Annotated in this window: 50 protein-coding genes; 19 read left to right on the top strand and 31 right to left on the bottom strand. The window is 63.1% G+C overall.

Annotated features, from left to right (window positions below):
- Window positions 1-570: 570 nt before the first annotated feature.
- Window positions 571-1,752 carry a succinylglutamate desuccinylase/aspartoacylase family protein gene (locus BN1233_RS02135; RefSeq protein WP_046861818.1) on the bottom strand — a complete coding sequence of 394 codons (1,182 nt, stop codon included), beginning with the start codon at window positions 1,750-1,752 and terminating at the stop codon, window positions 571-573.
- Window positions 1,753-2,085: 333 nt separating this feature from the next.
- Window positions 2,086-3,513: a MocR-like pyridoxine biosynthesis transcription factor PdxR gene (pdxR, locus tag BN1233_RS02140; RefSeq protein ID WP_147706926.1), complete on the bottom strand. Its 1,428-nt coding sequence runs from the start codon at window positions 3,511-3,513 to the stop codon at window positions 2,086-2,088.
- A gap of 76 nt (window positions 3,514-3,589) precedes the next feature.
- Here pdxR and BN1233_RS02145 point away from each other — a divergent pair, with 76 nt between their 5' ends.
- Both BN1233_RS02145 and BN1233_RS02150 read left to right on the top strand, forming a co-directional pair.
- Complete coding sequence (locus tag BN1233_RS02145) at window positions 3,590-4,213, top strand: FMN-binding negative transcriptional regulator (protein WP_046861819.1); 624 nt, start codon at window positions 3,590-3,592, stop codon at window positions 4,211-4,213.
- Between the two features lie 154 nt (window positions 4,214-4,367).
- Window positions 4,368-5,018 carry a LysE family translocator gene (locus tag BN1233_RS02150; protein WP_046861820.1) on the top strand — a complete coding sequence of 217 codons (651 nt, stop codon included), beginning with the start codon at window positions 4,368-4,370 and terminating at the stop codon, window positions 5,016-5,018.
- 75 nt (window positions 5,019-5,093) lie between these two features.
- Here BN1233_RS02150 and BN1233_RS02155 read toward each other — a convergent pair whose 3' ends face one another.
- A complete protein-coding gene (locus BN1233_RS02155; RefSeq protein WP_052763672.1) occupies window positions 5,094-5,516 on the bottom strand; it encodes a hypothetical protein in 423 nt (140 codons plus the stop codon).
- 61 nt (window positions 5,517-5,577) lie between these two features.
- Window positions 5,578-5,898 (bottom strand): DUF1330 domain-containing protein, encoded by a 321-nt coding sequence (locus tag BN1233_RS02160; protein ID WP_046862387.1) that lies wholly within the window; start codon window positions 5,896-5,898, stop codon window positions 5,578-5,580.
- A 382-nt stretch (window positions 5,899-6,280) separates the two neighbouring features.
- On the opposite strand from BN1233_RS02160, the gene BN1233_RS02165 reads away from it, so the two are divergent.
- The 5 genes from BN1233_RS02165 to BN1233_RS02190 all read left to right on the top strand — a co-directional run bounded on the left by BN1233_RS02165 (window position 6,281) and on the right by BN1233_RS02190 (window position 16,441).
- The gene (locus BN1233_RS02165; RefSeq protein ID WP_082145091.1) at window positions 6,281-8,263 is read left to right on the top strand and encodes an autotransporter assembly complex protein TamA; all 1,983 of its coding nucleotides are present in this window, start codon (window positions 6,281-6,283) and stop codon (window positions 8,261-8,263) included.
- Between the two features lie 85 nt (window positions 8,264-8,348).
- Window positions 8,349-12,656: a translocation/assembly module TamB domain-containing protein gene (locus BN1233_RS02170; protein WP_046861822.1), complete on the top strand. Its 4,308-nt coding sequence runs from the start codon at window positions 8,349-8,351 to the stop codon at window positions 12,654-12,656.
- A gap of 155 nt (window positions 12,657-12,811) precedes the next feature.
- Window positions 12,812-13,597 (top strand): DUF1194 domain-containing protein, encoded by a 786-nt coding sequence (locus BN1233_RS02175; protein WP_052763673.1) that lies wholly within the window; start codon window positions 12,812-12,814, stop codon window positions 13,595-13,597.
- A gap of 302 nt (window positions 13,598-13,899) precedes the next feature.
- Window positions 13,900-15,411 carry an ATPase domain-containing protein gene (locus BN1233_RS02185; RefSeq protein ID WP_046861824.1) on the top strand — a complete coding sequence of 504 codons (1,512 nt, stop codon included), beginning with the start codon at window positions 13,900-13,902 and terminating at the stop codon, window positions 15,409-15,411.
- Window positions 15,395-16,441, top strand: a complete 1,047-nt coding sequence (locus BN1233_RS02190; RefSeq protein ID WP_046861825.1) for a sensor histidine kinase — start codon at window positions 15,395-15,397, stop codon at window positions 16,439-16,441. Before BN1233_RS02185 ends, BN1233_RS02190 begins: the two co-directional genes overlap by 17 nt.
- Window positions 16,442-16,526: 85 nt before the next feature.
- On the opposite strand, the gene BN1233_RS02195 is transcribed toward BN1233_RS02190, so the two are convergent.
- From BN1233_RS02195 to BN1233_RS02245, 10 genes are all read right to left on the bottom strand, one after another.
- Window positions 16,527-17,147 (bottom strand): LysE family translocator, encoded by a 621-nt coding sequence (locus BN1233_RS02195; protein ID WP_046862389.1) that lies wholly within the window; start codon window positions 17,145-17,147, stop codon window positions 16,527-16,529.
- A gap of 89 nt (window positions 17,148-17,236) precedes the next feature.
- On the bottom strand, window positions 17,237-17,467 hold the full coding sequence (locus BN1233_RS02200; RefSeq protein WP_046861826.1) for a hypothetical protein: 231 nt from the start codon (window positions 17,465-17,467) through the stop codon (window positions 17,237-17,239).
- Window positions 17,468-17,575: 108 nt separating this feature from the next.
- Window positions 17,576-18,325, bottom strand: coding sequence for an ArsR/SmtB family transcription factor (locus BN1233_RS02205; protein ID WP_244470854.1), 750 nt, complete (start codon window positions 18,323-18,325; stop codon window positions 17,576-17,578).
- Window positions 18,326-18,439: 114 nt separating this feature from the next.
- On the bottom strand, window positions 18,440-18,622 hold the full coding sequence (locus BN1233_RS02210; RefSeq protein ID WP_046861827.1) for an RNA-binding protein: 183 nt from the start codon (window positions 18,620-18,622) through the stop codon (window positions 18,440-18,442).
- 41 nt (window positions 18,623-18,663) lie between these two features.
- Complete coding sequence (locus BN1233_RS02215; protein WP_342341634.1) at window positions 18,664-18,945, bottom strand: hypothetical protein; 282 nt, start codon at window positions 18,943-18,945, stop codon at window positions 18,664-18,666.
- A complete protein-coding gene (locus tag BN1233_RS02220; RefSeq protein WP_048708872.1) occupies window positions 18,942-19,361 on the bottom strand; it encodes a hypothetical protein in 420 nt (139 codons plus the stop codon). Before BN1233_RS02220 ends, BN1233_RS02215 begins: the two co-directional genes overlap by 4 nt.
- A 342-nt stretch (window positions 19,362-19,703) precedes the next feature.
- Window positions 19,704-20,387, bottom strand: coding sequence for a CBS domain-containing protein (locus tag BN1233_RS02225; protein WP_046861828.1), 684 nt, complete (start codon window positions 20,385-20,387; stop codon window positions 19,704-19,706).
- Between the two features lie 147 nt (window positions 20,388-20,534).
- The gene (locus tag BN1233_RS02230; protein WP_046861829.1) at window positions 20,535-22,496 is read right to left on the bottom strand and encodes a hybrid sensor histidine kinase/response regulator; all 1,962 of its coding nucleotides are present in this window, start codon (window positions 22,494-22,496) and stop codon (window positions 20,535-20,537) included.
- A gap of 490 nt (window positions 22,497-22,986) precedes the next feature.
- Complete coding sequence (locus BN1233_RS44415) at window positions 22,987-23,145, bottom strand: DUF3309 family protein (RefSeq protein WP_046861831.1); 159 nt, start codon at window positions 23,143-23,145, stop codon at window positions 22,987-22,989.
- Window positions 23,146-23,252: 107 nt separating this feature from the next.
- Window positions 23,253-24,011 (bottom strand): class I SAM-dependent methyltransferase, encoded by a 759-nt coding sequence (locus tag BN1233_RS02245; protein WP_046861832.1) that lies wholly within the window; start codon window positions 24,009-24,011, stop codon window positions 23,253-23,255.
- Window positions 24,012-24,502: 491 nt separating this feature from the next.
- Here BN1233_RS02245 and BN1233_RS02250 point away from each other — a divergent pair, with 491 nt between their 5' ends.
- From BN1233_RS02250 to BN1233_RS02270, 5 genes are all read left to right on the top strand, one after another.
- Window positions 24,503-25,765: a PQQ-dependent sugar dehydrogenase gene (locus tag BN1233_RS02250; RefSeq protein ID WP_046861833.1), complete on the top strand. Its 1,263-nt coding sequence runs from the start codon at window positions 24,503-24,505 to the stop codon at window positions 25,763-25,765.
- Complete coding sequence (locus tag BN1233_RS02255) at window positions 25,755-26,123, top strand: c-type cytochrome (protein ID WP_082145092.1); 369 nt, start codon at window positions 25,755-25,757, stop codon at window positions 26,121-26,123. The genes BN1233_RS02250 and BN1233_RS02255 overlap by 11 nt, the downstream gene beginning before the upstream one ends.
- 144 nt (window positions 26,124-26,267) lie before the next feature.
- The gene (locus BN1233_RS02260; protein WP_046861834.1) at window positions 26,268-28,730 is read left to right on the top strand and encodes a glucose/quinate/shikimate family membrane-bound PQQ-dependent dehydrogenase; all 2,463 of its coding nucleotides are present in this window, start codon (window positions 26,268-26,270) and stop codon (window positions 28,728-28,730) included.
- 290 nt (window positions 28,731-29,020) lie between these two features.
- Window positions 29,021-29,368 carry a hypothetical protein gene (locus BN1233_RS02265; RefSeq protein WP_046861835.1) on the top strand — a complete coding sequence of 116 codons (348 nt, stop codon included), beginning with the start codon at window positions 29,021-29,023 and terminating at the stop codon, window positions 29,366-29,368.
- Window positions 29,369-29,507: 139 nt separating this feature from the next.
- Window positions 29,508-30,011, top strand: a complete 504-nt coding sequence (locus BN1233_RS02270) for a c-type cytochrome, methanol metabolism-related (RefSeq protein WP_244470852.1) — start codon at window positions 29,508-29,510, stop codon at window positions 30,009-30,011.
- A 105-nt stretch (window positions 30,012-30,116) separates the two neighbouring features.
- Here the strand turns inward: BN1233_RS02270 and BN1233_RS02275 are convergent, their stop codons facing one another.
- The 11 genes from BN1233_RS02275 to BN1233_RS02325 all read right to left on the bottom strand — a co-directional run bounded on the left by BN1233_RS02275 (window position 30,117) and on the right by BN1233_RS02325 (window position 42,346).
- A complete protein-coding gene (locus BN1233_RS02275) occupies window positions 30,117-30,650 on the bottom strand; it encodes an ureidoglycolate lyase (RefSeq protein ID WP_046861836.1) in 534 nt (177 codons plus the stop codon).
- Between the two features lie 97 nt (window positions 30,651-30,747).
- Window positions 30,748-31,977 (bottom strand): sugar ABC transporter substrate-binding protein, encoded by a 1,230-nt coding sequence (locus BN1233_RS02280; protein ID WP_046861837.1) that lies wholly within the window; start codon window positions 31,975-31,977, stop codon window positions 30,748-30,750.
- A 43-nt stretch (window positions 31,978-32,020) separates the two neighbouring features.
- Entirely contained in the window at window positions 32,021-33,031 is a 1,011-nt protein-coding gene (locus tag BN1233_RS02285; RefSeq protein ID WP_046861838.1) for an ABC transporter permease, read from the bottom strand.
- Complete coding sequence (locus tag BN1233_RS02290) at window positions 33,031-34,005, bottom strand: ABC transporter permease (protein ID WP_046861839.1); 975 nt, start codon at window positions 34,003-34,005, stop codon at window positions 33,031-33,033. The genes BN1233_RS02285 and BN1233_RS02290 overlap by 1 nt, the downstream gene beginning before the upstream one ends.
- A 2-nt stretch (window positions 34,006-34,007) precedes the next feature.
- Window positions 34,008-35,546: a sugar ABC transporter ATP-binding protein gene (locus BN1233_RS02295; protein ID WP_046861840.1), complete on the bottom strand. Its 1,539-nt coding sequence runs from the start codon at window positions 35,544-35,546 to the stop codon at window positions 34,008-34,010.
- A 295-nt stretch (window positions 35,547-35,841) separates the two neighbouring features.
- Complete coding sequence (locus BN1233_RS02300; protein WP_046861841.1) at window positions 35,842-36,588, bottom strand: SDR family NAD(P)-dependent oxidoreductase; 747 nt, start codon at window positions 36,586-36,588, stop codon at window positions 35,842-35,844.
- Window positions 36,589-36,604: 16 nt separating this feature from the next.
- Window positions 36,605-37,651: an oligopeptide/dipeptide ABC transporter ATP-binding protein gene (locus BN1233_RS02305; protein ID WP_052763674.1), complete on the bottom strand. Its 1,047-nt coding sequence runs from the start codon at window positions 37,649-37,651 to the stop codon at window positions 36,605-36,607.
- Window positions 37,651-38,664, bottom strand: coding sequence for an ABC transporter ATP-binding protein (locus tag BN1233_RS02310; protein ID WP_046861842.1), 1,014 nt, complete (start codon window positions 38,662-38,664; stop codon window positions 37,651-37,653). Before BN1233_RS02310 ends, BN1233_RS02305 begins: the two co-directional genes overlap by 1 nt.
- Window positions 38,665-38,672: 8 nt before the next feature.
- Window positions 38,673-39,683 carry an ABC transporter permease subunit gene (locus BN1233_RS02315; RefSeq protein WP_046861843.1) on the bottom strand — a complete coding sequence of 337 codons (1,011 nt, stop codon included), beginning with the start codon at window positions 39,681-39,683 and terminating at the stop codon, window positions 38,673-38,675.
- The gene (locus BN1233_RS02320) at window positions 39,680-40,624 is read right to left on the bottom strand and encodes an ABC transporter permease (RefSeq protein ID WP_147706928.1); all 945 of its coding nucleotides are present in this window, start codon (window positions 40,622-40,624) and stop codon (window positions 39,680-39,682) included. Before BN1233_RS02320 ends, BN1233_RS02315 begins: the two co-directional genes overlap by 4 nt.
- A gap of 60 nt (window positions 40,625-40,684) precedes the next feature.
- Window positions 40,685-42,346, bottom strand: coding sequence for an ABC transporter substrate-binding protein (locus tag BN1233_RS02325; RefSeq protein WP_046861844.1), 1,662 nt, complete (start codon window positions 42,344-42,346; stop codon window positions 40,685-40,687).
- A gap of 217 nt (window positions 42,347-42,563) precedes the next feature.
- On the opposite strand from BN1233_RS02325, the gene BN1233_RS02330 reads away from it, so the two are divergent.
- From BN1233_RS02330 to BN1233_RS02345, 4 genes are all read left to right on the top strand, one after another.
- A complete protein-coding gene (locus BN1233_RS02330) occupies window positions 42,564-43,343 on the top strand; it encodes a FadR/GntR family transcriptional regulator (RefSeq protein ID WP_052763675.1) in 780 nt (259 codons plus the stop codon).
- Between the two features lie 168 nt (window positions 43,344-43,511).
- The gene (locus tag BN1233_RS02335; protein ID WP_046861845.1) at window positions 43,512-44,393 is read left to right on the top strand and encodes a polysaccharide deacetylase family protein; all 882 of its coding nucleotides are present in this window, start codon (window positions 43,512-43,514) and stop codon (window positions 44,391-44,393) included.
- Window positions 44,394-44,443: 50 nt separating this feature from the next.
- Window positions 44,444-44,758, top strand: a complete 315-nt coding sequence (locus BN1233_RS02340; protein WP_046861846.1) for a hypothetical protein — start codon at window positions 44,444-44,446, stop codon at window positions 44,756-44,758.
- Window positions 44,755-45,795: a CobW family GTP-binding protein gene (locus BN1233_RS02345; RefSeq protein WP_046861847.1), complete on the top strand. Its 1,041-nt coding sequence runs from the start codon at window positions 44,755-44,757 to the stop codon at window positions 45,793-45,795. The genes BN1233_RS02340 and BN1233_RS02345 overlap by 4 nt, the downstream gene beginning before the upstream one ends.
- Window positions 45,796-45,835: 40 nt before the next feature.
- On the opposite strand, the gene BN1233_RS02350 is transcribed toward BN1233_RS02345, so the two are convergent.
- Complete coding sequence (locus BN1233_RS02350) at window positions 45,836-46,051, bottom strand: hypothetical protein (RefSeq protein ID WP_046861848.1); 216 nt, start codon at window positions 46,049-46,051, stop codon at window positions 45,836-45,838.
- A 491-nt stretch (window positions 46,052-46,542) separates the two neighbouring features.
- Between BN1233_RS02350 and BN1233_RS02355 the strand changes: the two genes are divergently transcribed.
- Window positions 46,543-46,734 (top strand): hypothetical protein, encoded by a 192-nt coding sequence (locus BN1233_RS02355; RefSeq protein WP_046861849.1) that lies wholly within the window; start codon window positions 46,543-46,545, stop codon window positions 46,732-46,734.
- 56 nt (window positions 46,735-46,790) lie between these two features.
- On the opposite strand, the gene BN1233_RS02360 is transcribed toward BN1233_RS02355, so the two are convergent.
- The gene (locus BN1233_RS02360; protein ID WP_046861850.1) at window positions 46,791-48,416 is read right to left on the bottom strand and encodes an MFS transporter; all 1,626 of its coding nucleotides are present in this window, start codon (window positions 48,414-48,416) and stop codon (window positions 46,791-46,793) included.
- Between the two features lie 633 nt (window positions 48,417-49,049).
- Here BN1233_RS02360 and BN1233_RS02365 point away from each other — a divergent pair.
- On the top strand, window positions 49,050-49,424 hold the full coding sequence (locus BN1233_RS02365; RefSeq protein WP_046861851.1) for a hypothetical protein: 375 nt from the start codon (window positions 49,050-49,052) through the stop codon (window positions 49,422-49,424).
- Here BN1233_RS02365 and BN1233_RS46590 read toward each other — a convergent pair.
- Window positions 49,396-49,920, bottom strand: coding sequence for a hypothetical protein (locus BN1233_RS46590; RefSeq protein WP_147706929.1), 525 nt, complete (start codon window positions 49,918-49,920; stop codon window positions 49,396-49,398). The two genes, BN1233_RS02365 and BN1233_RS46590, sit on opposite strands and share 29 nt — an antisense overlap.
- 428 nt (window positions 49,921-50,348) lie before the next feature.
- On the opposite strand from BN1233_RS46590, the gene BN1233_RS02375 reads away from it, so the two are divergent.
- Complete coding sequence (locus BN1233_RS02375) at window positions 50,349-51,299, top strand: zinc-dependent alcohol dehydrogenase family protein (RefSeq protein ID WP_046861853.1); 951 nt, start codon at window positions 50,349-50,351, stop codon at window positions 51,297-51,299.
- Between the two features lie 54 nt (window positions 51,300-51,353).
- Here BN1233_RS02375 and BN1233_RS02380 read toward each other — a convergent pair whose 3' ends face one another.
- From BN1233_RS02380 to BN1233_RS02390, 3 genes are all read right to left on the bottom strand, one after another.
- Window positions 51,354-52,799 carry an NAD-dependent succinate-semialdehyde dehydrogenase gene (locus BN1233_RS02380; RefSeq protein ID WP_082145094.1) on the bottom strand — a complete coding sequence of 482 codons (1,446 nt, stop codon included), beginning with the start codon at window positions 52,797-52,799 and terminating at the stop codon, window positions 51,354-51,356.
- 23 nt (window positions 52,800-52,822) lie between these two features.
- Window positions 52,823-53,803 carry an aldo/keto reductase gene (locus BN1233_RS02385; RefSeq protein WP_046862399.1) on the bottom strand — a complete coding sequence of 327 codons (981 nt, stop codon included), beginning with the start codon at window positions 53,801-53,803 and terminating at the stop codon, window positions 52,823-52,825.
- Between the two features lie 262 nt (window positions 53,804-54,065).
- The gene (locus BN1233_RS02390) at window positions 54,066-54,281 is read right to left on the bottom strand and encodes a hypothetical protein (protein ID WP_046861854.1); all 216 of its coding nucleotides are present in this window, start codon (window positions 54,279-54,281) and stop codon (window positions 54,066-54,068) included.
- Window positions 54,282-54,494: the final 213 nt, after the last annotated feature.

The following is a 54,494-nucleotide window of genomic DNA, read 5'->3' on the forward strand; positions in this document are numbered from 1 at the left end:
AGCACTCGCGGGCTCGAAGCGGTGAATGTGGGACAGTTCGGTGATTGTCGTCATGGTTCAACAGGCCCCCATGGCTCGATCAGGCATGCAGGGTGTCACTCTCGTCGAACCCGAGATAGGGGGCGGAGCCCGGAGTTTCGATTGCATGCGCGCAAGATCGAGGCTGCGGCGAAGCGCATGATCCTGTGAAACCTCGCTCTCCGAAGGCAGAGATCATGCGTTCGAATCGTGTCGGGTGCGCCATTTTTCCACCACTCCAGAACAAAACTGGGCACTGGGTTCCACGCTCGACCTAAAGCAGAAACTCGCTCGTAATCAGCGGGACCTACGACAATGACGCATAAACGACGTTTGAGCTTGGCGACGCAAAAGTGCCTTTTGTGCCGAAATGTTCCGTTGCAGGTATGGAGGCCAAGGGCCATTCTGTCGATGTTGTGGGCGAAGGCTTTCTTGAGGTGGGTTCGCCTTTCAATCTGGCTATCGAGATTGGCGAGCCTGCAAGAGACGAGTTAGCTGTCGTGAATGGCCACGGTGAAAGTCGCGTCACCGGACTTGAGGTCGATGCGGCAACTACTCGGGATAGACCTGAACGTCCTCCGGCCCCGGCTTGTTGAAAAGGATGAATACCAAGGGGTTGCCGGGCTCGGACATTGCATCGCTGCGTTGGCCCGTTATCTCTCCGGCCACGCCGCTTATATACTCCGCAACCACCTCGCCGAAGCTGTCGCGCTGAATAGCAACCTTCTGTCCGGCTTCAACTTTGTCGTTGAGTTTAACCAGATGCTCAACGAGCCCGCCCGCGGTGGCCAGGATCGGGAACGCGCTGTTGCCGACAAAGACAGTCACGTCCTTGCCTGTACGTCCCATTGGCCCGGCAACGATGCCGTGATGCTTGAGGACGTTCATTGTGCCTTCCACGAAGAGCGAGATCATCTCCGGGTCCAGGACGCGCGCAGCGCCTATTTCCGGCGTGAAGGACGGGATGCCCACGTCCATAAACGCGTTGTGCAGGACACCGGGATATACATGATTGTCGAAGATCTGGCCGACAGGATAGAGCTCCACCATCGCCTTGACCTCGGGCGCATCCATACCGCCAATATTGAATGCGGTGACTTCGAATCCGGTCGTCCCGGTGTGGAAGTCGATCGCGAAGTCGGCGTTCGGCCGCAGCAGCCGGTTGAATAGAAGTCCGGCGTGTCGGCTGGGTGCGGTGGCGCCGTTCTCGTTCCCGGGCCACTCCCGATTCATATCGATCAGATCGATGCCTCTGCCCTGGTTGGGCCATCTGCGCTGCATGCTTTCCAGGGCCGGGCGGGACACGTCCGTAACCGCCATCACCGTGCCCGACATCTGCGCCGGGTCGAGCTGGTTCATCACGGTCTGGACCGCATGCACAGAACTCATCTCGTCGCCATGCACGCCACTGGTCAGGACGCCGCGCTTGCCCGGCAGTGCGCCCTTGGCTACCGTCACCGATACATACCAGTGCTGTCCAGTCGGCATCTCAGCGCCCTGAAAATACAAAAGGTGCTTCTTGCCGGGCTCCAGGTCATTGACGTCGAGCGCGCTGACGACCTTTTTGCCTTTGATAACGTCGCCGGTATAGACCGTTCCTAAGGCCGCATTGGCAGGGGGTGTCGCTGCGTCCTTGGCATTCGCAGCGCCAGTGTTGACGGCGACGCCGACCGTGGCAATGGATGCCATTATCAGATCGCGGCGGTCGATGCCTTTTGCAGACTTGTCCGGCATGACGGGGTCCTTTGTGATTGTGAAAGGCAGCGTTCGTACGACGGCGCGGCATGCACATCGGTCACAAAATTCCGTGCGGCGTAAAATACGGGTGTGCCGCTGAACTCGCAAGGTTGTGTGATTTCTGCGGGAGGTATGTCGGGGCTTGTGATCTTGCGGCGTTGTTCGTCAAGGCCCAGAGATGGCGCAAAGCAGAACTGTCGCTTAAATATCGGCTGCGAGAACAATCACATGAGAGTTCCCAGTCTCATCCTCTCCGGCGCGCCAAATTGCTACCACTCCAGAACGACACCGAGCATCGCCCCCAGTGAGCCATCGGACAGGCACCGTCCGTCAGCAGTGCTCGGCCAGTACGGTCGCCAGCACCGCAACACCCCGTCGAATCGCGTCGGCGTCGAGTCCGGCATAACCGAGAATGAATCCGGCCACCGCCGGTCGGGGCTCGGTTGGGTCATACAGCGGTGAAACGGGATACAGGCCGACCCCGGCTGCTCGTGCGGCCGCTACGAGCGCGGGCTCGCGGTCGGCAGCGGCGCCGTTGATCCAGGCGACGACGTGCAGTCCTGTGTCAGCTCCCGCGATGGTGACCGCCGGGTCCAGATCGTCCGCCAACGCCTGCAGCAGCACCGCCCTTCGCTCGGTGTTCTTTCTGCGGATGCTGCGGACGTGACGCTCGTAAGCGCCGCTCGCCAGCAGTTCGGCCAGGGCGTCCTGTTCCAGCAGCGGGGTGTGCCGGTCCGTCAGGCGCTTCGCCTCGCTGAACGCCCGGCACAAAGCGGTGGGGGCGACGAGATAGCCGAGCCGCAGGGTCGGCGAGAGCGTCTTGGAAACCGTGCCAACGTAGATCACCGTCTCCGCGCCGAGGGTCTGCAGAGGCGGGATAGGGGCGATGTCGTGACGATACTCACCGTCGTAATCGTCCTCGACGATGCAGGCACCTGTCCGTGTAGCCCAGGCCAGGAGCGCGCGCCGACGCGTTGCCGAAAGCACGCCGCCGAGCGGAAACTGGTGCGATGGCGTCACGTAAGCCAGACGGGCCAAGGGCAGGGCCTCCGTCCTGAGCCCATCCCCATCGACCGGAATGGGCACGGCAACGCCACCGGCCGCCGCGAAGGCATGACGCGCCAGGAGGTAGCCAGGGTTCTCGATCACGAAGGGATCGCCGGGATCGAGCAGCAGCCGCGCGCAGAGGTCGAGCCCTTGCTGCGAGCCGTTCACGATCACGATCTGGTCCGGCGTGCAACGGATGCCGCGGGCACGCCAGAGATAGCCTTGAAGCGCGGTGCGCAGGGCGGCCGTTCCCTGAGGGTCACCATAAAGCAGCCGTGCGGTGCGCCGGAGGCTGGCCTCGTTCAACGCGCGCCGCCAAGCCAACACCGGAAAGTCCGCAGCAGACAGATCACCATAGCGAAAGTCCGCAACGCGGGCCGTCTGCGCCACCGCTGGAGAGGGCAGAGCGAGCAGGCGTTGCGCGAAGGCTGAGAGATGACGGGGCGCAGCGGCCGGGGAGGGCGTCGGCGATGCCGCAGCTCCGAGCCCGTGAGCCACGATTGCGCGAGCCCCGGGCCGGGTGGCCAGGTAGCCCTCCGCGATGAGCTGGCTGTAGGCCGCCGTCACGGTCGTGCGGGATACGCCCCATTCGGCTGCTAAGGCCCGCGTAGACGGCAGGCGGTCACCCGGCTGGTAGATTCCGGCGTGGATCTGCTCCTTGATCGCCGCGATGATCCGGCGCGCGACGCCCTCCTCCCCCAACTGGCCCACATCAAACTTCCTAAACTGGCTGTTTCTGGCAAGCCAGATTGCCGGTATCTGATCTGGCAGCGCAAGGAGTTCCGCGATGTACACGCCCCCCGCCTTCCGCGACGAAGACAGGGACAGCCTGCTGGCCACGATCCGCGCTGCGCGGCTGGCGAATTTCGTCACTGCCACGGCGGACGGTCCGCTCGTCACACCGCTGCCCCTCTTCCTCGACGAGAGCGAGGGCGAGCACGGCGTGATCTATGGCCATCTCGCGAAGGCCAATCCGCAGTGGCGTGTCCCGCCGGTGGGCGATGGTCTCGCGATCTTCATGGGTCCGGACGCCTACGTGACGCCGGCGTGGTATGCGACCAAGGAGGAGACCGGGAAGGTCGTCCCGACTTGGAACTACGTCACGGTCCATGCGCACGGCCCCGTGGAGTTTTTCCACGATGCAGATCGCTTGCTCGACGCCGTTGTGCGGCTGACGAACCTGTACGAGCAGCCGCGGGCGACGCCGTGGGAGGTGAGCGAAGCGCCAGCCGACTTCATCGCCGCTCAGCTGCGCGGCATTGTTGGCATCCGCATGCCGATCATCCGCCTGGTAGGCAAGCGCAAGTTGAGCCAGAACCGGAATGCGACCGACCGTGCTGGTGTGGCTGCCGGTCTCGCCGCGAGCGAGCGGGCTTCTGACCGCGAGCTCGCCCCTCTCATCCCGTTGTGAAATGTGCCATGCAGGCAGCCATGCTTTCCCTGCTCGCCGTTGCAGCAGGGATCAGTATCGTCTCCGGCAGGTGCTACACGCGCACCCTCACACGGCTTTGAACTCAGCCGCCTGATCAGGATTCAGGAACTACTTCATCGGTGTCGTCACAGTCATGCCAGACCTGACCCAGCTCGCCTTGTACTTCGCCGCGGCTTTCGTGCTCGCCGTCACGCCCGGTCCGGGAATCTTCTACGTTGCAGCGCGTACTCTCGCTGGCGGTCGTGCGGAAGGCGTGGCCTCCAGCTTCGGCACCGGATTGGGCGGCTTGGTCCACGTCCTCGCGGGCAGCTTGGGCGTTTCTGCCATCGTGCTCGCGAGCGCGGAACTCTTCTCCGCGCTGAAGCTGATCGGCGCTGCCTATCTTGTCTGGCTCGGCCTTCGCACTTTCCGGTCCACCCGCCGGGACGCGTCGACAGGTTTGAACGGTGGATCCGCGGCGCTGCCGATCGGGCCGCAGCAGGCGTTTCGTGAAGGAGTGCTGGTCGAGGCGCTGAACCCGAAGACAGCAGCCTTCTTCATTGCCTTCGTTCCGCAGTTCGTGGACCCGACTGAAGGCCATGTCGCACTGCAATTCGTGGTGCTCGGCTTCGTGTCGGTTGCACTCAATACCCTCGCCGACGTCGTGGTTGCCTTTGCGGCGAGCGCCATCCGACAAGGTGCAGCAGCACGTCCCGCGTTAATCTCCCGCCTGCGAGAGGCGTCGGGAGCTGCGATGATCGCGCTCGGAATCGGCCTCGCTCTGGCGAAGCGCCCTGCGACCTGATTTCTGTGGCTCCAAAGTTTGGGGCATGAACGACTCCTCTTCTGCTGTACGATCAGGCTGTCCATTGCGACAACCTCATTGCAACGCCCAGTGCCGCGGGTATTCGAGCTGCATAGCGACGAAATAGGCGGTACGCATTCCGTAGCGCGCCGCGATTCCGCGAGGGGACTGGTTCAATACTTCTGCCGGTCGTCGATCTCCGATTGACGGAAGCAGTCGCTCCACGGGCCAACTCGCGGAGATTTGGTCCGGGACAATGCGGACACCGTTGCCGGTCTCGAGCGCATTGGCTGCGCCGACGAAGGTCACCGCGCGTGATCGACAAGTCCGTGACCAAGCATCCGTGACGAGCGCAAGTGATGCTTCATCAATGCCCGGCACAAGCTTCATGCCGAGCTGCTCATGATTCCAGAAAACGAGCCGATTGCTGACCGCCGTCAACGCGAATGGGCGCGTGAACTGGAACGCATCGCTGTCGTGACGCGCCTCCCAGTCCATATGGCGATCATTCTTCGATGACTTTGCTGTTCGCTATCGTTGTTGCCGCCGATCGGGGCCCTCAGCGAGCGGCACGCTCGGCTGCCATCGGATGATCGTAGCCCTCGACCAGAATGATGTGCGACTGCGCCGCCTCCTGGCGGACTTTCGCGATCTTTTGGTAGGCCGGGTTATGGTAGAAAGCACGAGCGCGCTCGATCGAGTCGAACTCGAGCACGACGATCCGGGATACCGCGTGCTCGTCCTCCACGGTTTCGACCGGGCCACCGCGGACGAGAAAACGTCCGCCGAAACTGGCGATCACTTCCGGCGTCTTGAGCCGGTATTCCTCGTATCGCTTCGGATCGGTGATCGTCACCCGTGCGATCAGGTAGCCCTTCACCTTGTCCCTCCCGTTCGTGTCGAACCCGCGCCCACCTTCCACAGCGGGGATATCGCTTGAACGGTCTTCATGCCACGGGCCCGGCCCGCAGTCCCGACTGGTCGTTCCGCAGTGTCTCAAATGTAACAGGCACGAGGATTTGCCCGTTCCCTTATGACCGGATCTGCCGGACATCGGCAATTTTCTGCGCCCTGATGGTCGTCCTGCGTAGAGCAGGCGACCATGACGGGATAAAACCCGTCGCAGCGGCCCTTCCCGATGGGCACGGGTCGATTCGCGTGTGTTGCGGTGATGGTTTCGTTCGGAACGCACCGTGGCCACAAACTCACCGCATTCCGGCCATCTGGTGCCGGACCCTATTTTTGGTCGAGACAAGGTGTCGATGCCGTCGACGAGGCTGTCCCGCCGGTGCGGGAAGATCATGTTTGCGTTCGGAGCCTTCGTCGCTTCGGGTTGCGCCATTCCCGAACCGGCTCACGCCTTCCCGTTCGACTTCTTCGGGCTGTTCGGCTCGGACAAGGACGGCCCGCCGCCCGTGACCCCGAATGCCGTCGTCTACGACGTCGTCTTCGAAGGGGTGCCCGACAAGGGATTGGAGCAGTCCCTGCGGGATGCCTCGACGCTCTATCGCCTTCGGGAGGAGCCGCCGCCCGACGGAACCGGCGTTCTGCGCCGGGCGGAAGCGGACCTGCCCCGTCTGACCGACGCCCTGTGGGGCGCGGGCTATTATGACGGCCTGGTCACGATCACCGTCGCGAGTGTTCCCGTTGCGGGGGAAAGCCGGGACAATGCGGCGATCCGCCGGGCCGAAGCCCTGCGCGGCCGGGCCATCGTGCCGGTCAGGATCGTAGTTCAGCCGGGTCAGCTTTTCACGATCAGCGATGTGCTCGTGCTGAGTGCCGAGACAGGCGCCGTCTTTCCCCCGGACGTGCTCCCCGCGCGCGTGACGCGCCTGAAGGCCGGTGATCCCGCGAGCTCGGCGTCGGTTCTCGCCGCCGAGGCTCGCATCGTCGACCATTTTCGGAGTCGGGGGTACCCCTTTGCGAAGATCGCCCGCCGCGACCCTGTGGTCGATCATCGCTCGAAGACCATGCACGTGTCGTTCTTCGTGGATCCCGGCCCGGTCGCGGGCCTCGGTCCCGTGACAGTTCGTGGAACCCAGGACGTCGATCCAGCGGTCGTGCGATCCTTCATCTACACGGAGCCGGGAGACCCGTATTCGCCGAAAGCCCTCGCCGACATCCGCAAATCCGTCAGCCGGATCGAGGCGCTTGCCTCGGTGCGCGTCCGCGAGGCGGAGGCGCTGGATGCCTATGGAAACCTTCCGCTCACCGTCGACGTCACCGAGCGCCCGCCGCGTCTGTTCGGCTTCGGCGTGCAATACTCGACGATCGACGGGCCCGGTGCGCGGGTCTATTGGGCCCATCGCAATCTGTTCGGGGGCGCCGAGCGGCTTCGGCTCGATGCCACCGTGTCGGCCACGGACTCGGCGAGGTCGGGTGCTCCGACCCACAAGGAATTCGACTGGAGCGACATCGGCGGGCGCTTCTCCGCCAGCTTCCTGAAACCGGCGCTCTGGGGCAGCCGGAACGACCTCTTGATCGACGGCTATGTGTACCGCGAGGTGACGGAAGGCTACACGGCCCGCGCGGTCGGAGGAACGGCGGCGATCCGGCACCGGTTTACCGACCGCTTCTCGATTCAGGGTGGGATCGAGGCGGAACGCGGCCAAGCCAGTGATGTTCTCGGACGGATCGACTACACGCTCATCGGATTGCCCGTCGGGCTGACCTACGATTCCACCGACAGCCTCCTCGACCCGACGGAAGGTTTCCGGGTCACGGCGTCGCTCGCTCCCTATCCGTCTTTCTTCGGCTCTGACCCCGGCATCTTCATCGCACGCGGGCAGGCGAGCACCTATTACGCCCTGGATGAGGAACGCTCCTATGTTCTCGCGGGGCGGATCGGTCTCGGGTCGATTACCGGGGCAGCACTCGATGAGATCCCGGCGAATCGACGGTTTTACGCCGGAGGCGGCGGGTCCGTGCGGGGCTACGTCTACCAGAGTCTCGGACCGCGCGGGCCGTTCGACGAGCCGATCGGCGGCCGCAGCCTTCTCGAAGGCTCCATCGAGGCCCGCATCAAGGTCACGGACGTGATCGGAATCGTGCCTTTCATGGATGCTGGGACGGCCTTTGAATCGAGTTTCCCGGATTTTGATGAGACCATTCGCGTCTCCGCCGGTATCGGACTTCGATATTATACCGGCATCGGGCCGATCCGGGTCGACGTCGCGTTCCCCCTCAACCGCCAGCACGGCGACAGCACAGCTGCCCTCTACATCAGTCTCGGACAGGCTTTCTGATGGCTCCGGATGTCGTCGTCCCGTGTGTCGGTCGCCCTTGCGGCAGGACGGCCACCCACTCCTCCAACCTCCGGCGGGTCTCACCATGACGAAAACGCGCCTCGGCTTCGTCTTGCTGCCCATCCTCGTGGGGCTCGTCCTGCTGGCCTGGATCGGGGGCGCCAGCGTGCGGGCGCAGAGCGAAACGACGATTCTCGGCGATCTGATCTCGCGGGCGCTTTCCACACCCACGACTCGCGTATCGATTGGAGCGGTCGAGGGAGCGCTCTCCTCCGACGCGACGATCCGCAACGTGGCGATCAGCGATCGTGACGGGGTCTGGCTGCGCCTCGACCGCGCCCGCATCATCTGGCGGCGGACGGCCCTGCTCACGGGGCGCCTCGAGATCAACCGCCTCGAGATCGGCCACCTCGAATATCTCCGGCCCGCCGTCAATACCGGCGAGAGCCAGACGGTGTCGGACCAACCCATCTTCCCCGAACTCCCCGTCCGGGTGGAGGTCCAGGCGTTTGCGCTCGAAGATCTCACCCTCGGCGAGCCCGTCCTCGGAACAGCGGCGCGCTTGAGCGCCAACGGCGCGGCGCGCCTCGGGAAGCCGTCGGAGGGCCTCGACCTGACGCTCAATGCGCGGCGCCTGGATGCGCCGGGCCGGTTCGACGTGAAGCTCGCCTTCGTCCCGCAGGGCGAGCGGCTCGACCTCGCGGCCGAGTTCGAGGAGCCCGAGGGCGGTCTCGTGGCCCGTCTCGCCAACCTGCCGGGACTCCCTCCGGTGCGCCTCGACCTCAACGGGAGCGGCGTCCTCGACGATTGGCGGGCCAGCCTGACATTCGTGGCCGGTCCCGAGATCGGGGCCACGGGCGAGGCGCGCCTTGCACGGCAGGATGCCGTCCGGCGTCTCACGCTCGATCTGAATGCACAGGTCGAGGGCCTGCTCCCCGGCCCCGCAGCCCCCGTCTTCGCGGGAACGACGGCGCTCCATGGCGCCATGACTTTCGGCGACAACGGCGCCCTTGCGATCGAGTCCTTCGATCTCACCTCGCGCACTGCGCGCCTCTCGGTCGCCGGGTCGCTCTCGGCCGACAAGATCCTCGACGTCACGGCGCAGATCCGCACGCTTCCTACGGAAGGGCAGGTCACGCGGGCCGCAGGCGGCGAGATCGAGAATTTCACCTTCGACGGACGGGCGACCGGGCCGTTGCAGTCGCCGCGGATTACCGGCCGGCTCGCTGCATCCGGTGTTCACGTGCCCCAAGGCAACCTCCGGGCGCTGTCGGCCGATCTGAGCGTAGAGCCCGAACCCACGGATCAGACCCGGTTCACGGTTCGCGCCGATGCGAAGGCGGACGGAATCGAGCTGGCGGATGCCGCCCTGCGCCGGGCCATCGGCAGAGAGGCGGAGCTGACGCTCAGGGGCACATTCGGAACGGACGGCGTCGGCCATGTCGAGGTCCTGCGCCTCGCGAACGGCAATGCCGATATCCGCTACGAGGGGCAACTCGGCGCGAACGCGATCGACGGCACGCTGCAGGCCGAATTGCGCCGCCTCGATGCCTTCTCGACGCTGGCCGACCGTCGCCTCCGCGGTTCGCTGTCCGCATCCGTGCAACTCGACGGAAACCCTGCTGAAAGAGCGGTGCGGGCCCGGATCGATGCCCGCGCATCGGGACTGTCGCTCGGACAGGCAGCCCTCGACCGGTTGCTCGGCGGGCGGCTCAGCGCGCGCGGCGTCGCTCGCACCCTGTCGGACGGCTATGGCTTCGAAGACCTCCGCATCGAGGGAGCCTTCGTGGACGGACAGATCGATGGGAGCGCGACGCAGACCTCGGCCAACGTGAATGCGAGGCTGCGGCTTCCGGACCTCGCGAAAGCCCATCCGGATCTGGCGGGTCGCGCGGATCTGGCGGGTCGCGCGGAGCTGGCTGCGCAGCTTTCCGGCTCCCTCGCACGGCCGGACCTCACGGCGACGCTGACGACGTCGGAGGCCCGTGCGCTCGGGCGCCCGCTGCGGGATGTACGCGCCGATGCGATCCTGCGCGACGTCACCGGGATGCTCAATGGCAACCTGACGCTCTCCGGGGCTATCGGAAGCGAGCCCCTCCGCGGTGCCGTGCAGCTTCGTCGCGGCGCCGATTCTACCTGGACCCTCGACCCGCTCGATCTCACCGTCGGGTCGGCCGCCATCAGCGGCCGCGCCAATGTCGACGCCGCCAATCTCGTCGAGGGCGTGCTCCGGATCGCTGCGCCGGATCTCGACGACCTGTCGCCGCTCGTTCTCACGCGACTCGACGGCACGCTCGACGCGACGCTGACACTGTCTCGTCCGAACGGGCGCCAGGACGTTCATCTCCAGGCGCGGGGCAATTCGGTGCGGGCTTCCGGCGTCGCGTCGCTGGCGGGCCTCGACATCGACCTGAGGGCAGCCGATATCCTGGGAGCGCCGGTGATCGATGGACGGGCCATCGTCGATCGCGTGCAGGCAGGGGGCGAGACCTTCGAACAGGTCCGTCTCCTGGCCCAGGGCTCGGCGGCCGCGAGCAACCTCTCGCTGCAGGCGAGGGCGCGTGGCTTTTCGCTGGCCGGCGAAGCGACCCTCATTCCGGGCGATCGGATTCGGCTCGAGGTCGCGCGCCTGTCCGCAGAACGCGGTCGCGAGCGGCTCGCCCTGACACAGCCGGCCGCGTTCGTGTTCGGCGCCGATGCCGTCGAGATCACGAATCTCGTGGTCGCCGCCGGGAGCGGCCGCATTGCCATCGCGGGACGCGCCGGCTCGCAGAACGACCTCACCATCGATGTACGCGCCGTCCCGCTCTCGGTCGCGAATGTGCTGCGGCCGGATCTCGGCCTCGTCGGAACACTCGACGCGAATGTTGCGATCCGTGGCGCCCTCGCCGAGCCCGATGGTCGCTACAGCCTGAAGCTCACGCGTTTCACGACGCCGCAGACCCGCGACGCCGGCCTGCCGCCGATCGGCATCGATGCACAGGGCACCTTGTCCGACGGACGGGCGAGCGTCGATGCCCGCGTCAATGCAGGATCGGGGGTGCAGCTGTCGATCGATGGATCGGTGCCCTTGGCGCCCGGAGAGGCGATCACGTTGGCCGTGCGCGGCCGCATCGATGCCGCCCTCGCCAATACGCTCCTGAGCACCGGCGGGCAGCGGGTGACCGGGCGCATCGATGTCGACGTAAGGGTGAGCGGGTCCGTCGCCGAGCCGCGGGTCGAGGGAGGCGCCACGCTGAGCGGCGGATCGTTTACGGACTCCCTGCAGGGGGTTCGCCTAACAGCCATCGAGGGTCGCGTCACCGGCCGCGGCGATCGCATCGTCCTCGAGCGCCTGACCGCGCGGACGCGGAACGGCGGCACCCTATCGGTGAATGGACAAGTGGAGCCGGATGTGGGGGCAGGATTGCCCGGCTCCCTGCGCATCACGGCCAATCGGGCCGAGCTCGTCGCAAGCAATATCGTCGAGGCCACGACCAATCTCGATCTCACGCTGGACGGTCCGCTCCTCCGGACTCCGCACATCGCAGGACGGGTGGAAATCGTTTCCATGAACGTCTCGATCCCGGATTACTTGCCGCAAACGGTTCGGCCATTGCCAGGAACCCGACACATCGATCCTCCGGCCCGGACGAGAGCGCATCTTGCAGCCTTGCGGAAGCAACAGGCGGCCGGGCGCGCGGGACCAGCCTTCAATGCCGAGCTCGATCTCGTGCTATCGGCACCGAACCGGATCTTCGTGCGCGGACGCGGAATCGATGCGGAACTCGGCGGCGATCTGAGGCTCACCGGGACATCGCAGGATCCGGTCGCGATCGGAGCTTTCGAGCTTCGCCGCGGGCGCTTTGTGCTCGTCGGCCAGCGCCTCGATTTCACGCACGGGCGTCTGACGTTCACGGGCGATCTGGCGCCCAGCCTCGACTTCGCCGCAGAGACGCAGGCCGGCGACGTCACGGCCCGGATCGTGATCTCGGGGACCGCCACGGAGCCCACTTTCGCGCTCACATCCGTGCCTGATCTCCCACAGGATGAGATCCTATCCCGCATTCTCTTCCAGAAGGCGTCCGGTTCCCTCTCAGGATTTCAGGCTCTCCAGCTCGCTCAGGCCGCGGCACAGCTCGCAGGGGGCGGCGGCTCCGACATCTTCGAGCAGACCCGCCGCGCTCTCGGGGTGGACAGCCTCGACATCACGACCGGTGCCAAGGGCGGGCCAGCGCTCAGCGCCTCGCGCTATATCGGGGATCGCGTGAGCGTCGGCGTCACGGCCGGAGCGCGGCCCGAGGATGCGGCTGCCACGGTGACGATCGACGTGACGCGCCGCGTGAAGGTGAAGGGCGAAATCGGAGCGGAAGGAAACAGCGCCGTCGGCATCGGCGCGGAGTGGGAATACTGACGGCCTGTCATGGCATGATCCTCGCTGCTCCAGAGGAGGTTCGGCACGGGCGCTGAGCAGACGAATCGGCGCGAGCTGCGTTTCTCGCGCCGGGTTCCATGGCTTGCCGCAGATGGGCGGCGTTCCAGTTCCATGGGCATCCCCGGGAGATCCTGATGAAGCATCTGATCCGGACTCTGTCAGCCTTGTGCCTGCTCTTCTCCACGGCTGCCCTGGCACAGGAAGGCGAGGTCGACATCGCGCTCGTCCTGGCGGTCGACGTCTCGAACTCCATGGATCGCGAGGAGCAGGAATTGCAGCGCCAGGGCTTCGTCGAGGCCTTCCGCTCGACACTCGTCCACGATGCCGTGCGGGACGGAATGCTGGGCCGGATCGCCGTGGCCTATGTCGAGTGGGCCGGCGAGGGGGAGCAGAGGCTCGTCGTGCCCTGGACGGTGATCGATGGGGCCGAGACGGCAATCCGCTTCGCGGACCGCCTCCAGAGCGCCCCGATCTCACGGGCCCGTCGGACTTCGATCTCCGGCGCCATCGACTTCGGAGTGCGCCTTCTCGGCCAGAGCAACGTCGAAGCGCTCCGAGAGGTCATCGACATCTCGGGCGACGGCGCCAACAACCGCGGCCGCCCGGTAACGGAAGCGCGGGACGAGGCTGTTGCGAAGGGAATCACCGTAAACGGGCTGCCGATCATGCTGAAGAAGCCGCGTAGCTATTGGGATATCGAGGATCTCGATTTCTATTACCGGGATTGCGTAATCGGCGGGCAGGGCGCCTTCATGGTCCCCGTGCGCGAGCGGCACCAGTTCGCGGAGGCGATCAGGACGAAGATCGTCCGGGAGATCGCCGGCCCGGTAGAGGTGCCGCTCATCCAGCCGGCCCAGGCCGAGCCGCGGGTGAACTGCCTCGCCGCACAGAGCCCCCGCCTGGATCAGTGGCGTAATTGAAGGCTGCAACGCTCACGGTTCGGCAGAGCATGGTCCGGATGAGTGAAAGCCGGTTTTCTGGCCTCGCTCGAACAGGGCTCTAGACCGTGGCGTTCGAATCCAAGAGGTCCGTCACGGATCCTCGGCAGCGAAGCCTCCGCCGGGCCTGCAAGGGAAAGATGTCCTGGTCACTGGGCATCTCGCGGCGCGAACCAGACACTCCTTCGCGCATTGTCCTGTGCAAGGCCCTTGGCTCAATGGGGCTTAGCGGTGCCGAGTAGCGTATATACGAGATAATCTGCCCTATCTTCTCGCCATAGCCCATGAATTTCTCCCAGCACTCGGACGCGGTTCCTGTGACCACGGGCGTGCCTGGCCTCGACGTCATCCTTGCGGGTGGGTTCTCGGCCAATCGCGCCCATCTGATCGAGGGACGGCCTGGCTCGGGCAAGACAACGCTTGGGCTCCAGTTCCTGCTCGATGGTGCGGCACGGGGAGAGACCTGCCTCTACATTACTCTCTCGGAGAGCCAGCGCGAACTGGCCGCAGTGGCATCCCGGCACGGCTGGTCGCTGGAAGGGATCGAGATCTACGAGCTCGTTCCGCCTGAACTGAGCCTTGATCCCAATCAGCAGCAAAGTCTCCTCTACACCTCCGATCTGGAACTCGGCGAAACGGTCCAGATGGCATTGGCCGAGGTCGGGAGGGTTCGACCCTCGCGAGTCGTATTCGACTCGCTGTCGGAGATCCGCCTGCTCTCGCAGGGATCACTGCGATACCGGCGACAGGTCCTTGCACTCAAGAGCTTCTTTCTCCTGAACAATATCACGACGCTCATGCTCGACGACCTGACCAGCGAGCAGGACGATCTCAATCTTCACAGCATCAGCCACGCCGTGGTCCGGCTCGAGCAGCTCGCGCCGATCTACGGGCGGGAGCGGCGGCGGCTACGGGTCATCAAGATGCGCGGAACGGCCTTCCGGGGCGGGTTTCATGATTTTGTCATTGAGCGCGGAGGCCTGCGCATTTTTCCGCGCATGATCGCTGCCGAGCATCACCGTGACTTCGCCGACGAACCGAGCAGGAGCGGCGTCGAGGCACTCGACAACCTGCTCGGCGGCGGTCTGGACCGAGGCACGGGCACACTGGTGATCGGCCCATCCGGCTCCGGCAAATCCTCGATCGCGCTGGCCTTCGCGCATGCAGCGCTCTGCCGTGGCGAGCGGGTGCTGATCGTCAGCTTCGATGAAACGGCCGCGATCCTCTTCAAGCGCGCGGCAGGCATGGGCATGGATCTGCAACCCTTTGTGCAGAGAAATCTCTTGCAGGTCGAGCAGATCGATCCGGCGGATCTCTCACCCGGCGAACTCTCCGAAAGGGTCCGCAACTCCGTCGAGCAGGACGATGCGCGCGTTGTCGTTATCGACAGCCTGACGGGATACCTGAGCGCGATGCCGGAGGAACAATTTCTGCTCCTCCAGATGCACGAAATCCTGACGTACCTCAATCAGCAAGGGGTCGTGACGATCCTGATCCTCGCTCAAAGTGGCCTTGTGGGCAGCATGGCGTCCCCGATCGACATGACCTACCTCAGCGATACCGTCCTGCTCCTCCGCTTCTTCGAAGCACGCGGTAGAATCCGGCGTGCAGTGTCGGTTCTCAAGAAGCGGACGGGCCGCCACGAAGAGACGATCCGCGAATTCCGGATCGATGATCGGGGTATTCGCGTTGGTGCACCGCTGGAAGAGTTCAGAGGCGTTTTGACCGGCGTTCCCTCCTTCGAGGGGAGAAGCGTTTCTCTGCTTGGAGACCGTGCGAGTGAAGCCGGAGAGTGATGCGTCCCTGGTTCTGATCTTTGCTCCGGCTGGTCGGGATGCATCCATCGCAGCCTCGATCATCACCGAGATCGGCTTCCCGTCCCGGATCTGCACCGATCTTCCCGGCCTCCTGGCCGAAATCGGTGTGGCAGCATGCGCCATCGTGACCGAGGAGGCCCTCCTCAGCGCCGACAGGCGGCCTTTGGCGGATTGGATCGCCCGGCAGCCACCCTGGTCGGATTTTCCGTTCATCCTGCTCACGCACCGCGGCCAGAGCCCGAGCGCGCATCTCTCCGAGATACTCGGGAACGTCACCGTGCTGGAACGCCCCTTCCATCCGGCCACTCTCGCGAACGCCGTGCGCTCGGCCATTCGGGCGCGGGCGCGCCAGAGGCAGGCAGCGGCGTTTCTCGAGGAGCGCCAGCAGACAGAGGAACGGCAGGCACTCCTCATCCGTGAACTGCACCACCGGGTGAAGAATACTCTGGCGACCGTGCAGGCGCTCCTCGGCGCCACGGCCCGCTCCGCCCATACGGTCGACGAGTTCTACCGGTCCTTCTCGGATCGCGTGGTTTCTCTGGCCAAGACCCATAATCTGCTGACCGAGGATTACTGGCAAACGGCTTCACTTCAGGAGATCCTCAGGAACGAGCTCGGCCCTTATGACGATGGCTCCGGGCAGCGTATCGTCCTGCGTGGCCCGCCCGTTGATCTCGCAGCGGACCTTGCCGTCCCGACGGGAATGGCGCTGCACGAACTGACGACGAATGCCGCCAAGCACGGATCGCTTTCAATCCCGGAAGGGCGCCTCGAGGTGATCTGGGACATCCGACGACCCGCCCATCGCTTTCATCTGCATCTCGAGTGGATCGAGCGAAACGGGCCGCTCGTCGAACCACCGGCGCATACGGGCTTCGGCTCGACCCTGCTTCAGAGGGTGCTGACCACCCAGTGCAACGCCGAGATCGGCTTCGATTTCGATCCCGGCGGATTCCGCTTCGTCATGAATGCTCCGCTCATCCAGAACAGGCTCGTGCCGCAATACTGAGCGACAGGCGGCGCCTTTTGGCGATGGCGGAGGCAATTCCCGCACGCCCGCAGGCGAGGTGCTCTCACACGCCGGCGGTGGCGCGCTATCCGCTCTTCAATCCGACTGCTGCGACGCCTGCGCCGATGAGGAGTGATCCCCCAGCCCGGTTGACGAGGCGCATTGCCTGCGGGCGCTGGACGAATCTGCGGGCCCGTGTCGCGACGAAGGCGTAGCCGAGCACGTTCGCAAAGGCGAGGGCGAGGAAGGTCGACTCGACCAGCAGCATCTGCGTCCAGAAATCCGCGCGCGGATCGAGGAACTGCGGAAGAAAGGCGACGAAGAAGGTGATGCTCTTCGGGTTGAGCGCCGTCACGATCCAGGCATGACCCAGCATCTTCAGGGCTGAGGCCGCATTCGTGCGCGGTGTCGCATCGAGCGTTCCTCCCGCATTCCAGAGCTTGATCCCGAGCCAGACGAGATAGGCGGCGCCCGCCCATTTCAGCACGGTGAAGACCGTAGCAGAGGTTGCGAGGAGCACGCCTACACCGAGCATCGAGAGCGTTATGGCGGTGAAATCGCCGAGCGCCACGCCGACGGCCATCGGCAGAGCCGCACGCCAGCCCTGGCCGAGAGCATACGAGACGACGAGCAGGATCGTCGGGCCGGGGATGACGAGAAGGGCTGCCGAGGCGGCCGTGAAGGCGAGCCAGGCTTCGATGGTCATGGCGGAGGCTTCCCGATAACGCTCCGGCGACAAAGCCATATCGCATTATTTCTGGCAAGATTGCACTTCGCCTGCCGTATCCTCGCCGCTCACGCGAGCCGCCACCACGCGCGCAGACGATCCTGTGCGATCATGCGGCGGACCTGCTCTGGGTCGAGCCCGACGTCGCGGAGGAGGTACGGTTCGAGGTCTTCCACGCTGCGAAGAAACTGTCGATGTAAGCGCGCTTTCGCGAGGTGCGCAGAGAAACGCTGCCATGCGGCGAGATCCCGAAGACGATCGAGCGCCGGAAGGAATCGGTCGGTGTCGAGGGCTGTCATCGCGGAATTCTCCCAAGGCGAGTCGTCTCGCTGCGTGAAGCGAGTGCCCGCAGGGGTCGGAGAGAGGAAGAGTTGGCGTTGGATGGCCGGGCGAGGCTGGCGCGTGCCTCAGGACGGGCCTTCGACCACGGCCGAGCATGAGATCTGAAACGTCGCTGCGAAGCCTGCCTGTCCTGCATCCGTGATCTTCACCGCACGGCTGTCTTTGCTGCGGACGACCCAACCCATGTCCAGGCAGCGTGTGTAGAGTGACGCGCCCACGCGGCCGGCGAGGTGAGGACGGCGCTCGCTCCAGTCGAGGCACAGACGGCAGAGGGGGCGCGCGGTTTGGGCGCTTCCGTGATCCCGTTCGACCTTGATCCCGAAGTCGCGCAGGAAACGCATGCCGCTGTCCGTCACGACCCCGGCCCCATCCTGCAGCACGACGTGCTCACGCGCCGCCATCATGTCGGCGAGCGCCACGCCGAGCCGCCCCGCGAGATGATCGTAGCAGGTTCGCGCCGCGCGTAGCGCTGCATCGCGTGGGCCGATGGGACGGTGGCGCTTCGGACCCTGGCTCGAAAGGATCATCAGGTTCTCGAGCACCTGCGCGACCTGTGGCGAGGCCAGGCGATAATAGCGATGACGCCCTTGCCGCTCGACGGTGATGAGGCGCCCCTCGAGCAGCTTCCCGAGATGACTGCTGGTGGTCTGCGCGCTGACGTTCGCATGCCAGGCGAGCTCGCCCGCCGTGAGCGCGCGTCCATCCATGAGCGCCGACAGAATATTCGCACGCGCCACGTCGCCCATAAGGGCCGCGACTTCCGCCAGAGTGGTGCCCGAGGCTGCTGTCATCATTCCGCGAGGATAGCGCCGCATCTATGCTGCGTCATCGACGGTCGCTTCGGCCGCGATCGAAGCATTCGCAGGAGCGATGCGGCAGGAGATGTCAGCGTCCGGGTGAGGGGAAATACTGCGTTTCCCGTTACACCATCAATGCAACGCGCGTCCGCGCTTCAGCAGATCGAGCGTGTTGAGCAGATCAACGAGCTCGTCGGCGTCCTCGAAAGCGAGGCCGCGCGAGACGAAACCTTCCACGACGGCGGGCCGGCCGGTCGTTCTATCGTAGATCGTCCAGCCATCGGAATCGGGACGGATGAGGAAGCGGATGAGCATGCCTTTAGGGTAACCTGCGTCACGGGCCCGGGCAAATGAAACTACGGCATGGGGGCAGCGCGTCCGTCGAAAAGCGCGCGGAAATTCTCGAGCCAGGTCCGGAGCCAGAGTTCGAGCGCCAGCTTGGCTCCATCACCCGTCGGAGCCCAGCCCCATGCATCGTCGGCGAGGCCGCTCGACCAGATCCACATCCGGTTGCCGCTGTCGAACTCGACGAAGCCGACCTCGACCGTTCCGGCATGCCCGATGAAGCGCTGGAGCGGGACTCCTGCGATGCTGTCCTGCTGCCAGCGGATCGGGCCGTTCTGCTCCTCTCGGATCACGGCCTGTCTTCCCGCTCCGTCGCGATGCGGACCGTCCGCAGGGACAGGTGATCGATCAGCGCATCGCGGCGCGCTTCGAAATCCCGGATCGATGCCGTGAGCTCGTCGAGGGTGCTGCGGGTCGAGCCGATGAGCGCGATCCCGCCGACCACGGCGCTGATGCCGGCAATCAGCGCAAGGGGCGGCAGAGCCAGGAATCCCGCCATAGTGATCGGAACCAGCACGCCGCCGAGGCCTGCAGCCAGCTTAGATGCCCTGATGATCTTCCGGCAGCGTTCCGCCGATTCCGATAGCTCCTCGATTGCGTCTTCGAGGTCGGCAATCTCCTGGTGGGCATCGGATTCCGATTGATCCTCGACGTCCGGCTCATCCAGGCGGGGCGCCACGGTTCCGGGCCCGAAAAGAATTTGCGACATGACCGCCTCGTCAGCTTTCGAGGACGATAGTCGATCCGGGGAGCGGCGTCAGTGCCCGTCCGTGGCCGAAAGTCCGCAGCAGCCTCAAAAGCTCGGGATGGTAATGATGACCAAGCCGTTCATGATCGGCGAGCCCGCGCACCGGGTTTGCGACACGATGAGCGTTCGCTGAGGCGGACGGGGTCTCGCGAGGCGTTCAGCGATGCGTTTTGCCTTGCGATCTCTCCGTCATTACGAACGAAGTGAAGCAATTCAGATCGAGACTCGCAAACCTGGATCGCTTCGCTGCATTCGCGATGACGAGAAGGCACCGTACGGGCTGTCTGCCCGTACGATTGCGGCTCACTCGGCAGAGGCGGGCAGCTGGTACAGGTTGTCGGTGACGCGCTTGACGCCGGGCGTCGATTCCGCGGCGACCCGGATTGCCTGGCGCAGCTGCGGCGAATCCACCGGCCCCCAGAGATCGACGGCGCCGTCCCGTACCGTGACGGTCATCAGCCAGGACATGCCGCCGGGCAGCGCGCGGATCCGGTCGATGATGCGCTCCCGGATCGTCTTGTCGTCCGCGCCGAGCGGCTCCTGCACGGGAGTCGCGGCGAGGGCCCGCACGAGGTTTGCCCGGCTGACGAGGCCGACGATCCGCCCGTCCCGCACGATCGGGACACGCTTGATCCCGTGCTTCTCGAGCAGGGTCGCGATCTCGGCGAGCGACGCTGTCTCAGAGGCGGTGATCACGCGGCGCGACATGACATCGGCGACCCGCACTGCGTGCGCTCGCACATAATCCTCGGCGCGCGTCTCGCTCGGCGTCAGGAGATCGAGCCACCAGGATCGCCGCCGCTCCGTGCCAATCTCCGTCCGCCGGATCAGGTCGCCCTCACTCACGATCCCGACCAGCTGCCCATCCTCTTCGGTGACGGGCATCCCGCTGATCCCGTGCTCGACCAGGAGCTGCGCCGCTTTCTGGATGGTCGCCTCGGGGCGAACCATGATCACGTCTTGGACCATGATATCTCGGGCCAGCATCTCGAACCTCCCTGCCTTGCCGTTCGAAGGCACTATACAGGAATGGCGCGCTTGGCGGATATGGCCATGACCAGGATCAATCGCGTGAGACCGCTTCGCGATCCTTCGGTACAGTCTCGCATTTCTCGGATCGGACCCGCTACCGTCTCAACGAACCAGCGGAATGACGTTGGAGGCGCGCCTGGCCTCGTATTCCGGAGACGTCACACGCTGGACGGCTGCCATCAGGGCATTCGGCAGATATGGCTTCTTGATGAGCGGGATGGCTTCCTCGACGGCCCGGCCTTCGGCCTCGCTGTACCCCGTCGCGAGCAGGACGGGCAGGGCCGGCCATTTCGTGCGAATGGTGCGGGCGAGGTCGAGACCGTCGTTCTTGCCCGGCATGACGAGGTCCGAAAAGACGAGATCGAAGACCTGTTTCGACTCGAGGATCGCGAGCGCCGCATCGGCGCTGCCGGCCCGCGTGATCCGATGTCCGTGCTCGCCGAGAAGCGCGGAGGCGACGTCCGCGACGTGTGGATTGTCCTCGACGAGAAGGATTCGCAGTGAGCGGTCCGTCGCAGCAGGGGCGGCACTGTTTCGACGCTCGCATTTCTCCGCCGGCACCTTGGCGCGCGGCAGATACAGGGTCACCGTCGTTCCTCGCCCGACCTCGCTGCGGATGTCGGCGGAGCCGCCGGATTGCTGCGCAAAGCCATAGACTTGCGCCAGCCCGAGACCCGTGCCCTTGCCGACCTCCTTCGTCGTGAAGAAGGGCTCGAATACCTGGGACAGCACGTCCCCGGGTATCCCGACGCCGGTATCCGTCACGCTGAGCGCAACCGCCTCCTCCATCCCGCCGCGGCGGCGAGCCGAGTTCTCGGTCTTGATCTTGAATGTTCCGCCCTTCGGCATGGCGTCGCGGGCGTTCGCCGCGAGATTGATGAGGGCGATCTGGAGCTGCGACGCATCGATCTCGACAGGCCAAAGGTCGTCGGCCAGGTCGAGTTCGATCTTCACGTCCTCGCGCAGAGACTGGGCGAGCATGTCGTCCATCCCGGCCACCATCCCGTTCAGCTCGATGATCTCGGGGAAGAGGGTCTGGCGGCGGCTGAAGGCCAGCAGCTGCTGTGTCAGCTTGCGGGCCTGACCGACGGCATGCAGGGCATTGTCGATCAGTCTCGGACGTCTGTCCTCCTTGGCGCGTTTGAGCATGTCGAGATTGCCCATCACGACCGTGAGCAGATTGTTGAAGTCGTGCGCGATCCCGGCCGTGAGCTGGGCGATGGCCTCCATCTTCTGCGCGTGGTGGGCCGCCACACGGGCTTGTTCGAGAGCCTCCTGGGATGTCCGCCGCTCCGTGATATCACGGGTTACCTTGGCGAAGCCGAGGAGATTCCCCTCCTCGTCCCGGATCGCGTCGATCACCACGTTGGCCCAGAACCGCGTGCCATCCTTGCGAACCCGCCAGCCTTCCTTCTCGTATCTGCCCTCGCGGGACGAGGTTTCGAGAGCCTTCGCGGGCAGGCCCGCCTCGAGATCCTCGGGTGTGTAGAATACCGAGAAATGCCGTCCGATGATCTCCCGCTCGGAGTAGCCCTTGATGCGCTGCGCGCCGGAGTTCCAGTTGGCGACGTGGCCGCCGGGGTCGAGCATGAAGATGGCGTAGTCGATGACACCATGGACCAGGAGGCGGAATTGCTCTTCGCTCTTTCTCAGGGCTTCCTGGGATGCGCGCCGCTCCGTGAAGTCACGGGTCACCTTGGCGAAGCCGAGCAGGTTTCCTCGATCGTCTCGAATGGGGTCGACGACGATACTGGCCCAGAACCGGGTGCCGTCCTTGCGGACCCGCCAGCCTTCGCCTTCGAACTTTCCCTCGTGGGCTGCCGTCGCCAGGACCCGGGCCGGCTCGCCGGCCTCCCGATCCTCCTCGGTATAGAACCGCGAGAAATGTTGGCCGATGATCTCTGCGGCGGTATAGCCCTTGAACCGTTGCGCACCAGGATTCCAGCTCGACACGATGCCATTCGGATCGAGCATGAAGATGGCACAATCGGCGACCGATTCGATGAGGAGTCGATACCGTTCTTCGTCCCTCATCGCTGTGCCGGGACTCTGTACTACATCCATGGGGGTCCCAAAGCGGCCCGGGCCGAGCTGGCCTCTTCTTTTCGCCATAACAGCCCAATGGAGTCCAACAAAATCCTGCACCCTTTGTTCCGAAGCAGCTGAAAGAAGGAGCGGTCAGCCCCGCAGCCCGCAGGCGTGCCGAGGTGCGGCACGGCGGCTGAGGATAACAAAAAGGGCGAGCAATGCCGATTGCCGGACCGTCCCTGCATGGGGACGAGGCCTCATCTTGCAGCGATGCGGAGGCTATCCGAGGAGCCGCGCCGGATCACCCCTTTCGGTTTTGCTGATCCGGCACTCTCGCGCTTTCGGTCGAGTCCTCTCCGGGCGAGTCCTCTCCGGGACGGTCGCGGGCGGGGTTGCCGAGACCGTCCTGGCGCAATCCCGCACGCCGGGAGCTGTTGACGCTGCTGTTCTCGAGCCCGCGTTCGTCCCGTTTGCTCTTGCTCCGTTTCCCCTCCCGCATGTCCGCCCTCCATGTCCGGCTGCGCCGTCAGAGGCGTCCCATGAGCAGCAGCACCAGGAGGATCACGACGATGACCCCGACGATCCCGCTCGGCCCATACCCCCAGGAGCGGCTATAGCCCCAGGTCGGAATGACGCCGAGCAGAATCAGGATCAGGATGATCAGAAGGATGGTACCGATACTCATGGCATGTCTCCGTAGCTGGTCGGCGTGATGCCGCCGGCTCTCCACTGGAGCCGGACGTCGAGGACTATTGGTCGCCTCGCCAAGGAATAACTGTCCTGGCGTGAACGTCAGTCAACGGGTGCGAGACGCGGTTCGGGAGTCAGGACCACGCAGAAGTAGCGCTCCCACTCGGAGCCCATCACGTAGTGGAAGCGCTCGAATCTCGACATCAGGTCCTCCTCGTAATGACACACGGATTGCGTTCTGCAGAGCACGAATTTGCTGGCCGCCACGATATCCTCGCGATCGATGACGCAGACGACCCGCATGTCGCGATGGCGCTCGAGCCATTCGTGCAGTGCGACCACGAGGAGCGGGTATTCCGGATGCAGCATGTCGTCGACGACGATCAGGCCATCCGGGTGAAGGGTCGAACGGGCGAGGTCGAGGTCGCGCTGGAGGGCCGTACGGGAATGCTCGCCGTCCACATGCCACATCCGGACCGGCCCTCCGAGCAGTGAACCCACATCGCCGGGCGACAGCGCTTCGCTTCTGCCTTTGTGGACGACGAGCTGCGCATCGGCGACGCCGAAGCGCTCGCAATGTGCCGTGAAGCGCTCGAGAAGCGTCGCGTTCGGCCAATCGAAGGTGTCGATGCCCAATGCTTTTTCATCGCCGGAGAGCGCCAGGGCCATGGCGATGAAGAAGCGGCCCTCGAAAGTCCCGATCTCGGCGAAGTGGCCGCCGATGCCGAGTTCTGTCTGCCGCGCGAGGAGGCAGGCGCAGATTGTTGTCGCAAAGCGCGAGGACATGCCCCGCACCGTGTCGAAACCGTTCATCATGTAATGGTCGACGGCTGGGAAGGAGGTGGAGAATTGCAAGGGCACCCTGGTCTCCGTTCAGTGCGTCGAAGGCGATGATAGGGATCCCGACCAGAGGAGTCTTCCACGACGGGGCGCCCGCAAGACGCAAGGCATTGCCTCATCATGATCCTCTCGTCATTGCTTCGCCTTCGGCTAGAAAGAAAGCAGCTGGGCGTGAAAGGTCTCTATGGCTCCTCACGCCCAAGCTTTCATCCCTGGCGGATCGATCACAGGTCGGTGAGAAGCTCGCAATGACGGAATGGGTCGGCAGTATCGCGGGCCATTGAGAAGTATAAGAAAGGACAGTCGATTACGCGCGCTCATCCACCATCGAGCCGCACGGCGTTGGAGGGCGTGCTGAGGAGCCCTTCACCCGGCCCGAAACGACGCAGACCTCCTCCGGGGAGCGAACCCGGGGGCTGAAATGAGTAACGGGAAGTTCTTGCATCGGGTACGGCACGAGTTAGCTTGACGTTGCGCCCGGGAAAGCCGAGGCGCGTCTGCCGGAGGAAACAATGAAGCCGCTTTTGCTTGCTGCCGTTTCGGCCCTTGTGCTCGTGTCCCCTGTCCTCGCCCAACCCGCCGTTCAGTCGCCCACCGGCAACCTCGAGCGCCTCGGAGCTTTCCAGAGCACCGGTACGGAGGAGCCGAAGCCGATCCCCCAGGAGGGCAGGAAGGCCGATGCGATCCAGCGTAACCTTCAAAAGATCAAGCTACCGCCGGGCTTCAAGATCGAGCTTTATGCCCTCGTTCCCGATGCGCGGCATATGGCTGTCGGCCCGAATGCGGGCGTCGTGTTCGTCGGAACCCGCAAGAGCAAGGTCTATGCAGTGACAGACCGCGACAAGGACCGGGTCGCCGACGAGGTGAAGGAGTTCGCGCCGTCGGTCGCGTTCAAGATCCCGAATGGCGTGTGCTTCTCCCGCGATGGTGTTCTCTACGTCGTCGAACAGAACAGAGTGCTGCAGTTTCCGGCGGCGGAGTTCTTCTACGAGGGGCCCGACGTTGCCGCCTTTCAGGTTGTGAAGCAGGGCGAGCTGATTCCGCCTGCCGAGGAAAGCTACAACCACACGGCCCGCGTCTGCCGCATCGGCCCTGACAACAAGCTCTATATCGCCCTCGGGCAGCCATTCAATGTGCCACCCAAGGACAAACTGGATCTCTATAAGCGCGTTGGGATCGGCGGCATCATCCGCATGGATCAGGACGGCAAAAACCGGGAAGTCTTTGCGACCGGCATTCGCAACTCGGTCGGCATCGAGTTCAACCCGGCCGACAAGACGCTCTGGTTCACCGACAACCAAGTCGACGGCATGGGTGACGACATTCCGCCCGGCGAGATCAACCGGGCCGTTCAGCCGGGGCAGAACTTTGGCTTCCCATGGTATGGCGGCGGCACGGTGCGCACCGTCGAATACAAGGACGAGCCGGTTCCGGCCGGAGTGGTCAACCCGCAGGTCGAGATGACGGCTCATGCTGCAGATCTCGGTTTGGCGTTCTACACCGGGACTATGTTCCCGCAGCAATATCGCGGCGGACTCTTCTCGGCGCAGCACGGCTCCTGGAACAGGACGAAACCCGTCGGCGCGCGGGTGATGTTCACGCCGTTGAAGCCCGACGGAACGGCCGACAAGCCACAGGTCTTCGCTGAAGGCTGGCTGACCGACAACGGTGAGTATCTGGGGCGCCCCGTCGATGTCGCCGTGCTGCTCGACGGCTCACTCCTCGTCTCCGATGATACGGCAGGTGCCGTTTACCGGATTTCCTATGGTCAATGATCGACCTGCACGGGCGCACCGGACCGGTGCGCCCCTCTTCCTGGCCGGCTGGCTCGGCCTGAGCCTCACGATGGGCGTCGTTCATCCGGCCTCGGCCGGGGATCGGCAGGCCGGCCGCCAGAAGGTCGCCGGCGTCTGTCAGGCCTGCCATGGCATGGATGGGCTTTCCAAGAATCCGGAAGCTCCCAATCTGGCAGGGCAGATCGAGAACTATCTCGTGAAAGCCATCACCGAGTACCGCGAGGGAATCCGGAAGAACGAATCCATGAACATCGTCGCGAAAGAGCTTTCGGACGACGATATCGCGAACATCGCGACCTATTACTCCTCGCTCGAGATCGAGGTCATTCCGCCATAGTGCGGTTCGGCGGGATCGGGCCGATGCTGCGAATATGTTGCGCAGCCGTCTTCGCGCCGGCGCGCAACTGACGCATTGGGCTAGCATCTCGCAACCTTTCCCGACCGCGATGCGTTACGCGACTGACAGCGCGAGGGGTGAATTATGCAGCGGCGCAGTGGTGTTCTCCTGGCGACGAGCATCGTTCTCGCCCTGGTGGGATTGGCTCTCGGCGTCGGAGGCATCTGGCTGATCGCGCTCGGCGGCTCCTGGTATTACGTGGCGGCGGCCCTGGGTTTTCTCCTGACTGCCTATCTCCTCAGCGGAGGACGGGCCGCCGCATTGCAGATCTACGCGCTCCTCATCATCGGAACGCTGGCGTGGGCCATCTGGGAGGTTGGGCTCGATTGGTGGCAACTCGCCCCGCGGGGCGACGTGATCTTCCTGATCGGCCTTTTGCTGCTGACGCCCTGGGTCACGGAGGCCCTGGAGCCCGGCCTCACCGGGCCCGTCCGCGTGTCGGCCTTCCGCGGCGCCGGTCTGCCGCTGACCTTTGCGCTCGGCATCGCATGCGTGGTTGCCGTCGTGTCCTGGTTCATGGATCCGCATCGCATCGAGGGCACCGCTCCGCAGGTACGCGCCGAGGTCTCTGCCGACGTACCGGGCATGCCTCCCGGTGAATGGCATGCCTATGGCCGCACCAACTACGGCCAGCGGTACTCGCCCCTGGATCAGATCACGCCGCAGAACGTTTCGCGGCTCCAGGTTGCTTGGACCTATCACGCCGGCGACATGAGAGGCCGCCCCGGCGACCCTGAGGAGACGACATTCGAGGTCACGCCCCTCAAGATCGGCGACAGGCTCTTTCTCTGCACGCCGCATCAATTCGTGATTGCGCTGAACGCGACCACGGGAGCCGAGGTCTGGCGATATGATCCCAAGATCCGCGACCAACTCGCGCTTCAGCACCTCACATGCCGCGGTCTCTCCTATCATCCCGGCACAGCAACATCGGCCGCCGCCACACAGGGCGCGGCCGCGTCGGTGCGGAACCCGGAGGTCCCCGATCTGCCGGTTGCAGCCGCGGGTGGGCACACGACGGACGAGTGCCGCGCAAAGCTCTTCATGCCGACGGCCGATGGTCGCCTGATCGCGCTGAATCCGGAGAATGGCGCCGTCTGCACCTCCTTCGGCAATGGCACGGGCCAGATCAATCTCTGGGCCAACATGCCGAACGTCAGACCCGGCGCCTATTACTCGACCTCGCCCGTGGTCGTGACCCAAAATCTGATCATCGTCGGCGGCACGGTTCTCGACAATGTCTCGACGCAGGAGCAGTCGGGGGTCATCCGCGCCTATGATGTCGAGACGGGTGCGCTCGTCTGGAACTGGGATTCGGGCAATCCGGAAGTTACGACGCCGATCCCGCCGGGCGAAACCTATACGCCGAACTCGCCGAACAGCTGGTCGATCTCCAGCGTCGACGAGGCGCTCGGTATGGTCTACGTGCCGCTCGGCAACCAGCCGCCGGACCAATGGGGCGGCAACCGCAGCCAGAGCGTCGAGCGCTTCTCGTCCTCGATCGTAGCGCTGGACCTTGCCACCGGGCAGGTGCACTGGAACTTCCAGACGGTTCGCCATGATCTGTGGGACTACGATGTTCCCGCGCAGCCGAGCCTCGTCGATCTGACGATCAACGGCGGGACCGTTCCGGCCCTCGTGCAGCCCACCAAGCAGGGCGAAATCTACGTGCTCGACCGCCGTACCGGTGAGCCGATCATACCAGTGACCGAGGTCCCGGCCCCACAAGGCGCAGCCAAGGGGGATCGGACCGCACCGACGCAGCCGGTCTCCGTGCTCTCGTATGGCCCGCGGACCCTGACCGGTGCCTCCATGTGGGGCGCGACCATGTTCGACCAGCTCTCGTGCCGCATCGCGTTGAAGCGGATGCGCTACGAGGGCCGTTACACGCCACCATCCACGCAGGGATCGGTGATCCATCCCGGCAATTTCGGTGTCTTCAATTGGGGCGGCATCGCCGTCGATCCGAAACGCCAGATCGCCTTCACGACGCCGGCCTATCTCGCATTCCGTTCCAAGCTGGTGCCGCGCGCCGACGACACGACGCTCTATGTGCAGGGGGAGAACCGTCCGAAGGGTAGCCTGCCGGCCCTGAACGAGAATTTCGGCGCGCCCTTCGCGGTCCAGCTCAGCGCATTCACCTCGGTGCTCGGCCTGCCGTGCAATGCTCCTCCTTGGGGATACGTATCGGCGGCGGATCTCACGACAGGGAAAATCATCTGGCGGCACAAGAATGGCACCGTGCGCGACCGTTCACCGATTCCACTTCCGTTCAAGATGGGTGTCCCGAATCTGGGGGGCCCCATCATGACGGCCGGCGGTGTGGCGTTCCTATCCGGCACCCTGGACTATTACGTGCGCGCCTACGACGTTTCGAGCGGCACTCAGCTTTGGGAAAGCCGTCTTCCCGCCGGCGGGCAGGCGACGCCCATGACCTATCTCGGCGACGACGGGCGGCAGTTCCTGCTCGTCGTGGCAGGCGGCCATGGCTCGCTCGGCACCAAGGCCGGCGATTCCATCATCGCTTACGCATTGCCGAAGGAATAGCGCCGGAGCCCGGTGATCCCGCGGTGCTGTAACGGCTTCGCGCTCAGTGATGCAATGGAGCAGGCCACTTCGAAGGCAGAACGTGTTCTGCGCCGATGCCGAACGGTTCAGCCGAGGTCCATCTGCTGGGTGCCGGAGCGCACATCCTAAGAAAAGAATAAGATTAATGTGACGCCAGAAACTTTATTGCTCACCAGCCGCCATGCGCGATCGTTCGGAGCGAGATCGCCGTAAGCAATGCGCTCTGCCGTGCGCCAGCAAGACGCGCCGGCGTGGAAGAGGGTACCATCATGAGGATGAGTGTCACGCTTATTTCGGCATTGGCCGGATTCTGTGTTGCGGGTTCGGCACATGCTTCCGAACTCGAGCCGATGGCGGGCCTGAGCATCGAGCTCGGGGACGTGTTGGGTGCTGCCTACTACACCGTCGAAAAGGACGGCTATCAGGTCGTCGCGACCGTCGCGTCCGGTGCCAATGCAACCCCCGTGCGCTTCGTAACGACTCTGACATCGGGCCAGAGAACGATGCTATCGGTGCCGCGCGCGGTCGGCGAGAGCGCCATGACGCTGGAAATCGAACGCATCGGCGATCGTGTCTTCGTCAACGGTGAAAACAAACTCAGCAGCGTTACGCACTGATCCGCAACCGATGAGGAGCATCCGCCGGCCCGCATGTTCGCGCGCGGGCCGTGGAGCTCCAACCCCGAACCGAGCCGGCGCTGCCGTCATCACAACGAGACCACGGTCTCTCGCAAGGTGCTGGTTCGGCAGAACGGCTTTGCTGGCGCGCCTCGGCGCACTGGCCCTCGTCCTGGCCGTCTGCCCCGCGCGGCCCGTCGCATCGGGACAGATGCAGGAGGGTGACGACGGGAAGTTCCATACGGAAAGCGGTGAGCCGACCTATCGGATCTTTCCTGACGGCGGCATCGACTGGTACACGTTCAACGGCTTTCGCCGCTACCATGCCGAATGCCACATGTGCCACGGACCCGATGGCGAAGGCAGCACATTCGCGCCGTCCTTGCTCGAGCCGATGAAAACCATGACCTATGACACCTTCGTGGATATCATGGTCCATGGTCTTCGGAGCGTCGGTCCGACCCAGCAGCGTGTGATGCGGGCGATGGGCGGCGATCCGAACGTCATGTGCTATCTCGAGGATATCTTCGTCTACTTGAAGGCTCGTGCCGATGGCGCCCTCGGACGATCGCGGCCGGAGAGACGCCTGCCAAAACCGGAAGCCGCAGTCCGGCGCGAAGCAGCTTGTCTCGACCGCGAATAGATCCTGAAGCAAAGGCCCTCTCTCCACTGCGCACAATCACCTCTCCTCTCGCGGGAGAGGAGAGGTGATTATGCGTAACCCTGCCGACTCGCAGAATGGGAGGCGTTACGCGGGATCTTCGCCCATGTCGGGAAGCGCAGTGATCGAAACCGGGTCGATCGCCGTGATTTCGCAGTCGCGATCGGAGCCGTCCTGCCAGGATTGAACCAGGAATAAGGATTCGCGGCCGATCGCGACGATCGGGTGATGCCAGACCCCTGGCTTGTAAACCACGCCTTGATCGGCTTCGAGCCGAAAGGCCCCCAGGGTGCTCAGGTCCGGATTGCCGTCGCTTCGATTCGAGCACACGACGATTAGATGATCCTGCGCCGAGATCGGGACGATCAACTGCGCAGTTCGCGGGTGTCGCTCAAGCATTCGGATCGTTCGCGGCAGCGTCAGCCCGTCGGCTCTGAAGATCGACGTGACCAGGGAGAGCGAAGGATCCGCCTCGCGGCCGGGAAACGCGTGAACGTCGAATCGATGTGCGGTTCCGCCATTCACGAGCATCCCCGACCCGCCGACTTGGACGATGTGTCCGAATGGAGCGAATGCCTCGTTAGAGATCGGAGCGAGCTGCAGATTGATGGAAGGCTTCATGGCAGCTCACGTGTATCGCACAGGATAGAAGGAACTCTTGGCAGCGTCTCGTCCTGCAGAGTTGGAGGGCGGGATCGAAATCCCGCCCATGGGATTGCTATTGCGGGACGGGGATCGGTTCTACCCGATTGGGCTCGAGCCAATCGGCAGGTGCCTTGCAGTCCGTGCAGTTGATTCCGGGTAACGTGTCCGCGTAGATGACCTTTGGGAGTTCCTGAATGGTGGCGCCCGGCGCTGGGTTTCCGGTTTGCACCGCGTCGAGGCTGAGCTCGGGCAGCCGCTCACCATCCAGCGCGGTCGTGATGAACAGGGGAGAGACCTTGTCGGCCGGGAACGTATTGCAGCCCTCGACGAACTTGTCTCCCGAACAAACCTTGACGTCTTGAGGTTGGACCCAGGGCAACGGATACTCGATGCTGTGCTGCTCGAGCTTCTTCTTGCCAGTCACGACTTCCATCATGAGCTTGAAGGCATAGCCGCCGACGGCCGGTCCGGAGCTCGACGAGAGCCCCTTCAATCCCTTCGCTTGCATATCGGGATCGGCGATCATGAGCCGGTACCCGTTGTTCGACTGGCCTGTGATCGTCACCAGGCGGTCCGGGCGGGCGTTGACGACCGCCTGCAGGGATCCGTAGTTTCCGTCCACGGTCCAGATCCCGTCGATATTGGGATGGGCCGCCAGGATCTTGGCGACCTCTTCCTGGGAGGTTGCGTCGTTCCAGTTGCCGTAAAAATCGCCGACGATCTTGATGCCGGGATATTTCTTGAAGATGTGATAAGCCTGCTCGTCGTAAGTCTTGGTGACGGTCGTGCCCGCAACGCCGTGGTTGAAGACGAGTTCGCCCTTGCCGCCCATCTGATTGACCATCCATTGAGCGGAGTTGGCTCCATAGCGGGCCGTGATGCTGCTGACGTTGTATGCACAGGGTTCCGTGACGGTGGCGTCATAGGTGAAGACGACAATGCCCTTGCTGCAGGCCTGCTTGATCACCCGGTTCAATCCGGTCGGTGAGAGAGGCATGATCAGAATGGCATTCGCCCCGGCGGCAATCATGCTTTGCAGGTCCGAAATCTGACGCTGCACTTCGGTGCCGGAGATGACGGTCTTGAACTCCACATTCTTGTCATAAGGCGGGGTCGCCGCCAGCGCCTTGATCCCATTCGCCGCGAGCGCCTGCCAGGTGTTGCCGCTGTAGCTCATGTTGAGGAACACCTTGTAGCGCTCTTCTGCATGGCCGGGCGCCGCCGCAGTCGACAGAATCACCGCGGCACCTGACAGAGCGCCCAAGATCCTGAACGCTGGTTGGCTCATGAAACTGGTCTTCATGGTAATTCCTCCCGGTTGGGTGATCGGTCCCCGACCCTCCCGGTCAGGGTTTACGCGCACGCGATTGCTGGCCTTGCAGGAGCAAGGCCATAATGATGATGCCGCCTTGAATGACGCTTCGAAGCCCCTGTGACAGGCTCAGGGCCGTGATGACCGTCGAGAGCGTGCTCAGAAACAGCGCCCCCGCCAGAGTCCCGACATAGAGTCCCGTCCCACCGGTCACGCGCGCGCCTCCGATCACCACGGCGGCAATGGTCGGCATCAACAGGGCATTGCCCATTTCCAGGGTCGCGCTTGCCGCGTAGCCGGCCAGAAGGATGCCCGCAATCCCAGCACAGAGTCCGCTGATCGCATAGACCGCGATCGTCAAGGGAACGATCGGCAAGCCGAGCACCCGGGCCGAGCCGGGGCTGCTCCCCATCGCATAAAGCTTCCGTCCCACCGCGGTCCGGTTCTGAAACAGGATGGCGGCGGTGACAAAGACGATCATGAAGATGATCGGCAAGGGAATACCGGCCCAGCGACTGCTCATGAAGTCCTGCAAGGCTGGGGCGACCGACTGCTGGGATCCGCCGGCCGTCAATCCGAGCGCGACACCGTAGAACGTGGTCGCCGACGACAGGGTCATGATGAAGGGAGGCAGCTTCGCCAGGGCGATGCCGATGCCGTTCAGTGCGCCGATCGCCGTGCAACACACCAGCGCAACCGGGAGAGCGTAGATCAGAGCGTCGTTGCTGCCTCGCGTCAGGTTGGCGATCATCATGCCCCCGACTCCCATGACGATGCCGATCGAGAGGTCGATTCCGCCGATGAGGATCACGAGGCCCTGGCCGAAAGAGGCGACGACCAGGAAGATCGCCGTCACCAGGATCGCCGTGAGCTGGTCGAACGAACCGAATGACGGATTCACCAGCTTCATGCCGATGATCAAGACGGCCGTCGCCGCGAGCACACCGAGCGCCGGCACCACGTCCGGCCGGATGAAGGCACGGCGGTGCGAGGCGGACTCCGTCGTGGCCACGCCAGCGGACGAAGGTGTGTCGTTCGTCCGCATCAGGCCGTGCTCCGCTGTGTGATCCGGGCGATGAGAGGAGCCAACTGGCCGAAGAAGATCGCGGCGATCATGATCAGCCCGGTAAAGATATTCGTATAGAACTCGGCGACGCCGAGCGCGAAGAGCATCTTTTGCATGACCGTGAGGATCCCGGCGCCGACCAGGGTTCCGAGAACGCCGCCGCGGCCACCGGTCAGGGACGTCCCACCGATCGCCACCGAAGCAAACATGAACAGGAGGAAGGAATCGCTGACACGCGGATCGCCGGATCCGATCTCGGCGCTGTGCACGAAGCCTGCCACCGCATAGCAGATCCCCGCCGTCACGAAGGCGAACACCTTGGTCGCTCGCACATTGAGGCCGGACAGCTGCGCCGCGGATTCATCGGCTCCCACGGCATAGATCGCAATGCCGCGACGGGTGTTCTTCAGCACTGACCAGAGCAGCGCGGCACCGGCCAGGATCAGTGCTGCGATCGGCACGCCATAAAAATCGCCGGTCACGCCATAGGCGATCGCCTCCGCGACCTCGCCGCCCGGAGCAGGCAGGATGATCAGGGCGATGCCTTGGCACACGATCAGCGAGCCGATCGTCACGGCGAGAGACTGCAGGCCGAGATAGGCAACCAGCCAGCCGTTCAGGCTACCGACCAGGATACCGATCGCAAGCACTGCAGCAAAGCTGCCAGCGCTTCCGAGAGTGCCGGTGCTCGTCGTCGCGACCACGACATTCGCGATCGCGATCACTCCCGGTCCCGACAGGTCGAACTCGCCCGCCAGAACCACGACCGTCAGGCCTGCCGCCGCCAGCGCGAGCACGATCGCGTTATTCACGAGATTGCCGAGCCCGAAAGCGGACAGAGCGGAGGGCTCATGGGCGATGTAAATGCCGAACATGATCAGGAACAGGATCACGGCCGGTAGTGCACCGCCTGCGGTGAGGATCCTGCCATATCGGCGGGGTGTCGCGGCCATTGTCAGGCCGATGCTCCGATGGCTGGAGCCGCGGCATTCGAGGGGGTACCTGCACGATGACCGGATGCCAGGGACAGCAGCCTGTCCTGGCTGAGATCCTCGCGCGCAACCTCCCCGGCGATGCCGTTGCGGTAGAGGACGATGCAGCGGTCACACAGATGGACGAGCTCGTCGAGCTCGGTCGAGTAGAACAGGATCGCGCCCCCTTTCGCAACGAATGAACGCATCATCGCATAGATGTTCTGCTTGGCTCCTACGTCGACGCCACGCGTCGGATCGAACAGCAACAGGCGTTCCGCTCCGCCAATCAGGGCGCGGGCCAGAACGGCCTTCTGCTGATTGCCCCCGGACAAGGCGCTGATGCTGAGGGGCAGGTAGCGCTCGGGAAGGTTCACCGAAGGCGTGACGGCTTCGACCAGGCGGCGCTCGGCTTCCGCATCGATCAGCGTGAAGCGAGTCGCCCGGTCGACGACCGGCAACGAAATGTTGGCCATGGTCGAGAGGTCGTTGAAGATGCCTTCCGTCTTGCGTTCTTCCGGCACGAGCACCACGCCGAGCTTGCGCGCCGCCTGGGGCGACCGGATAGTCCTTTCGATGCCGTCGATGGCGATCGTTCCCGACTGGAGAGGCGACAGCCCGACCAGAGCCTGGAACAATCTCGATTGGCCATGTCCTTCAAGACCCGCGACACCGAGAATTTCGCCCGGCGCCAACGCGAAGCTGACATCGGCAATACCGGGACCGACGAGATGCCTGGCCTCCAGGACCGGAGGCGCCCCGGCCCGGATTGCTGACGGAGATCGTGTGAAAGTCTCGACGACCGAGCGCCCTGCCATGCTGCTGAAGATGGCATCGTCGCTCATCTCGGAGACATGGCTGTCGAGCACCTTCCGGCCATTGCGCAGGATCACGCAACGGCGGCACAGGCGGCGTATCTCGTCCAGTTTATGACTGATGTAGAGGACCGATGACCCGCTCTGGAGGACGCGTTCGACCAGGCCGAACAGCCATTCCCGGTCTGAAAGAGCCGCGGTCGGCTCGTCGAGGAGGAGCACGGATGGCCGGCGGTGAAGAGCCCGGACGATTTCGATTCGTTGCCGCATTCCGAGCGGCAGGTCGCCGATCAGAGCTGATGGCGCAATATCCGAAACCCCGTGCGCCTCGAGGATCTCGGCTGCTCGTCTCTCGAGCGTGCGGGTCGAAACCATGCCCAACCGGTTTCGCTCCGGCCGGGGCAGGAACATGTTGATCGCCACCGAAAGCGTCGGGACGAGGCTGAGTTCCTGAAAGGCCGTCGAAACGCCGCGCTCATTGGCTTCGACTGCCGTCAGCGGCCGAAACGGTGCTCCATTGACGTGGATCTCGCCCGCGTCCGGCGTAACGACGCCACTCAGGCATTTGACGAGCGTCGATTTGCCGGCGCCGTTCTCACCGAGCAATCCGCAAACCTCGCCCGGCTGCAGCGTGAACGAAACGTCTTCCAGGGCGACGGTCGCCCCGTACCTCTTGCTGATGCCGCTGACATCCAGGAGTGGATGCACATCAGACCTCGTTCTGGGTGCGTACCGTGATGGTTGATCCACTTCGGTGCTGTTCCGGTTGCACGGTCGTGCACCACGACAGAGAAATGATGGACGTGGATCCGACGGGGGTCAATCGAATTTTTGACCATCAGGCTTGCCGATTTCCCGCCGGCCTGATTGTCGACAGCAGAAAGTCAAGCATCTTCGTAAATGCACAGCGCAACGAGAGATTCCCTCCGTGCGACGCATCGGAGAAGGAAACCTTTCGAAGAGATCGCTATACCTTTGCAAATTGAAAGGCTTGCAAACTCAGTCAGATCATTACGTCGCCGCCATTTGGGTTGAGTGATGCGCCGATATAATAGGAGCCCTCATCGGACGCCAGCATCACAGCCGTCGGTGCAATCTCGTCTACGGTTCCAGCTCGCCCGATCGGGAGCTCCGCGAGTTTCCTTTTCCGCCAAGCCTCTGGGATATTGCGGAAAAGTTCAGTGTCGATCGGCCCAGGGCAGATTGCGTTGACGGTAATCCCCTCGCGAGCAACCTCATAAGCAAGTGACCGCGTAAAGCCGAGCACACCCGCTTTCGCAGCGGCATAATGCGCCATGTCGGCCGCGCCTTTATGGGCCAGCTGTGAACTCATGTTGATGATGCGGCCCCATTTGCGCTGTAACATCCCCGGGAGCACCGCACGTGTGCAAAGAAAGATGCTACGAAGGTTCACGCGGATCATCTCATCCCACATCTCGGTCGACATCTCGACCACTTGAGAGGTGGTATCAATGCCCGCGTTGTTGACGAGAATGTCGACTCGGCCGAATGCTTCTCCAACTTTGTCAACAGCAGATCTCACCTGCGCCTCGTCTCCGACATCGGCGGCAACCGCGATGGTGTTCACATTAAGCCCCGAGATCTCTCGAGCAGCCGCCTCGGCATCATCCTTTCGCATGTCGAGCACCGCCACGGCGGCCCCTTCATGAGCGAAGGCGAAAGCAATCGCGCGGCCAATGCCACGGGCTCCTCCGGTTACGAGTGCCATTTTCCCATCAAGCTTACCCATGATCCCTCCCTAGGTCTCAAGCAGTCGAAGTCCGATCGTAATTTCCCAAGATGCGTTCGGCCTCGTGCTGGAACTCCTCGAAGGTGTCGGACGCACGATGAACGCGAGCAACATCGCGATGGTTGAAACAATGTACGATGTGCCCCCCTCCGAGATCTTCGGCAGGGGGCATTTCCGCGCGAGAGCGATCCGTCGCGAATGGACAGCGCGATGCGAGGAAGCAACCCTTCGGCAGGTTGATCGGACTCGGAATCTCGCCCTTAAGGCCCACACCTGATTCGAGTGTCAGGCGGGGGTGTGGCAGCAACACCGCAGAGAGAAGGGCGATGCTATACGGATGGCGCGGCTCGGCAAAGACGTCGGCAGTATTTCCCTGCTCGACGATCATCCCGAGATACATCACGGCCACACGGTGGCTGATAAACCTGACCGTGCTGAGATCGTGCGAGATAAAGAGGTAGGAGGTGCCAAGGTCCGCCTGAATCTTCATCAGGAGCTCAATGATCTCGGCTCGAGCAGTAGGGTCAAGAGCCGAGGTTGGCTCATCAAGGACGACGAGTTCGGGCCGGGTAATCATCGCTCGCGCGATTCCAACCCGCTGCTGCTGGCCTGCGCTCAGTTCCGCAGGGTAGAGATCGAGCATACTCCGGCGCAGGCCAACGCGTTCCATTGCTTCCAGAACACGTTCGCGTCGCTCCGCGGCCGGCACCTTCAGTGCCAAGAGTGGTTCCTCAATGGAGCGCCTGATCCGCATGCGTGGGTCAAGCGACTCGGCCGGCTCCTGGAAGACGAGCTGGATCCTGCCGAGAAGGCTGGGTGGGCGCCGTGCGCGAGGAACGGAGATATCCTCTCCCTTGAAGTGTATTTTCCCTTTAGACACTTCAGTCAGGCCAACGATGCACCGCCCGACCGTTGTCTTGCCTGAGCCGCTCTCGCCTACCAAGCCAAGAGTCTCGCCTGGCCCGATCGAAAGGGATACTCCATTGATCGCTTGCACGACATTGCGGGATCCGGCGATCGGAAACTGTTTGTAGAGAGCATCAACCTGCAACATCGAACTCATCACCGCTCCACAGGGAAATGGCAGCGAGCGAAATGGCTCGGCGCAAGTTCGATGAGCTGAGGCTTCGTGCGGCGGCACACGGACTGAGCACGAGGGCAGCGATCCACGTAGACGCAATTCTGAGCAGGATCGACTCTAGCCTGCTGCATCCGCGGCATCGTCCAACCACGGCGCAAGCGCGGGTTGTGGGAGAAGGCCGCCAACAACATGACCGTATAGGGGTGCCGAGGGGCTAGGAAGAATCCCTCGCGTGGTGCGATCTCCATAATTTCTCCGTCATAGATCACCGCAACACGGTCACAGAAATGTGCCGTAATCCCGACGTCACGGGTTATGAACAGCATGGCGCTATGCCGCTCTCGAGCTAGCGTCTTGAGGAGTTCCAAAATTTGCGCCTGGACGGTCACATCAAGACCGCTGGTTGCATCATCGGAGATAATGAATTTGGGCGAACAGATGAGCGCAGCAGCAATGACGACACGCTGAGCCATACCGCCCGATAGCTCATGCGGGTAAGCTCTCATACGCCGTGCAGGGTCCGGAATCTGCACGGCATTTAGCATATCGAGCGCCATCTTCCGTGCCGAAGCTCGATCCTTGCCCAAGTGCACGCGAGCCATATTGGCGATCTGCTCTCCGATCGAGAGAAGTGGATTAAGCTCGCCGCGCGGATTGGGGACTATCATCGAGATGTCGCGGCCACGCATCTGTTGAAGCCTACGCTCAGGCAGGTCCAGGAGATTGATGCCGCTGAAGCGAACAAACCCTGCAGCCACACGGCCCGGTGGCGGCGGTAGGTTCATGATTGAACGAGCAAGCGTAGTCTTGCCAGCGCCAGACTCGCCTACAAGACCGAGGATCTCGCCCGTGTAAACCGACAGATCGAGGTCGCGAATCGCAACTTTCGGAGCGCCATCCACGGTCGGAAACTCAACGCGGAGTTTCTCGATTTCAAGCGGGACTGCGGCGGGGCGTAGCAATGTAGAGGGGAATGTCCGCGTCAGGCCCAACATGATGCGCCTTAATGCCCAATCCTCGGGTCGATCATGAAATAGATCAGATCAACGATGAGATAGACGAACAACGAAAAAATCGCGGAAAACAGGACAAAGCCGAGAACGGGGTAGAGATCGGAGTTGAGCACCCCCTGAACCGCGTATTGGCCCGCACCTCCCCAACTGAAGACGATCTCAACGAGAACTGCTCCACCGATGAGGTAGCCATAGAGCACGCTTATGATCGTGACGATGGATGGCAGAGCGTTACGAAGGGCGTGGCGCATCACGAGATGATGCGGGATCCCGCAAAGAACCTCATAACGGCTGAAATCCGACTGAATCATCTTCTCCATTGATGACTGGGTCATTTTCAAAATTGGTCCGGCATTGACTAGGCCGAGTGTCAGAACCGGAAGCACAAGGTGGGCCACCGATGACCGAAAGGCGCTCCAATCGCCGGCAAGGAGAGAGTCTATGGTCAGCATGCCGGTCACGGTCGGCGGCGGTATCACAGCAAAGTCGATCCGGCCCAGAGGTGCCGGCACCCATTGGAGAAGAGTGTAGAATATGAAAATGAGTACCAGGGCGAGCCAAAAGTCGGGCACGGCTCCTGCGCCAAGACCGTAGAAATCAGCTATACGAGCAACGACGCCTTTCTCCTTGAAAGTCGAGGCGAGGCCGAGGGGAACGCCGATCAGCACGGCGACCAGGAGTCCGAATGTCACGAGCTCGAGCGTAGCCGGAAAACGTTGGATCAGATCCTCGAGCACCGGACGAGTTGTCTGCCACGATGTACCAAGATCACCTTGTGCAAGATCCTTCAGGTAAATCCAGAACTGTACAGGGAGCGAATGATCGAGCCCGAGCTTTGAACGAAGCGACGCAATCGCTTCGGGAGTAGCTGTGGGTCCCAGCATGAGGACGGCAGGGTCGCCAGGAATTGACTTGACCAACAGAAAGCTGACGAGGACGATTCCCAGGAGCTGTGGCGCTATGAAGAGCAAGCGCCGTCCAATGTAGGCTACGAGCATCATGATGCAGCTTCCCGGGCAGCTTTGACATCACTGCGTCGTATCCGAATAGTTTCGAGGTCGCGTACGAGTGCACGCCGTTTAACTGGATCGGCGAACACTTCAATGCTGAGCCCAACGAGCGAAAATCCGAAAACTGTAATTGCGAGCGCCAAGCCGGGAAAGACAGAAGGCCACCATTGCCCGGTCACGACGTTTTGGAAGCCCATTGCTATCATGCTCCCCCACTCGGGCGTCGGAGCACGGACGCCGGCCCCGATGAAACTGAGACCGGCGGTCAGGAGGATGGCCCAGCCGATATTGATTGAGAGCTGCGCGAGAATGGGTCCAATCGCGTTCGGTACAATGTGGCGCAGGATGGTTTGCAGGTCGGAAAGTCCGGCGACCAGGGAGGCCTCAACGTACCGCATCTCCCGAATTGACATAACCTGAGCTCGCATGAGGCGCAGGTATATTGGCGCATTGACAAAAGCGATCGCAAGCACGACCGTCTGGATGCTTTGTCCGAGGCTCGCCACGAGTGCGATTGCAAACACGAAAACCGGAAACGCCTGGAGGACATCGGCCGCTCGCATGACCGCATAGGCAGCCCAGACGCGTACGCCGCGTCCCGAGCTATAATAGCCTACCAGCGCGCCAATGAATGTGCCAACGATAGCAGAGAGCAGCGTCCCGGCGACAGCGATGGTAAGATCGACGCGTGGTGCGTAGATCGTCCGGCTGAAAATATCCATGCCAACCGCATCCGTGCCGAAGAGGTGATTCCAGCTCGGAGGTTCAAGGAACTGTGATGGGTCGGCTTCGATCGGCGAATATGGCGCGATCAGCGGGGCCAGAATGGCAGCCAGAACCGCAGTAAGGACGATTACATATCCCAGGACAAAGCTCGGGCGGGCCCATGCTATGATCCCGACCAGCCGCATCGATGAAAGGTACTTATCCACTTGAGGCGCCTCTATGAACCTAGAGACGTGGGGGCCCGCCGAGGGCGGGCCCCTGTCGAATCATCCACGCGTGAAATCTTGGAATCGAAGATTGTTAGATGTGTAGTATGTCAAACCTTTCAGATTGGACTTTCGTGCTAATGTGTATTTTGGGTAGGCGATGAAGCCCCAAGGAGCTTCATCCATTACGATTTTTTGAACTTCGTCGTAGATTCTCTTGCGTTCGTTGTCATCTAGTGTCTCGAGCCCGCTCTCGATCAGCTGGTCGACGTTCGTATTGTTGTAGTTGCTATAGTTTACGTAGCTTTTATTATGAAAATACAAGAACATCGAATAGCCGGGATCGGGCGTCCAGGGAGAGTCGAGGTAGAAGATGATCGGCTTTTGCCGCTTCGTAACGTTTTCGTAGAAGACGCCTGCCGGTAGCTTATCGAGTTGAATATCGACCCCGATCTGGCGCAATGCGGTCTGATAGAGAAGCGCGATCGGTTCCTGGGTCGGATCACCGGCATTGTAGCTTAGAGTGGTCTTGAAGCCATCCGAAAAGCCAGCTTCCGCAAGCAGCTTCTTCGCAGCCTCTATATTGTAGCCATAGCGGTAATACTCGAGATTCGCCATGGGGTAGATGTAAGGCATTGGCGCTTTCTGCGGGTCCGCAAGGCCGTAATAGACGGTTCGAACAATCTCTTCCTGCGGGAGAGCAAGGTTCATGGCTTGCCGAACCTTGACGTTGTCGAACGGCTTGATCTTTGCATTGAGTTCAAGCCAGATCATGTAGGAGGCGTTCACGGCATCGAAGGTCGCGGCCGGGTTGCCCTTAAGGCTGTTGTATTCGCGCGGCTGCAGAAATTGCGCGATATCGACGGCGCCGCCCTGTAACAGTGACAGGCGAGAGGCTGAGGTCGGAACCTCACGCATGACCACTGTCTTCATGAAGGGCTTTTCATCCCAGTAGTCGTCGCGTGCTTCGAATACGGCTTGCTGGCCACGGGTGAGCTGCCGCAACCTGTAAGGACCAAATCCTGCACTCTCGTTCTGGAGGAACTTGACGCCCCAGGGATCGTCCGATCCGCCGACCTCCTTGATCTTCTTGCTGTCGTAGATTGGGTTGGCGAGATTGCATTGCTGTTTCAGGAGTATCGGGCTTGGCTTCTCGAGATTGAAAGAGATTGCCATGGGTCCTTCGATCTTGACCTGATCAGGGTGCTTGAGACCGAGAACCGAGGTCTGGAAAATCCCTTGGCCCTTCAGATTAAACTTCCGGTCCCAGGTCCATTTCACATCCTCGGCTGAGAATGGGTTGCCCCAATTGCTCTTCACGCCTTCACGCAACTTGAATGTGGCCTTTCGGCCGTCGTCAGAAATTTCCCAGTCGGTCGCGAGCCGCCCCCGCAGCGCAAGGCCGCTCTTCTTCTCGGAGTGAACGGCAGTATCTTCGCGCAAGACATTCGGGTTCTGCGGATCAGGAATCTTTTCATAGGCGAGCATGTACTCGTAGAGAGCGCCAAGCGAGTCGATTGAGCCAAGACTGACGTCAAACTCAATATCGAGGCCCTGTGGTGTCGCCGGAGCTGCGATCACCAGTGTATTCGCCTGGCCTTGCGCCTGGGCCTCTTCAGTGAACATCTTTGGTGTAGCTGCCGCGGCGCCGACGGCCGCTGCGGCTCTTATGAACTGCCGCCGATCAAGGTGGTCGAACACATACTTCATATGATCAGCCATAGGACGTTCCTCCTGGGATCCCAGAAATCGTATTCGGGTCCTTAGATTGGTCAGACCTCTCCTAGTATTCGATCCACAGTGCGCGCTTTATGTCAACGGGAATCTTGACCAAGTTCAAGACCGAGGCATACTCGGCAGGAAAATCCGCCGTAGATTCTCGCAGCAAGAGGTCATACCTCTAGGGTAGGTCGGACTAGGATGGTGGAAGAGTCCAAAAATGATCCTGACCCGTCGCCCCGTGGTTCCACAGACGGCCGTGCAGAGGATCCAGGCAATGATCCTGAGCGGTGAAATTCCGCTGGGAACCCGCCTGCCGTCCGAGCGACAACTTGCCAACCAGCTTTCAGTCAGCCGCGCCTCGCTTCGGGAAGCGATGTCGGTTCTCGAGACTCTCGGCCTTGTCCGTATTGAGCACGGGCGCGGAACCTTCGTCTGCGAAGTCCTGCCCGGCACCGGAACGGCAGTGCCGCTGCCGGACTGGAGGTTCAGCAAGCTGTACTCGCTAGAGGAAGTGTATCAATTGCGTCATTTGGCCGAGGGATATGCTGCTCGGCTCGCTGCGATGGCGATTGCAGAAGAAGAAATTGCGAAACTAAAGTTGGTTGTTCGGCAGCATAAGGAAGCAACGCGAACGCTTGACTTTGTCGCGTCATCGCAGTTCGACTTTGAGCTGCATCACCGGATTATGTTGCTGTCGAAGAACCGAATCCTGGCTGACCTTCATGAGAATTACCGGACGATTTTCCTCGAAAGCCAACGCCTCCCTGTGGCGCGACACGAGCGAGTCTGGGAAACCGTCGACGAACACGAAAAGCTCGTTCAGGCCATTAGCCGGCGTGATCCGGAGGGGGCCGAGTACTACATGCGGCTCCACATTGCGCGTACTGCCGACCGCGCCGGCATCGCGCTGAGCGACACGCCGAGGTCGGCTGGGCGCCAAGCCAAAGACTGCTCCCATGCCCCGTCAGGTTGCGCGAACACCGAGGGCATTAGATGAGAAAAGTCGTTCTCGTAACCACCGGCGGGACTATCGCATCGCGCATGGACAAGACGCAGGACTACGTCGCGGCACGGCTACCGTTGCCGAGCTTGCCGGCTGAACGAAATACAGAACAGGACGGTTGAATGAACCGTTTTTTGATCCCCGGCAGTGGAGGAGGGAAAGATGGCGAAAGAGATCTTGTGTGGATTTGGCGTCGACGTCGATGCCGTAGCGGGTTGGCTCGGCTCCTATGGCGGTGAGGATTCGCCCGACGATATTTCACGCGGCCTCTTCGCGGGCGAGGTCGGCAGCCCGCGGCTCGTGAAGCTTTTCGAGCGCTGGGGCATCAAGACCACCTGGTTCATCCCCGGTCATTCGGTCGAGACCTTTCCGGAGCAGATGAGGCAGGTCGCCGAGGCCGGGCACGAAATCGGAATGCACGGCTACAGCCACGAGAATCCGATCGCGATGACGCCGGAGCAGGAGGAGAAGGTTCTCGACAAGGCCATCGAGCTCATCACCAAGCTGCAGGGAAAGCCGCCGACCGGCTACGTGGCGCCGTGGTGGGAGTTCAGCCCGGTCACGAACGAGTTGCTGCTCAAGAAGGGGATCAAATACGATCACAGCCTGATGCACCACGATTTCCAGCCCTATTACGTCCGGGTCGGGGATAAGTGGACGAAGATCGACTATTCGAAGCAGCCGGAAGCCTGGATGAAGCCGCTGGTGCGCGGCCAGGAGACGGATCTCATCGAAATCCCGGCGAGCTGGCATCTCGACGACCTGCCGCCGATGATGTTCATCAAGAAGTCTCCGAACAGTCACGGCTTCGTCAATCCGCACGATATCGAGCAGATGTGGCGCGATCAGTTCGATTGGGTCTATCGCGAATATGATTACGCCGTTTTCCCGATCACGATCCATCCGGACGTCTCGGGGCGGCCGCACGTGCTGATGATGCTGGAGCGGCTCTACAGTCATATGATCCGCCATCCCGGCGTGCGTTTCTGCACGATGAACGAGATGGCGGACGATTTCGCGCGGCGTAGCCCGCGGAAGAAGTAGCATGGTTTGCCAGCGCTCCGACGCGCTGGCTGCTCCAGGAGTGACGATCGATGTGCGGCTTGTGTGGAATGCTCGGTGTCGCGCATTGGGCCGACGGCCCTGGTGCGGCAAGTCCGACGCCTCGGCAGGCGCGGCTTCGCCGCGCCGCGCTCCTGAACGATGTCCTGTCGCTGTATCGTGTGCGCGTCGATGACTGGCACGGCACCGCGATCGCGGTTTGCGGGCCGACGGGCCGGACGGAACTGGCAAGCACGCTATCCGATCTCTGGCCGAAGGCGGAGACCGTAGCGGGGCGGGCGCTCGATCCGCTCGACCCCGGGCTCCTCGCCCATCTCGACGAGATCGCCCAAGGGAGAGGCCGATGACGGATTCTCTGCCCGTCAACGTCCTCACGGGCTTCCTCGGCAGCGGCAAGACAACCGTCCTGAAGCGATTGCTCGCGTCGCCGGCTTTGGCCGATACGGCGGTGCTCATCAACGAGTTCGGTGAGGTCGGGCTCGATCACCTGCTCGTCGAAACAGTGGATGAGGATATCGTGCTCCTGCAGTCCGGCTGCATCTGCTGCACGATCCGGGGAGATCTCTCGAAGGCGATTCTCGATCTCTATTCGCGGCGCGAGCGCGGTCAGGTGCCACCTTTCATGCGGCTCGCGATTGAGACGACGGGGCTTGCCGACCCGACGCCGATTCTGTCGACGGTGCTGCACGATCCGGTCCTGCAGCATCATTTTCATCTCGGAAACGTCATCACCACCGTCGACGGAGTAAATGGACTTGCCAATCTGGAGGAGCATCCGGAGACGCTGAAACAGGCCGCCGTCGCCGATCGCCTCGTCATCACGAAATCCGACCTCGCCGGCGAGACGATGATCACTGCGTTGCACCATGCGCTGCACCGCCTCAATCCGGCAGCACCCATTCTCCGCGCTGTGGAGGGCGACGTAGACCCCGACCTGGTGCTCGGCCGGGAGGCCTGGGACGAGAGGACCCGCAGTGCCGAGGTGCGGAACTGGCTCGAGGCGGAGCGCCACGCATCACACGAGCACGCGCATGATCATGCCCCGGACAGAAGCCGGCACGCGCGCGACATCCGCGCATTCTGTCTGACGCTGGACCGGCCGATCGAGTGGGCGGCCTTCGGAATCTGGCTTACGCTTCTCCTCCACCGGCACGGCAGCGACATCCTCCGCATTAAGGGAATTCTGAACATCGCCGATTCCGCCGCTCCGGTCGTGGTCCAGTGCGTTCAGCATCTGGTTCACAATCCGGCCCATCTGGATGCTTGGCCCTTCGAGGACCGGCAGTCCCGCCTCGTCTTCATCGTCCGCGGGCTCGATGAGGCGGTCATTCGCGGATCTCTGGAGCGCTTTCAGGCGCTGGGGGCCAGTCCGGGACTGCGCTGATTCCGATCGGCCGGGCGGCCATGGCTCCCGGCGGAATGTCCTAAAAGGAGGATGGTGGAAAGCGCCGTGCGACGCTTTCGGTCAGTCTCGCAATGACGATCGTGGGAATTGCCACGAGGAGAGAAAAGAGCGTGAAGGCGCTGGCCCAGAGGACGATGCGCGAATCTCCTGTCGGCCAGGGCAGAAGATCGCGGATCGATCCCTCGAGGACTGGCACCTGCTCCCAGACCTGCCTGAGTTCATCCATTATCGACATTTCGAATCTCCGGCACTTTCGGGATCAGCGCCATATCCCGAATGACCCGTTCCGTTTGTGAGGCAATTCACGTCGGGGTAGGGACTGCGACGACGTCACGCCTCGTGGAAGGAAGGTCATCGCATCGATGAGGCGTGACACGGGAAAGGAGAAAATAATGTTTCTCATTCCGTTCAATTCTCATGATACACCTATTCCTCTTCGCGATTGCGCGCCGCAGGCGAAGTGATTCATGCTGAGCCGATGGCCTGGATTGCTTAACTTCGTCCGCAATGACGAAGAAGCCACAAACTCTGGACCCACTCCCGTCATTACGAACGAAGGCGAAGCCCTCCAGGGCCACGCGCGCACCTTGAGAGTTTCGCTCCACCCACAACGACGGGAGATGGTCTGCTGAGGGGCCCGTCCTCCCGTAACGGCAGATGTGTGCTCTGACGCACGTAACTCTCGCCGGTTTCGGCCCATGAATGGGCAAGGGAGAGGAGGCGGCGATGCTTGCCCGGTGGCACGATTCACGTCACGGCTATGGTGCCTGCAACGACAACGGACGGGTTCCCGGCACGAGAGAGGGCGCGAGGCCCGGTCGCGGCATTCTCGCAATGGCGAGCCAGTGCGCTGGGCCGATCGTGCTGACCTATGTCGCCGCCAATGTCCTGATCATCTCGAAGCAGCTGGTGAACTGACCGGGCCCTGTTGCCGCTCCGACAGCCTCGGTGCTCCGGCCCGCCTCACATCGAGATCAATGCTCATCGGCATGCCGCGCGAGCGGGAGCTGCGTGACCGGAAGCGAACCGGTCTGGCGCTCGATCGAGCGGTGAACCCGGGGTGGCTCCGGTCCGCGGTGGAGCGCCCGGAGACGCTCGCCGATCCTCGCATCGGCCTGCGTGATCCGCTGATTGTGCCGGACGTAGTCGAGCCATGTCGGCGTGTCGTAGCGTTCGACCCATAGCTCCGGTGTCGACAGGTCGCGGAGCAGCCGCCAGTGGCGCGCTCCGTCGCGACGGCGGATGCGGCGGCGCTCGGCCATCACGGTCAGGAACTCGACCTCGTCCTCCCGGGCGATGAGGTATTCGATCGTGATCACGATGGGACCGCTGCGGGGCTGGATGTCGAGCGCGATTTTCGGCTCGGTCCACCGTCTGAGCGGCTCGAGGCTGGTCTCGTCGAGATTCGGCAGCGCGAGGAACAGGCCGATTGCAACCCCGACCAGGTGAGCCGCGGCCGAGACGAGTAGCGCATCCCCGGCGCCGACTTCCTCCGCGAGCAGGCCCCAGATCCAGCTCCCGAGAGCCATGCCGCCGAAGGCTGCGGTCTGGTAGAGGGCGAGGGCGCGGCCGACCACCCAGCGCGGCGCAGAGAGCTGGACGGTCACGTTGAACGTCGACAGGGCCAGCACCCAGCAGGCCCCTCCCAGTGCCATAGCGGCCATCGTGACGGGCGTGCTGGAGCTCAGCGCCGTCGCTACCGCGCAGAGGCCGAAGCCGACGAACCCGAGGCGCACCAGCGCCTCGACGGCGAGCGTTTGACGCAAGCGGTTGATCACCAATGCACTGCCGACGGCACCCGCCCCGAAGGCGCCGAGCAGTAGACCGAACGTCACCGGCCCGCCTCGCACGAGATCTCGCGCGACGAGAGGCATCAGGGCTTGAATGGCGCTCGCCGCGAAACCGAACACGAAGCTCCGCAACAGGACGTTTCTAATCGTCGGAGACATCGCGACGTAGCGGATGCCCGCGCCCATCGCGATGCGGAGAGTCTCGGGCGGCAGCGTCCGAGGCGCCCGCTCGGGCCTCCACCGGGCGAGTACGATGATCAGCGCGATATAGCTGACGGAGTTCACCGCAAAGGCTGCGGCGGCGCCGGCCGCCGCGACGATGAATCCGCCGATGGCCGGTCCGACGCTCCTCGCGATGTTGAAGCCCATGCTGTTGAGGGTGACCGCCCCTGCCAAATCCGAACGGGGCACCATCTCACCGACGGAGGATTGCCAGGCCGGGCCGTTCAGGGCCGTTCCGCAACCGATCAGGAACGTGAAGGTTAGAAGCAGCCATGGCGTGATCAGGCCGAGATAGGTGCACACCGTCAGCGCCACCGAAACGACCAGCATGAAGAGCTGAGCCACCACCATCACGTGGCGCCGGTCGTAATTGTCCGCGATCGCGCCGGCCGCGAGCGAGAAGAGCATGATCGGCAACGTCGTCGAGGCCTGAACCAGGGCGACCAGATCCGCCGAGGCGATGGACGTCATCATCCACGAGGCGCCCACCACCTGAATCAATCCGCCGAAGTTGGAGGCGAGCGTTGCGAACCAGACCGCACGGAAGATGCCATGCCGGAAGGGAGCCAATGGCGACGTGCTGGTCATGGGTCAGGTTCAACTGCGGGCCGCAGCCTCGAAAGAGAAGGGTCAGTGGTGAATGCACAAGCTATGGTCGGAGGTGGGCCGAGCGTCACCGCCAAGGAGCGACGAAGGCCAACCTAGCGCGCTTTTACGTCGAGGACAGCACTTCGAGAATGGGTGTACAATTGCGGAAAGCGCGGTGGTGCCCCCTCACCTGGCTGCGCAGCCGACCTCTCCCGTCAAGGGAGGTGATGTGCGCAGCCTTGGCTTCGCCTCTCCCTCGATGAGCGAAACGTCCGAGTCAGGGTGGCGGCGCCGACGTCGAGAGTGGCGTGAAGCCGGTGACTTCCGCAGGCACATTGCAATCGGCAAGCGAGAATGCGGCGTTCGTTGCGATGCCGTGAGCAAAACGATGACTACGTAATCGCAAAGCGCTCCACGTTCCGCTTAGGTCCTACGCCAAGAAAATCCCGACTTCGATTCCGGAATGGGGGAGTTCCGCATCGGCTTCGTCTCGACTGATCGCTCAACTCGAACATGCATGCTGGAACCCGTTGGCCGGATGTGAAGTTCTTCAAGAAGCCAGCGTTGTCCGGGCGTGATTCACGGCGGCCTGCTCTGGACTAGACTTGTGAGGGACGCCATTGGCGTTGTGACATGCTTTGGGTTGCGCTTCTCCTAGCCGCCTCGGCTGGAATCGGCGGATATGCCAGTTACACTGCGCGGCAGGCCGAGATACCCCACCTCCAGCATCGGCCCGGGACACCGATCGAAGTCGTCCAGAAATGCTGGCAGGTCGCCCTCACGGCGGCCAGGGCCCATGCCGCCGACCTGAACGTGGAACTGATCCGGGTGGAGGCCACGAGCGCCGGCCCGATGCGACGGACCGGAAGAGGCCAAGTGGCCCCGATCGAGGTCGGCGTCGTCTATACGACGCCAAAGGGGCGCGAAGTCCGTCAGGGTGACATCGACTGCCGCATCGACCGGCGTGGGCGTGCCACGATCACGGATGCTGCAGTTGCAGCACGCTAGGAAGAGTTGGGGCGGGAGCATCTGAAGCACGCCGCACCGGATGAGTGTTCTCCGGACGCATGGTCTCGCGCTTGGACACAGCCAATCTCACCTTGCGGCGAGGTGGTGCTCCCGCTGCAGGCGCCGGATGGGCGGCGTGCCTTGGGGCTACATCCTTCGGCGATGCATCATCGGCCTGTCCGGCCTCTGGCTGTCTGGCAGCCTCTTCCTTGCTCACAGCGAGGCCGGCCTCCTGCGCCTCCGGTTTGGGCGACGCGGCCTGCTGTTTCAGGCGGGCGAGTTCAGCCTCGGCCTGATCCCGGGCTTTAGTCATCGCTTCCAGCTCGGCGCGTAGGGAAGCTACTTCGCGACGCGTCTGCACGAGCTCCTCAAACAGGTTCTGCCGGACCCGGTCGAGCCGGGCGATTTCCTCCTCGGGTGATGCATCGGCCAGGGAAAGCCAACCGATTCCCAACCCGAACGCGGCGACTGCTGCAATGGTTGTGGTCTTCAGCATGTATCTGCCCATGACGAAATGATCTTCGTTGCGGATCCATGGTTCGTCGACCCGGAGCTGAATCCGGCTGCCCCTCCGGGGTCGAAGCAGACAACAAAGGCAATTCCTCAGAAATGCTCCCGTGCCCTGCAGCACGCAGCCTGAGGTAAGTACTCGCCTGCTTGACGTGGAGCTTTCAACATCCATTACGTAACGTCAATAGGAGTATCATGTTTGTCGATTGTTGAAGAAGGCTAACGTAAGGAAGTCCGTTCTCGTTATATTGCTGAGTCTATGCTTGACGTGCCTTACCGTCTGTTCTGATAAGGACAAGCTTATACGTTCGGTATGGCATCGCAGAGCCATCCGCCCCGATCTTCCGCTCAACCGAGTTCCAGTCTATCGGATCCGCTCTACCTGGGGCTGCGACAGGAATAGGAGCAGGCTCCATGCGTGCGATGGTGATCACGAAGTTCGGCGGACCCGACGTGTTCGAGCTTTGGGAAATCGAGCGTCCGCAGCCTCGTCCGGGCGAGGTGCTTGTGCGCGTCGTGGCGTCCGGCACGAACCCGGTCGATGCGAAGATCCGCCAGGCGGGCAGCTGGGCCGGGATCCCGTTCCCCGCGGTGCTCGGATACGACGTCTCTGGCATCGTCGAGGAGATTGGTCCTGCGGTGAGCGGGCTGCAGCCTGGCGACGAGGTGTTCTTCACGCCGGAAATCTTCGGCAACCCGCACGGGAGCTATGCCGAGTTCACCATAGCCTCCGAGCGCATCGTGGCGAGAAAGCCTGACGGGCTGAGCCACATCGAGGCGGCCGGCATTCCCCTGGCGGGCGGCACGGCCTGGGAGGCTGTCATCCGGCGCCTTGCAGTGAGGCCTGGAGAAACCTTGCTCATCCACGGCGGTGCCGGCGGGGTTGGGTCATTCGCAGTTCAGTTCGCGAAAGCAGCCGGCGCGCAGGTCATTGCCACCGCGAGCAAGGCAAATCACTCCTTCCTGGAGGAACTCGGGGCAGACGTGGTGATCGACTATCGGGATCAGGACGTTGCCGAGCAGATCCTCGGCGAAGCCGGCCATGCGGGTATCGATGCATCCTTCGACACCGCGGGAGGAAATATAGAGATGAGCACGCTCGTCACGCGGCCATTCGGACGAATCGCGACGATCCTGCCGCCGACCGGGGATCTCAGCGCCCTCTACATGAAGAACCAGACCCTCTTCGGCACGTTCCTCACCCGCGAGAGCGCACGCCTCCGCGAAATGACACCCCTTTTCGAGCGCGAGCAGGCGAAGGTCATCGTGGATACCATCATGCCCCTCGAGGATGTCGCAAAGGCGCACGAGCGGCTCGATTCGGGCCACGGAAGAGGAAAGATCATCCTCACGGTCACGGAGTGAAGCGCTCTGCCCAAGTGCTCCCGATCCGGTGGCCACAAGAAGGCAGAACGCGTTTCAGCGCTCCACGACGACGCTCTTGATGTTGGTGAACTCGCGGATGCCGAAATGCGAGCATTCGCGGCCATAGCCCGAATCCTTCACGCCGCCGAACGGCATGCGCGGATCGGACCGCACATTCCCGTTCACGAAGCTCAATCCGGCCTCGAGATCCTCGGCGGCGATCCGCTCGCCCCGCACGAGATCTTCCGTGAGGACGCCCGAGCCGAGCCCGAACTGTGATCCGTTGGCGATCCGGATCGCCTCTGCTTCGTCCGCGGCCTCGATGATGGCCGCCACGGGCCCGAACACCTCCTCGTCATAGGCCGGCATGCCGGGTTGCACGCCGGAGAGCACCGTCGCGGGATACCATGCGCCCGGCTGGTCCGGCACCTCGCCGCCAAGAAGAAGACGCGCGCCTTTGTGCACGCTCTCCTGCACCTGCGCGTGGATGTCGTCCCGAGCCTTCACGCTCTGCATCGGCCCGAGCTTCGTGGCCTCGTCGCGCGGATCGCCCATCGTGTACGAGCGCATCGCTTCAACGAGGGCGCGCTCGAAGGCCTCCCGCACGGGCGCGATCGCGATGAAGCGCTTGCCCGCAATGCAGCTCTGTCCGCCATTCACCATCCTGGCCGCCGCGCAGACGCGAGCCGCCTTCTCGATTTCGGCGTCTTCCAGCACGAGATAGGCGTCCGAGCCTCCGAGCTCGAGCACGGACTTCTTGAGGACCGCTCCGGCCGCTCCCGCGACCTGCCGCCCGGCCTCGACGCTGCCGGTGAGCGTGACCGCTGCGATCGCCGGATTTTCGATCAGCGCCTGGACGTCACGGCCCGGGATCAGGACGGTGCGGAAGAGGTCTTCGGGAAAGCCTGCCTCGCGAAAGACGCTCTCGATCGCGAGCGCACAGCCCGGCACGTTGCTGGCGTGCTTGAGGACCGCCGCATTGCCCGCCATGAGCCCCGGGGCCGCGAAGCGGAAGGCCTGCCAGAACGGGAAGTTCCATGGCATCACGGCGAGCACGACCCCGAGCGGGTTGTAGGTCACGAAGGCCTTCGATCCGGCGAGATCGACCGGTTCGCGCGCAAGATAGCGCTCCGCGTTCTCGGCGAAGTGATCGCAGTTGAAGGCGCATTTCTCGGCCTCGGCCCGGCCGTCCTTCAGCAGCTTTCCCATCTCGGCCGTCATGAGCTCCGCAAACTCGTCCTTCCGGCGCCGCAGTACCTCTGCGGCCCGCTTCATGAGCGCAGCGCGCTCTGCAAAGGACGTACGTCGCCATTCCTCGAAGGCGCCGCGAACGGCCTGCGCAATGGCGATGGCCTCGTCGCGGCTGTGTCCTTCATAAGATTGTCCCGGCTGTCCGGTGGCCGGGTTCGTCGTCGAGAGGCGGGGCCTGGTGTCCGGCGCGTTCGACGGCTCTCGGGAGTGGGACTGGTCGCGTTCGGGCGGGCGGGTGGTTTCGTCCATGGTGGTGCCTTTCGGCGCGGGCTTCAGAGGCCAAGCGCTTGCATCTGTGGAGCGGCGTAACGGGTTCCAGCCGCCAGTCCCGGTGGGATGACCTGATCGATGCGCGCGAGGTCCTCGCGGCTGAGGCGCACGTCGAGCGCACCGACATTCTCTTCCAGGTATTTGCGCCGCTTGGTGCCGGGAATCGGCACGATATCATCGCCCTGGGCAAGAACCCAGGCGAGCGCGAGCTGGGCCGGCGTGCAGCTCTTCTCGCGCGCCATCCGCTCGATCTCGCGCACGAGATCGAGGTTCTTGGCGAAGTTCTCTCCCTGAAAGCGAGGTGCATTGCGGCGATAATCATCGGGCTCGAGATCGTCGATGCTCTTGATCTGGCCGGTGAGAAACCCGCGCCCCAAAGGTGAATAGGGCACGAAGCCGATCCCGAGCTCTCGCACGGTTGCGAGGATCTCGCCTTCGGGATCGCGGCTCCACAGAGAGTATTCGGTCTGGAGGGCCGCGATCGGGTGCACAGCGTGGGCGCGACGGATCGTCTGCGGCCCAGCCTCGGACAAACCGAGATGGCGGACCTTGCCCTCCCGCACGAGGTCGGCCATGGCCCCGACGGTGTCCTCGATTGGCGTGGTGGGGTCGACCCGATGCTGGTAATAGAGGTCGATCACCTCGATCCCGAGCCGCCTGAGCGATGCCTCGCAGGCCTGGCGCACGTAGTCCGGCCGGCCGTTAATCCCCAGAAACGTCCCGTCGGGCGCACGCACGTTGCCGAACTTGGTCGCAAGCACCACCCGGTCGCGTCGGTCCCGAATGGCGCGCCCCACCAGCTCCTCGTTCCGGCCGACGCCATACATGTCGGCCGTATCCAGGAAGGTGACGCCGAGTTCGATTGCCCGGTGAATGGTCGCGATTGCTTCGCCCTCGTCGCGGCCGCCGTAAAAGTCCGACATGCCCATGCAGCCGAGACCGATGGCAGAGACCTGCAGATTTCCGAGCCGACGCAGCTGCATGTGACACCATCCCGGATCGAGCGGCATCATGGCCGCGATCGGTACCTGTGGGTAAGGATGCTGTGAGAACGGCCTGAGGAGATGCGTGTTCCTCTTGATCCCATCGTTTCGACTGCACGAAGTCTTAATGATGAGCGGGCCGGAAGGCGCAGCGATCCCGGCCATCATGGTGGCTACACGGCTCAATTCACCCGGGATCCTCGGAGCCGGAAGCTTCGGAGGCGAAGGGAGCTTGGACGCCAGCCTCAAAGAATGACATGCGCTAATGTCGCCAGGAGCCGCGGCTCTGCGAGACGGTGCGACCGGCAGGTTCGGGCAGGCTCTGGCTCAGATCCCGCCTGTTGAGCAGGTTTGCGAGATCCTCGGCCACGTCGAGTTCCAATTCGACCAGCACGAGGTCTTCCAGCACTGCGGGGCGGCCGGTTGCGGTGTCGAAGACGGTCCAGCCGACTCGGTCAGATCGCACGTCGTAGCGCATGGGATGCAGTCGAGCGGGTCAGTGTGGCACAGTTAGGACTGCGGACGACGCCGCGTGCCATCGATGGAGACAAGCTGGCCGGTCTTCGGATCGAGAATTGTCATGGGTTACGCCTCACGCTCGGATGCGCGGAAAACGCGCCGGTGAGGGTATCGGGCTCATCGACATGCAGGCATGGTTAGCCGTAGGTTACCGTGCCGCTCTCCCGTCCAC

Source organism: Microvirga massiliensis, assembly GCF_001006805.1.
Classification (GTDB): Bacteria; Pseudomonadota; Alphaproteobacteria; order Rhizobiales; family Beijerinckiaceae; genus Microvirga; species Microvirga massiliensis.

Excerpts from the sequence above, each read along its gene's own strand:
- BN1233_RS02135 (WP_046861818.1), bottom strand. The coding sequence starts at position 1,752 with ATGCCGGACAAGTCTGCAAAAGGCATCGACCGCCGCGATCTGATAATG.
- BN1233_RS02145 (WP_046861819.1), top strand. The coding sequence starts at position 3,590 with ATGTACACGCCCCCCGCCTTCCGCGACGAAGACAGGGACAGCCTGCTG.
- BN1233_RS02150 (WP_046861820.1), top strand. The coding sequence starts at position 4,368 with ATGCCAGACCTGACCCAGCTCGCCTTGTACTTCGCCGCGGCTTTCGTG.
- BN1233_RS02155 (WP_052763672.1), bottom strand. The coding sequence starts at position 5,516 with ATGGACTGGGAGGCGCGTCACGACAGCGATGCGTTCCAGTTCACGCGC.
- BN1233_RS02165 (WP_082145091.1), top strand. The coding sequence starts at position 6,281 with ATGCCGTCGACGAGGCTGTCCCGCCGGTGCGGGAAGATCATGTTTGCG.
- BN1233_RS02170 (WP_046861822.1), top strand. The coding sequence starts at position 8,349 with ATGACGAAAACGCGCCTCGGCTTCGTCTTGCTGCCCATCCTCGTGGGG.
- BN1233_RS02175 (WP_052763673.1), top strand. The coding sequence starts at position 12,812 with ATGAAGCATCTGATCCGGACTCTGTCAGCCTTGTGCCTGCTCTTCTCC.
- BN1233_RS02185 (WP_046861824.1), top strand. The coding sequence starts at position 13,900 with ATGAATTTCTCCCAGCACTCGGACGCGGTTCCTGTGACCACGGGCGTG.
- BN1233_RS02195 (WP_046862389.1), bottom strand. The coding sequence starts at position 17,147 with ATGACCATCGAAGCCTGGCTCGCCTTCACGGCCGCCTCGGCAGCCCTT.
- BN1233_RS02200 (WP_046861826.1), bottom strand. The coding sequence starts at position 17,467 with ATGACAGCCCTCGACACCGACCGATTCCTTCCGGCGCTCGATCGTCTT.
- BN1233_RS02205 (WP_244470854.1), bottom strand. The coding sequence starts at position 18,325 with ATGCGGCGCTATCCTCGCGGAATGATGACAGCAGCCTCGGGCACCACT.
- BN1233_RS02210 (WP_046861827.1), bottom strand. The coding sequence starts at position 18,622 with ATGCTCATCCGCTTCCTCATCCGTCCCGATTCCGATGGCTGGACGATC.
- BN1233_RS02220 (WP_048708872.1), bottom strand. The coding sequence starts at position 19,361 with ATGTCGCAAATTCTTTTCGGGCCCGGAACCGTGGCGCCCCGCCTGGAT.
- BN1233_RS02225 (WP_046861828.1), bottom strand. The coding sequence starts at position 20,387 with ATGCTGGCCCGAGATATCATGGTCCAAGACGTGATCATGGTTCGCCCC.
- BN1233_RS02230 (WP_046861829.1), bottom strand. The coding sequence starts at position 22,496 with ATGGATGTAGTACAGAGTCCCGGCACAGCGATGAGGGACGAAGAACGG.
- BN1233_RS44415 (WP_046861831.1), bottom strand. The coding sequence starts at position 23,145 with ATGAGTATCGGTACCATCCTTCTGATCATCCTGATCCTGATTCTGCTC.
- BN1233_RS02250 (WP_046861833.1), top strand. The coding sequence starts at position 24,503 with ATGAAGCCGCTTTTGCTTGCTGCCGTTTCGGCCCTTGTGCTCGTGTCC.
- BN1233_RS02255 (WP_082145092.1), top strand. The coding sequence starts at position 25,755 with ATGGTCAATGATCGACCTGCACGGGCGCACCGGACCGGTGCGCCCCTC.
- BN1233_RS02260 (WP_046861834.1), top strand. The coding sequence starts at position 26,268 with ATGCAGCGGCGCAGTGGTGTTCTCCTGGCGACGAGCATCGTTCTCGCC.
- BN1233_RS02265 (WP_046861835.1), top strand. The coding sequence starts at position 29,021 with ATGAGGATGAGTGTCACGCTTATTTCGGCATTGGCCGGATTCTGTGTT.
- BN1233_RS02275 (WP_046861836.1), bottom strand. The coding sequence starts at position 30,650 with ATGAAGCCTTCCATCAATCTGCAGCTCGCTCCGATCTCTAACGAGGCA.
- BN1233_RS02280 (WP_046861837.1), bottom strand. The coding sequence starts at position 31,977 with ATGAAGACCAGTTTCATGAGCCAACCAGCGTTCAGGATCTTGGGCGCT.
- BN1233_RS02285 (WP_046861838.1), bottom strand. The coding sequence starts at position 33,031 with ATGCGGACGAACGACACACCTTCGTCCGCTGGCGTGGCCACGACGGAG.
- BN1233_RS02290 (WP_046861839.1), bottom strand. The coding sequence starts at position 34,005 with ATGGCCGCGACACCCCGCCGATATGGCAGGATCCTCACCGCAGGCGGT.
- BN1233_RS02300 (WP_046861841.1), bottom strand. The coding sequence starts at position 36,588 with ATGGGTAAGCTTGATGGGAAAATGGCACTCGTAACCGGAGGAGCCCGT.
- BN1233_RS02305 (WP_052763674.1), bottom strand. The coding sequence starts at position 37,651 with ATGAGTTCGATGTTGCAGGTTGATGCTCTCTACAAACAGTTTCCGATC.
- BN1233_RS02310 (WP_046861842.1), bottom strand. The coding sequence starts at position 38,664 with ATGTTGGGCCTGACGCGGACATTCCCCTCTACATTGCTACGCCCCGCC.
- BN1233_RS02315 (WP_046861843.1), bottom strand. The coding sequence starts at position 39,683 with ATGATGCTCGTAGCCTACATTGGACGGCGCTTGCTCTTCATAGCGCCA.
- BN1233_RS02325 (WP_046861844.1), bottom strand. The coding sequence starts at position 42,346 with ATGGCTGATCATATGAAGTATGTGTTCGACCACCTTGATCGGCGGCAG.
- BN1233_RS02330 (WP_052763675.1), top strand. The coding sequence starts at position 42,564 with ATGATCCTGACCCGTCGCCCCGTGGTTCCACAGACGGCCGTGCAGAGG.
- BN1233_RS02335 (WP_046861845.1), top strand. The coding sequence starts at position 43,512 with ATGGCGAAAGAGATCTTGTGTGGATTTGGCGTCGACGTCGATGCCGTA.
- BN1233_RS02340 (WP_046861846.1), top strand. The coding sequence starts at position 44,444 with ATGTGCGGCTTGTGTGGAATGCTCGGTGTCGCGCATTGGGCCGACGGC.
- BN1233_RS02345 (WP_046861847.1), top strand. The coding sequence starts at position 44,755 with ATGACGGATTCTCTGCCCGTCAACGTCCTCACGGGCTTCCTCGGCAGC.
- BN1233_RS02350 (WP_046861848.1), bottom strand. The coding sequence starts at position 46,051 with ATGTCGATAATGGATGAACTCAGGCAGGTCTGGGAGCAGGTGCCAGTC.
- BN1233_RS02355 (WP_046861849.1), top strand. The coding sequence starts at position 46,543 with ATGCTTGCCCGGTGGCACGATTCACGTCACGGCTATGGTGCCTGCAAC.
- BN1233_RS02360 (WP_046861850.1), bottom strand. The coding sequence starts at position 48,416 with ATGACCAGCACGTCGCCATTGGCTCCCTTCCGGCATGGCATCTTCCGT.
- BN1233_RS02365 (WP_046861851.1), top strand. The coding sequence starts at position 49,050 with ATGCTTTGGGTTGCGCTTCTCCTAGCCGCCTCGGCTGGAATCGGCGGA.
- BN1233_RS46590 (WP_147706929.1), bottom strand. The coding sequence starts at position 49,920 with ATGCTGAAGACCACAACCATTGCAGCAGTCGCCGCGTTCGGGTTGGGA.
- BN1233_RS02375 (WP_046861853.1), top strand. The coding sequence starts at position 50,349 with ATGCGTGCGATGGTGATCACGAAGTTCGGCGGACCCGACGTGTTCGAG.
- BN1233_RS02380 (WP_082145094.1), bottom strand. The coding sequence starts at position 52,799 with ATGGACGAAACCACCCGCCCGCCCGAACGCGACCAGTCCCACTCCCGA.
- BN1233_RS02385 (WP_046862399.1), bottom strand. The coding sequence starts at position 53,803 with ATGCAGCTGCGTCGGCTCGGAAATCTGCAGGTCTCTGCCATCGGTCTC.
- BN1233_RS02390 (WP_046861854.1), bottom strand. The coding sequence starts at position 54,281 with ATGCGCTACGACGTGCGATCTGACCGAGTCGGCTGGACCGTCTTCGAC.